Source organism: uncultured Aquimarina sp., assembly GCF_947492405.1.
Taxonomy (GTDB): domain Bacteria; phylum Bacteroidota; class Bacteroidia; order Flavobacteriales; family Flavobacteriaceae; genus Aquimarina.
Genome location: NZ_CANLMP010000008.1, coordinates 288,358 through 336,718, shown reverse-complemented (window position 1 = coordinate 336,718; position 48,361 = coordinate 288,358). Strand labels below are relative to the sequence as shown.

General features: G+C 33.4%; 51 protein-coding genes and 1 riboswitch (1 of these 52 cut by a window edge). Of the genes, 22 read left to right on the top strand and 29 right to left on the bottom strand.

Annotation, left to right across the window (positions count from 1 at the left end):
* The first annotated feature begins 122 nt into the window (after positions 1 to 122).
* Positions 123 to 677: an adenylosuccinate lyase gene (locus Q0829_RS24710; protein ID WP_298548037.1), complete on the top strand. Its 555-nt coding sequence runs from the start codon at positions 123 to 125 to the stop codon at positions 675 to 677.
* A gap of 243 nt (positions 678 to 920) precedes the next feature.
* Positions 921 to 2,264 (top strand): adenylosuccinate lyase, encoded by a 1,344-nt coding sequence (gene purB / locus Q0829_RS24705; RefSeq protein WP_298548035.1) that lies wholly within the window; start codon positions 921 to 923, stop codon positions 2,262 to 2,264.
* A 113-nt stretch (positions 2,265 to 2,377) separates the two neighbouring features.
* Here the strand turns inward: purB and Q0829_RS24700 are convergent, their stop codons facing one another.
* The 4 genes from Q0829_RS24700 to Q0829_RS24685 form a co-directional block, all read right to left on the bottom strand.
* On the bottom strand, positions 2,378 to 2,920 hold the full coding sequence (locus Q0829_RS24700; RefSeq protein ID WP_298548033.1) for a DUF4252 domain-containing protein: 543 nt from the start codon (positions 2,918 to 2,920) through the stop codon (positions 2,378 to 2,380).
* A 121-nt stretch (positions 2,921 to 3,041) separates the two neighbouring features.
* Positions 3,042 to 3,575 (bottom strand): DUF4252 domain-containing protein, encoded by a 534-nt coding sequence (locus Q0829_RS24695; protein ID WP_298548032.1) that lies wholly within the window; start codon positions 3,573 to 3,575, stop codon positions 3,042 to 3,044.
* Positions 3,576 to 3,625: 50 nt separating this feature from the next.
* Positions 3,626 to 4,108, bottom strand: coding sequence for a hypothetical protein (locus Q0829_RS24690; protein ID WP_298548030.1), 483 nt, complete (start codon positions 4,106 to 4,108; stop codon positions 3,626 to 3,628).
* On the bottom strand, positions 4,095 to 4,604 hold the full coding sequence (locus Q0829_RS24685) for an RNA polymerase sigma factor (protein WP_298548028.1): 510 nt from the start codon (positions 4,602 to 4,604) through the stop codon (positions 4,095 to 4,097). Before Q0829_RS24685 ends, Q0829_RS24690 begins: the two co-directional genes overlap by 14 nt.
* Before the next feature lie 228 nt (positions 4,605 to 4,832).
* On the opposite strand from Q0829_RS24685, the gene Q0829_RS24680 reads away from it, so the two are divergent.
* The 3 genes from Q0829_RS24680 (at position 4,833) to Q0829_RS24670 (ending at position 7,069) form a co-directional block, all read left to right on the top strand.
* Positions 4,833 to 6,275 (top strand): S41 family peptidase, encoded by a 1,443-nt coding sequence (locus Q0829_RS24680; protein WP_298548026.1) that lies wholly within the window; start codon positions 4,833 to 4,835, stop codon positions 6,273 to 6,275.
* Between the two features lie 300 nt (positions 6,276 to 6,575).
* Entirely contained in the window at positions 6,576 to 6,806 is a 231-nt protein-coding gene (locus Q0829_RS24675; protein WP_298548022.1) for a hypothetical protein, read from the top strand.
* 23 nt (positions 6,807 to 6,829) lie between these two features.
* Positions 6,830 to 7,069, top strand: coding sequence for a hypothetical protein (locus Q0829_RS24670; RefSeq protein WP_298548019.1), 240 nt, complete (start codon positions 6,830 to 6,832; stop codon positions 7,067 to 7,069).
* 125 nt (positions 7,070 to 7,194) lie between these two features.
* On the opposite strand, the gene Q0829_RS24665 is transcribed toward Q0829_RS24670, so the two are convergent.
* Positions 7,195 to 9,126 (bottom strand): TonB-dependent receptor, encoded by a 1,932-nt coding sequence (locus Q0829_RS24665; RefSeq protein ID WP_298548017.1) that lies wholly within the window; start codon positions 9,124 to 9,126, stop codon positions 7,195 to 7,197.
* Between the two features lie 76 nt (positions 9,127 to 9,202).
* A riboswitch (cobalamin riboswitch) is annotated at positions 9,203 to 9,473 on the bottom strand.
* Positions 9,474 to 9,556: 83 nt separating this feature from the next.
* On the opposite strand from Q0829_RS24665, the gene Q0829_RS24660 reads away from it, so the two are divergent.
* Genes Q0829_RS24660 through cobC form a run of 5 tightly spaced genes read left to right on the top strand, consistent with a single transcriptional unit; the run spans position 9,557 to position 12,734 of the window.
* Complete coding sequence (locus Q0829_RS24660; protein ID WP_298548014.1) at positions 9,557 to 10,060, top strand: bifunctional adenosylcobinamide kinase/adenosylcobinamide-phosphate guanylyltransferase; 504 nt, start codon at positions 9,557 to 9,559, stop codon at positions 10,058 to 10,060.
* Complete coding sequence (cobT, locus tag Q0829_RS24655) at positions 10,061 to 11,095, top strand: nicotinate-nucleotide--dimethylbenzimidazole phosphoribosyltransferase (RefSeq protein ID WP_298548010.1); 1,035 nt, start codon at positions 10,061 to 10,063, stop codon at positions 11,093 to 11,095. It abuts the gene before it with no gap.
* Between the two features lie 14 nt (positions 11,096 to 11,109).
* Positions 11,110 to 11,448 (top strand): hypothetical protein, encoded by a 339-nt coding sequence (locus Q0829_RS24650; RefSeq protein WP_298548008.1) that lies wholly within the window; start codon positions 11,110 to 11,112, stop codon positions 11,446 to 11,448.
* Between the two features lie 21 nt (positions 11,449 to 11,469).
* Complete coding sequence (locus Q0829_RS24645) at positions 11,470 to 12,234, top strand: adenosylcobinamide-GDP ribazoletransferase (protein ID WP_298548006.1); 765 nt, start codon at positions 11,470 to 11,472, stop codon at positions 12,232 to 12,234.
* Entirely contained in the window at positions 12,216 to 12,734 is a 519-nt protein-coding gene (gene cobC / locus Q0829_RS24640) for an alpha-ribazole phosphatase (RefSeq protein WP_298548004.1), read from the top strand. The genes Q0829_RS24645 and cobC overlap by 19 nt, the downstream gene beginning before the upstream one ends.
* Here cobC and Q0829_RS24635 read toward each other — a convergent pair.
* Complete coding sequence (locus Q0829_RS24635; RefSeq protein ID WP_298548002.1) at positions 12,731 to 13,378, bottom strand: diphthine--ammonia ligase; 648 nt, start codon at positions 13,376 to 13,378, stop codon at positions 12,731 to 12,733. The genes cobC and Q0829_RS24635 overlap by 4 nt on opposite strands.
* A gap of 86 nt (positions 13,379 to 13,464) precedes the next feature.
* On the opposite strand from Q0829_RS24635, the gene Q0829_RS24630 reads away from it, so the two are divergent.
* The 5 genes from Q0829_RS24630 (at position 13,465) to Q0829_RS24610 (ending at position 18,731) form a co-directional block, all read left to right on the top strand.
* Complete coding sequence (locus Q0829_RS24630; protein ID WP_298548000.1) at positions 13,465 to 14,613, top strand: ABC transporter substrate-binding protein; 1,149 nt, start codon at positions 13,465 to 13,467, stop codon at positions 14,611 to 14,613.
* A complete protein-coding gene (locus Q0829_RS24625) occupies positions 14,614 to 15,645 on the top strand; it encodes an iron ABC transporter permease (RefSeq protein WP_298547998.1) in 1,032 nt (343 codons plus the stop codon).
* 28 nt (positions 15,646 to 15,673) lie between these two features.
* Positions 15,674 to 16,483, top strand: a complete 810-nt coding sequence (locus Q0829_RS24620) for an ABC transporter ATP-binding protein (RefSeq protein WP_298312623.1) — start codon at positions 15,674 to 15,676, stop codon at positions 16,481 to 16,483.
* A 279-nt stretch (positions 16,484 to 16,762) separates the two neighbouring features.
* On the top strand, positions 16,763 to 18,214 hold the full coding sequence (locus Q0829_RS24615) for a hypothetical protein (RefSeq protein WP_298547997.1): 1,452 nt from the start codon (positions 16,763 to 16,765) through the stop codon (positions 18,212 to 18,214).
* Positions 18,215 to 18,266: 52 nt separating this feature from the next.
* The gene (locus Q0829_RS24610) at positions 18,267 to 18,731 is read left to right on the top strand and encodes a DUF5063 domain-containing protein (protein WP_298547995.1); all 465 of its coding nucleotides are present in this window, start codon (positions 18,267 to 18,269) and stop codon (positions 18,729 to 18,731) included.
* Between the two features lie 439 nt (positions 18,732 to 19,170).
* Here the strand turns inward: Q0829_RS24610 and Q0829_RS24605 are convergent, their stop codons facing one another.
* From Q0829_RS24605 to tssD, 3 genes are all read right to left on the bottom strand, one after another.
* The gene (locus Q0829_RS24605) at positions 19,171 to 19,590 is read right to left on the bottom strand and encodes a hypothetical protein (RefSeq protein WP_298547993.1); all 420 of its coding nucleotides are present in this window, start codon (positions 19,588 to 19,590) and stop codon (positions 19,171 to 19,173) included.
* A 657-nt stretch (positions 19,591 to 20,247) separates the two neighbouring features.
* Entirely contained in the window at positions 20,248 to 21,516 is a 1,269-nt protein-coding gene (locus Q0829_RS24600; RefSeq protein ID WP_298547990.1) for a hypothetical protein, read from the bottom strand.
* Positions 21,517 to 21,519: 3 nt separating this feature from the next.
* Entirely contained in the window at positions 21,520 to 21,915 is a 396-nt protein-coding gene (gene tssD, locus Q0829_RS24595) for a type VI secretion system tube protein TssD (RefSeq protein ID WP_298547988.1), read from the bottom strand.
* A gap of 580 nt (positions 21,916 to 22,495) precedes the next feature.
* On the opposite strand from tssD, the gene rmuC reads away from it, so the two are divergent.
* The 7 genes from rmuC (at position 22,496) to Q0829_RS24560 (ending at position 27,398) form a co-directional block, all read left to right on the top strand.
* Positions 22,496 to 23,899, top strand: coding sequence for a DNA recombination protein RmuC (gene rmuC, locus Q0829_RS24590; RefSeq protein WP_298547985.1), 1,404 nt, complete (start codon positions 22,496 to 22,498; stop codon positions 23,897 to 23,899).
* 10 nt (positions 23,900 to 23,909) lie between these two features.
* On the top strand, positions 23,910 to 24,290 hold the full coding sequence (locus Q0829_RS24585; protein WP_298547983.1) for a hypothetical protein: 381 nt from the start codon (positions 23,910 to 23,912) through the stop codon (positions 24,288 to 24,290).
* An 18-nt stretch (positions 24,291 to 24,308) separates the two neighbouring features.
* On the top strand, positions 24,309 to 24,656 hold the full coding sequence (locus Q0829_RS24580; protein WP_298547980.1) for a hypothetical protein: 348 nt from the start codon (positions 24,309 to 24,311) through the stop codon (positions 24,654 to 24,656).
* A gap of 4 nt (positions 24,657 to 24,660) precedes the next feature.
* Complete coding sequence (locus Q0829_RS24575) at positions 24,661 to 25,821, top strand: serine hydrolase (protein WP_298547977.1); 1,161 nt, start codon at positions 24,661 to 24,663, stop codon at positions 25,819 to 25,821.
* An 18-nt stretch (positions 25,822 to 25,839) separates the two neighbouring features.
* A complete protein-coding gene (locus tag Q0829_RS24570) occupies positions 25,840 to 26,205 on the top strand; it encodes a 6-phosphogluconate dehydrogenase (RefSeq protein ID WP_298547974.1) in 366 nt (121 codons plus the stop codon).
* A gap of 163 nt (positions 26,206 to 26,368) precedes the next feature.
* Entirely contained in the window at positions 26,369 to 26,911 is a 543-nt protein-coding gene (locus Q0829_RS24565) for an acyl-CoA thioesterase (protein WP_298547971.1), read from the top strand.
* A gap of 97 nt (positions 26,912 to 27,008) precedes the next feature.
* On the top strand, positions 27,009 to 27,398 hold the full coding sequence (locus tag Q0829_RS24560) for a hypothetical protein (protein ID WP_298547968.1): 390 nt from the start codon (positions 27,009 to 27,011) through the stop codon (positions 27,396 to 27,398).
* 6 nt (positions 27,399 to 27,404) lie between these two features.
* Here Q0829_RS24560 and ilvA read toward each other — a convergent pair whose 3' ends face one another.
* The 20 genes from ilvA to Q0829_RS24460 all read right to left on the bottom strand — a co-directional run.
* Positions 27,405 to 28,670, bottom strand: coding sequence for a threonine ammonia-lyase (gene ilvA / locus Q0829_RS24555; RefSeq protein ID WP_298547966.1), 1,266 nt, complete (start codon positions 28,668 to 28,670; stop codon positions 27,405 to 27,407).
* Between the two features lie 8 nt (positions 28,671 to 28,678).
* Positions 28,679 to 29,257 (bottom strand): methyltransferase domain-containing protein, encoded by a 579-nt coding sequence (locus Q0829_RS24550; RefSeq protein ID WP_298547963.1) that lies wholly within the window; start codon positions 29,255 to 29,257, stop codon positions 28,679 to 28,681.
* Between the two features lie 272 nt (positions 29,258 to 29,529).
* Positions 29,530 to 31,005 (bottom strand): ketol-acid reductoisomerase, encoded by a 1,476-nt coding sequence (gene ilvC / locus Q0829_RS24545; RefSeq protein WP_298547960.1) that lies wholly within the window; start codon positions 31,003 to 31,005, stop codon positions 29,530 to 29,532.
* A gap of 195 nt (positions 31,006 to 31,200) precedes the next feature.
* The gene (gene ilvN / locus Q0829_RS24540) at positions 31,201 to 31,734 is read right to left on the bottom strand and encodes an acetolactate synthase small subunit (RefSeq protein WP_118462427.1); all 534 of its coding nucleotides are present in this window, start codon (positions 31,732 to 31,734) and stop codon (positions 31,201 to 31,203) included.
* Between the two features lie 2 nt (positions 31,735 to 31,736).
* Entirely contained in the window at positions 31,737 to 33,470 is a 1,734-nt protein-coding gene (gene ilvB / locus Q0829_RS24535) for a biosynthetic-type acetolactate synthase large subunit (RefSeq protein WP_298547957.1), read from the bottom strand.
* A gap of 109 nt (positions 33,471 to 33,579) precedes the next feature.
* Positions 33,580 to 35,256: a dihydroxy-acid dehydratase gene (gene ilvD / locus Q0829_RS24530; protein WP_298547954.1), complete on the bottom strand. Its 1,677-nt coding sequence runs from the start codon at positions 35,254 to 35,256 to the stop codon at positions 33,580 to 33,582.
* Positions 35,257 to 35,926: 670 nt separating this feature from the next.
* Positions 35,927 to 36,583: a response regulator transcription factor gene (locus Q0829_RS24525; protein WP_298547952.1), complete on the bottom strand. Its 657-nt coding sequence runs from the start codon at positions 36,581 to 36,583 to the stop codon at positions 35,927 to 35,929.
* Between the two features lie 16 nt (positions 36,584 to 36,599).
* Positions 36,600 to 37,388, bottom strand: a complete 789-nt coding sequence (locus tag Q0829_RS24520) for a histidine kinase (RefSeq protein WP_298547949.1) — start codon at positions 37,386 to 37,388, stop codon at positions 36,600 to 36,602.
* 671 nt (positions 37,389 to 38,059) lie between these two features.
* Positions 38,060 to 38,461: a hypothetical protein gene (locus tag Q0829_RS24515; protein WP_298547946.1), complete on the bottom strand. Its 402-nt coding sequence runs from the start codon at positions 38,459 to 38,461 to the stop codon at positions 38,060 to 38,062.
* Positions 38,462 to 39,020: 559 nt separating this feature from the next.
* A complete protein-coding gene (locus Q0829_RS24510) occupies positions 39,021 to 39,194 on the bottom strand; it encodes a hypothetical protein (RefSeq protein ID WP_298547944.1) in 174 nt (57 codons plus the stop codon).
* Between the two features lie 77 nt (positions 39,195 to 39,271).
* The gene (gene gwsS, locus Q0829_RS24505; protein ID WP_298547941.1) at positions 39,272 to 40,285 is read right to left on the bottom strand and encodes a grasp-with-spasm system SPASM domain peptide maturase; all 1,014 of its coding nucleotides are present in this window, start codon (positions 40,283 to 40,285) and stop codon (positions 39,272 to 39,274) included.
* Positions 40,275 to 40,472 (bottom strand): hypothetical protein, encoded by a 198-nt coding sequence (locus Q0829_RS24500; protein WP_298547939.1) that lies wholly within the window; start codon positions 40,470 to 40,472, stop codon positions 40,275 to 40,277. The genes gwsS and Q0829_RS24500 overlap by 11 nt, the downstream gene beginning before the upstream one ends.
* Entirely contained in the window at positions 40,462 to 41,478 is a 1,017-nt protein-coding gene (gwsG, locus tag Q0829_RS24495) for a grasp-with-spasm system ATP-grasp peptide maturase (protein ID WP_298547937.1), read from the bottom strand. Before gwsG ends, Q0829_RS24500 begins: the two co-directional genes overlap by 11 nt.
* A 211-nt stretch (positions 41,479 to 41,689) precedes the next feature.
* Positions 41,690 to 42,559 (bottom strand): biotin-dependent carboxyltransferase family protein, encoded by an 870-nt coding sequence (locus tag Q0829_RS24490; RefSeq protein WP_298547933.1) that lies wholly within the window; start codon positions 42,557 to 42,559, stop codon positions 41,690 to 41,692.
* Complete coding sequence (pxpB, locus tag Q0829_RS24485; protein ID WP_298547930.1) at positions 42,556 to 43,290, bottom strand: 5-oxoprolinase subunit PxpB; 735 nt, start codon at positions 43,288 to 43,290, stop codon at positions 42,556 to 42,558. Before pxpB ends, Q0829_RS24490 begins: the two co-directional genes overlap by 4 nt.
* The gene (gene pxpA, locus Q0829_RS24480; RefSeq protein ID WP_298547928.1) at positions 43,287 to 44,018 is read right to left on the bottom strand and encodes a 5-oxoprolinase subunit PxpA; all 732 of its coding nucleotides are present in this window, start codon (positions 44,016 to 44,018) and stop codon (positions 43,287 to 43,289) included. Before pxpA ends, pxpB begins: the two co-directional genes overlap by 4 nt.
* Before the next feature lie 27 nt (positions 44,019 to 44,045).
* Positions 44,046 to 45,266 (bottom strand): Nramp family divalent metal transporter, encoded by a 1,221-nt coding sequence (locus Q0829_RS24475; protein WP_298547925.1) that lies wholly within the window; start codon positions 45,264 to 45,266, stop codon positions 44,046 to 44,048.
* 65 nt (positions 45,267 to 45,331) lie between these two features.
* Positions 45,332 to 46,456 carry a DUF2891 domain-containing protein gene (locus tag Q0829_RS24470; protein WP_298547923.1) on the bottom strand — a complete coding sequence of 375 codons (1,125 nt, stop codon included), beginning with the start codon at positions 46,454 to 46,456 and terminating at the stop codon, positions 45,332 to 45,334.
* A 126-nt stretch (positions 46,457 to 46,582) separates the two neighbouring features.
* Positions 46,583 to 47,926 carry an ATP-binding protein gene (locus Q0829_RS24465; protein ID WP_298547920.1) on the bottom strand — a complete coding sequence of 448 codons (1,344 nt, stop codon included), beginning with the start codon at positions 47,924 to 47,926 and terminating at the stop codon, positions 46,583 to 46,585.
* Between the two features lie 5 nt (positions 47,927 to 47,931).
* A protein-coding gene (locus Q0829_RS24460; protein WP_298547917.1) for a peptidoglycan-binding domain-containing protein crosses the window boundary here: on the bottom strand, positions 47,932 to 48,361 show its 3' portion. Its footprint extends 389 nt past the window's final position; 430 of the gene's 819 nt are visible here — the last part of the coding sequence; the start codon falls outside the window, past its right edge; its stop codon occupies positions 47,932 to 47,934.

The following is a 48,361-nucleotide window of genomic DNA, read 5'->3' as shown; positions in this document are numbered from 1 at the left end:
AAAACTCAAAAACTCAAAAACTCAAAAACTCAAAAACTCAAAAACTCAAAAACTCAAAAACTCAAAAACTCAAAAACTCAAAAACACACTCCAAGTGACTAAATAAAAAATATAGAAAACTCATGATCAACCTAGAAGAGGAAATTAGAAATACTAATCATTCTAGAGAAAAACGGAATCATTTTGCTAATCTGATTTTGCAAAATCCAGCGTTGCTGCCTCAACTGCTAAACATCTGTCATCAAGTAGATGACGAAATATCCTGTAAAGCTTCCTGGGGATTAGAATTTTTATGTAAAAACAATCTAGAAACCATCCTGCCTTATTTAGACTCATATATAAAGATACTTCCTAAAGTACACCAAGATCCTGCTGTACGTCCTATTGCTAAAATATGTGAATATCTAATTCTAGCATATTATAAAGAGAAAAACATTGAAGTCCGTAAATATCTCACACCTTCACATAGAGAAAAAATAACAGAAGCTTGTTTTGATTGGTTAATCTCTGATCAAAAAGTAGCTCCAAAAGCTTATTCTATGACAAGTTTGTATCTACTGGGTACAGAATTCGATTGGGTACATCCAGAACTTAAAATTACCTTGGAGAACAACTATCACGATAGTAGTGCTGCCTATAAAGCAAGATCCAGAATGATTCTGAAGAAGATTAAGTAGTTGATGGTTGATGGTTGATGGTTGATGGTTGATGGTTGATGGTTGATGGTTGATGGTTGATGGTTGATGGTTGATAGGAAATTACAAAATCCGACAGACTCAACGTTTCCTGGTTTAAAGAATCTAACAATCTGGTAATCCAAAGATCTGACAATCCAAATTATTTCATCAAAAAATCACTCTTTGTACTTCGCAATTCGTGATTAAATAAATTATCTTTGCACCTTTCAAAAAAACAACACTATGTCATTATCTCCTTTGCAAGCTATTTCACCTATTGATGGTCGCTATGCTTCTAAAACACAATCCTTAAGTGCTTATTTTAGTGAAGAAGCTTTAATAAAGTATCGTGTATTGGTAGAAATAGAATATTTTATCGCTTTATGCGAAATACCACTACCGCAATTAAAGAGTATTGACACTTCTGTATTTGGAAAATTAAGAGAAATCTATACTCAGTTTTCTACTGAGGATGCACAGGCAATAAAAGATATCGAAAAAGTAACCAATCATGATGTAAAAGCTGTTGAATATTTTATTAAAGAGAAGTTTGACATCCTTGGTTTACAAGAGTATAAAGAGTTTATTCATTTTGGACTAACCTCTCAGGATATAAACAACACAGCTATCCCTTTAAGCATTAAAGAAGCCGTTGGTGATGTGTATATACCTAACTATTTAGAATTAAAGGAGAAATTAAAATCTTTAGTAGAAGAATGGTCTGAAATCTCTATGCTAGCACGTACACATGGGCAACCTGCCTCTCCTACTCGATTAGGAAAAGAGTTTCAGGTATATGTGACGCGATTAGAAGCACAATTTGATTTACTAAATGATATTCCAAGTGCTGCAAAATTTGGTGGAGCTACAGGAAATTACAATGCACATAAAGTCGCTTACCCTGCTATTGATTGGAAAGCGTTTGGAACTCGTTTTGTACAAGAAAAATTAGGCTTACATCATTCTTTTCCTACAACTCAAATAGAGCATTATGACCATATGGCGGCTTTATTCGATGGATTAAAGCGTATAAATACTATTATCCTAGATTTGGATCGCGATGTATGGACATATGTTTCTATGGATTACTTTAAACAAAAAATCAAAAAAGGTGAAGTTGGATCTTCTGCAATGCCGCATAAGGTAAACCCTATTGATTTTGAAAATAGTGAAGGAAATATAGGTATTGCTAATGCTTTATTCGAACACTTAGCTGCAAAACTACCTGTAAGTAGATTACAACGTGACCTTACGGATAGTACAGTACTTAGAAATGTAGGAGTTCCTTTTGGACATACTTTAATTGCATTTCAGGCGACACTAAAAGGATTGAATAAATTATTATTAAATGAAGAGAAGTTCGCCCAGGATCTCGAAAACAATTGGGCTGTAGTAGCAGAAGCTATTCAGACGATTCTAAGAAGAGAAGGATATCCTAATCCTTATGAAGCACTAAAAGGATTAACTAGAACGAACGCTACTATAAACCAAAATTCTATTGCTGAGTTTATAGAAACACTAGAAGTCTCTGATACTATTAAATCAGAACTAAAAGTAATTACACCTTCTAATTATACTGGTATTTAGTTGATGGTTGATGGTTGATGGTTGATGGTTGATGGAATGTACTTATAAAAACTAAACAAAAAAGCTTCGACACTAATAGTCGAAGCTTTTTCTATATAATATATACATTAATCTTAATTGATATTCACCTCTCCTATAATATTCTTAAAAGCATCCAGATCAACATCTCCCTTATCAATAGCATTCATTAATTTGGCAACATTTTGCGGTTTCATATCATCTCCTAAAACTCTTACCAATGCCAATCCTCTTTCTTTATTAGAAGCAAACACGATCATCTCATCAATATTATCTTCATCTCCCTGAAATTTTAGTACCGCTTTGGTTCCATTAGAACCAAACCGCATTAAGGTTTCGTACTTATCAGAATTAAGTATGGTATTGATAGTCGTTTTTTCTTCTTCATATCTGGCTTTGGTTTTATCTTTAAGCGGCAATGCCAAAAAATTGACTTTCTTGATACTCTCTAATGCTTCTTTTTCTTCTTTAGAAAGCTCTACTCTATCGGTATCCAATAAACTTGTAGCAATATCTACTGCCACAAAATCCGCATCTCCTTGATGATCTACAAAGTATCTTTGTAATGAAGCTCCATTACTACAGCTCATTAGTAACGTTACACACGCTACTGTCATTAATTTTATTATATTTTTCATTTTAATTGGTTTTGATCCGCATAAAGCGAACAAGGTTGATTGATTGATGTATAGTATGATAAGCTTCTCCAGGTGTAATACCTGAAGAAGCTTGGGTGTAACTTAAACTAAATATAAAAGCTTAATTTTTCTTTTTCACCTTCTTAAGTTCCTGTCCTCCTGGAACATTAAGGTGATCAGCAATTTTAGATACTTGTCTTAAATCAATATCTCCGGTTATTGTTAGTACTACGGTATTAGGTCCTCCATCATTTTCCATTCCTTCCATAAACATAAACAGTTCTGTTACGAAATTGTCATTTTTACCTGGCTTAGAATAAAACTTTACATTTTTACCATCACTCTTCACTCTCATCAGCTCATCTAATGAAGTACTACTTAGGTACTTTTTCACATCAGCTTTCATTTTCTGACCAATTTCATTGTTCTCTGTAGCAAAAACTTTAATATTCTTAATATTCTCTACTAGGTTAATATACTCCTTAACCTCAGGATCATTACTTTCTAGATCCATTTTACTCAATAGCTTAAACATTTTACTGGTTACCACAACAGACGACACATCACTCATGTCTTCATATTTATCGAAATTACTCTGAGCAACAGATAGATATGGTACTAATGCTACTAATATTACGATTGCAAACTTTTTCATAATTAAATCATTTTTAAAGGTTCCCATATTTGGGAAAATAGTATTCGTTTTTATTTTATCAATTTATTTTTAGCGTTTTCGAACTCATTTAAATACACTAATTCTTTTTTGGCAGTATCAAACTCGTTCAGGTACACTAGGTCCTTTTTACCCTCGTTCATTAATTTAGCAACCAAATCAAGGGCTTCTTTGGTTTTTTGTAATGCTATTTCAGGATCATCATAGGTACCATAAACTCCTTCAGGATCAACTCCTGGTGGAACATCTTTTATAAACAGCCCCACAATTAAAGCTATTGATGCCGCTACACCGATCCAGGTGTACCAAGGCACTCGATTGGTACTTAATGCAACCTCTGAAGTGGTGGTTACTTGACTTTCATTAGAAAAAAACTGAAATAAATCTTTGTATTTCTCTAGGTGTGCAGGCACGCTTTCTCCGGTAAAATAAACCTTTAATTCTTTTTCTTCAGAAAGGGTCGTTTCTCCTTCAAAATACTTTTCTAGTAATTTTTCTATGTTAGACAACTCCATAATTGTGTTTTTTTAATAATTCTTGTCGTATTGTTTTTCTTCCTCTTGATAATGCTACTCGTACTGCTGTTTCATTCATTTCTAACATTTCTGCTATTTCTGCATTATTATATTGTTCTATATCTCTAAGCTGGACAATCATTCGCTGTTGTTCTGGCAATCCATCCATGATCTTACCTACCCAATCCAGACTATCTCTTGCTTCTACTTCTCGCTGCAATGAAGGTCGCTCATCTTTATAATTGCTATGAACAATTTTTAAATTTCCAGCTTCTTTAGCTTTTAATTTATCATAACAATAGTTTTTGGTCATTGTCATTGCAAATGCTTCCACATTTTTATACTCCGCAATTTTGGTTTTATTCCTCCATAGCTTTAGTAATACTTCTTGCGTAGCATCCTCTGCTTCTTCATTACTTACCAACAATCTTTTAGCCAACCTATATAGCTTGTCTTTAAAACCATTAGTAAGCGTTATAAATACTCTTTCTTTCATCTGTTCATTCTATTTTTTCCCAATTGACAGATGGAATTCGCTAACAACACTTTATAATTAATATTCAATTCTTCGTTATAGCTCATTTCATATTTGTTGGTTGGTTGTTACAAAACTAACTTGTTAGCTTTATATAAGGGAGACGACTACATCTGTAATTTGTTACATCATTTTTTTAAAATTATAATAAAGTCCCTATTTTTAGGGTTATATAAATAAAAAAAATCTATGAAATTCCTGAAGTATTTTGCCTTAATCCTTTTCTCTGTAAGTATGTTCACAAGTTGTTTTGAGGACAATGACGATGTAATTAGAATATCAGGAGTGCAGGAGGTTAATGATTTTATCTGGAAAGGCATGAATGCTTTTTATGTATATAAATCGGATGTAGAAGATTTAGCAAACGATCGTTTTTCTTCTAATCAAGAATATGGTAATTTTCTTAATGGTTTCTCTTCTCCCGAAGCTATTTTCGAAGGTATGAGAACTCAGGAAACAGTAACTGTGGGTTCTGAGCAGATAAAAGTTGACGAATTCAGCTTTTTAGTAGATGATTATATTGCTTTGGAACAAGCCTTTGACGGAATCACCAGAAATAATGGTATGGAGTTTGGCTTAGTTAGATACCCTAATAATGCATCTAATGTATTTGGATATGTACGATACGTGCTTCCTGGAACAGATGCAGAAACAAAAGGAATCGAAAGAGGTATTATTTTTAACACAATAGACGGAACTCAGATTACCGATCAGAATTTCAGTGAACTATTAGCTCCAGATTCTTATACAATTGGTCTCGCTACTTTTGATGGAAATGATATAACTCCAACAAGCACTTCGATTTCTCTTACGAAAGTACAGTATACAGAAAATCCTGTTTTTCTGGCAAAAACCTTAAATGTTAGTGGCAACCCAGTTGGTTATTTGATGTATAATGGATTTACGGCAGATTTCGACACTCAATTAAACACCGCTTTTGGGCAGTTTGCTTCTGATAATGTTACAGATCTAATATTAGATTTACGATATAACGGTGGTGGTTCTGTTACTTCGGCAATTGACTTATCGAGTATGATTACAGGACAGTTTAACGGACAAGTATTTACTACAGAAGAATGGAATACAGATCGACAAGAACAATTTGGTGATACTAATCTTTTTGATAATCAGATCAGAACTGGTGCTGGTATTAATAGCCTAAACCTTACTAGAGTTTACGTATTAACAACGAGAAGCTCTGCATCCGCCAGCGAACTAGTTATCAATGGGCTAGATCCCTATATTAATGTAATTCAGGTTGGCTCTACAAGTAGAGGGAAATTTCAAGCTTCCATAACGTTATATGACTCTGATAATTTTGGACGAAACGGAGCCAATACAGGACACACGTACGCGATGCAACCTTTAGTTCTTAGATCTATAAACTCTGCAGGGTTTACAGATTATTTTGGTGGTTTTGTTCCTGAAATCGAAGTTGCTGAAGATTATTCAAACCTAGGAACATTAGGTGATCCTAATGAACCCTTATTAAAAGCAGCTATTGATGATATTTTGGGAAATAGATCTCAATCAAAATATTACACTATCCAATTAGAGGCTATAGGTGAAAGTAAGATGAATAAACCTGATTACCTAAGAATGTATAAAGACACTGAATTTTCTAAATTATAGAATGGACTTTTAGTAAGAGTAAAATTAACTCTCCTAAATAAAAGAGTCATACCTGAATTCTGTTAGCTTTATGTTAATCTTAAAATCAAATCAAAAATCGAAATTTTATATTCTCATATACTCTAATTTCCCACTTCGAAAAACAGAGAAAAAACTCTGATGTAAAACCACGAAAAATATTCTAGAATAAATATCTTTTTTAAAAAAACAGGGGTTTTCACCCCTATTCTATCTTAATATCGTTATTTAATTTTATATCTAATATTCAGTTTTTTAACTATTTACGTAAATTTTAATGATATGGGGCTATTTGATCAAGTTGGTAGTGAGGGATATGAAGATGATCTAATCTATCACGAAGAACAAAAACAAAAAGAAAAAGAAAGAAGAGCTAACACAAAGTCTAACTATACGAGTAATCGTAGAACCAGAACCAACAAAAAAAGTAGCTCTTTTGGGTTGGGTAAAATAGTATCGGTTTTTGGATGGGTAATTTTATTTGCTATCATCCTTAGAACATGTAATTCATAATAAACTAATCTTTATACGAAATTATGAGACTACTTGCAGGAGTATACGATTTTCAATTCATTAAATCTCAAAATGGAACCGATTACTATACTTTATATGCTCCAACTGGGGTTTATAATATACAGCACTATTCTAATTCTTCTTTCGATATTCAACCTTCTATTCCTGATGGGGATTTTAGACATGAAATCGCTTATAAATTAGCAGGTGTTAGAGCTAAAATTCTTAATCGCAATGATTTAAGTTTTGTAGTAAATCATTAACAAATAAGTTTTAAAAAAATTACCTAAAGACGGAATACTTTTATTTGCAGTAAATCGAATAGGTTTTTATTAGTCCTAAATAATCTATCTAGATAGATTATTTAGGACTAATCTACGATACAATTCTAGAACTTCAAATTAAAACCTACTCTCGCATTTCTACCTCTGGTACTAAATCCAAATATTTCTTGATACTCTTCATTAGTAATATTATTCATAGCAGCAAACACTGTCATATTACTCAAAAGTTGATGACTAATATAAAAATCCAATATACCATAACTATCTAAAGGAACAGGCGTTGGCGCAAATGTAACAGGATCAAAATTAGTATCTGTACGTTCACCATTATATTGATAACTTAAAGATGTAAACGTTTTAGAACTTAACTGATACCCAATAGTAGCTTGTAAACTGTTCTCTGGAATTCTAATATTATTTTCGAGTTTATCAATGTTTGTATAGGTAAAGTTTGCATTAATCGATAACTTATCATCTATAAACTTACCATTTGCTTCTAACTCAACTCCATTAACTTCGATATCTTCTGAAGAGTTAAAATTCATAAAAGTATTAGGATCAAAAGTGATAAAGTTCTCTGATTTCCTATCAAAATACACTGCACTAATCGTTGCTTTTTTACTAAGAGAATATTCTATTCCAACTTCTATTGTTCTACTTTCTTCTGGTTCTAAATCAGGATTTCCACTAAAAAAAGCAGTGTCATATAATTGAAATAATGATGGTGTAATGTAGGCCGTACTATACGACGCTAATCCTTTAATATATTTATCTCCAAACGTATATGTAAACGACGGATTAATATTATACACTAAATGATTACCATATGCACTATGAATATTTAATCTTCCTCCTGCATTAACATTTAAACCAAATTTAGATACATATACCAGATTTACATAAGGATCAATGATATCAAAATCCGCTTCATTATCATTAATTGTTTGTACTAAATCATCACTTCCAAAAGGAATGCTAAAAAGATTAAAGTCGCTGTAAGAACCATTTGCACCAACTACCGTATATAATGTATTATTAAAGTTATATTTATTATAAGTATCAAAAGTATAAATCTTACTTTCATACCTGGAAGGAAAACCAGACATAAATTCTCTTTCTAACAATGCATAACTATCTACAAAGGTAAAGCTTCCATTAGGGTATTTTGCTTCCCAAAATGTTCCTCCTCTTAGTTGACGGCTTTCAAACTGGTTATCTGCATCAAATCCTGCACCACCATCAAAATCTGTCTTATATTGATCTAAGTTTCCAAAAAAGTGAAACTTAAAATTCTTACTCCACTGATATCCTACTTTTGCAGAAACATTGAACTTATTATAAGCATCACTTTCTGCTCCTTCAGCTTCTGCTGCGGATAAACCATCTGTTGATTGATGAGCTAGACTTCCTAAATAACTTACTTTTCCTATAGTTCCATTAATAGATGCTGAGTTTACGAATTCATTTATATCATAATCCTGATCATCCTGTGATTGGTTGGTACCAATACTAGAAGAAAATTGAGCTGATATTACATCTTTACTTTCAGATTTTGTGGTAATATTAATAACCGCAGCGGCTGCTCCAGAACCATATAATGTACTAGAAGCTCCTTTTAGAATTTCTATAGACTCAATTTGGCTAGTAGATAATAATCGAAGATCATAATCTCCTGCCGATGAAGAGGGGTCGCTTACCGTAACTCCATCAATTCTAATAACCACCTGGCGATTACGACCACCACGAACAGATACTCCCAATGGTTCTCCGGCAGCATTATTACTACCATTAATATAAACTCCAGCAACTCTGCTTAATACCGTGGCAACAGATTGTCCCTGACTTCGTTCTAGTTCTTCAGAGGTAATTTTGGTAATTACTTTACCACTTTGCTCTCTTTTTAGTTTAAATTTAGAATCAGAAAGTACTACCTCTTCTAATTCGGTTACTTTTTCTTCTTTTATTGAATCTTGCGCTGAAATAACCTGAGCTCCTAATATCAATAGTGTAGCCCCAAAAAACACCTTTTTGTTCATTTCCTAAATGACTTAATTTTACAATTACCGGAAAAAAGTATGCAGTTTACCCATACCTAAACTTCTATCCCGAAAGTTTAACATAATGAATTTAGGCAGGTCTCCTGGCTTGCGTCTTGTTATTTACCTTCCCATCCGACTACGGCAGACAGTGGTTATAAAGAATTAATAACAAGCGGCGTCATAGACGAACACAGCTTACAGTTGCGGGAACAGCTCAGGAATATTGATTGCGATATTTAGGTATTAGAAATCGTAACCCTAAAATCGTACTTCATTTCACCTGATTCCCTTTTAATCCTCAACTCTATGAATAGAATATTAGAACCAAAATTCTGCGCGAATGTATTATATTTCTTCGAAAATGCATTCGCTTTACTGAATAAATTAGTTTAACTAGTATCTTTGCGATCTTTAAAACCTATTACAAATGTTGTATTACATTACTGGTGGAGAGCGTTCAGGCAAAAGCAGCTATGCTCAGAATCTCGCATTAGAACTTTCAGACAACCCAGCATATATAGCTACATCAAGAGTTTGGGATGGTGATCATCGAAAACGTATTGATAGACATATTGCGGATCGAGATAGTCGGTGGATCTCTATTGAAGAAGAGAAAGAACTATCTAAAGTTATTAAAAAAGATTCGGTTGTTGTTATCGACTGTGTTACATTGTGGCTCACTAATTTTTTTGTGGATACCAAAAATGATATTGAGCTTTCTTTATCTCAAGCTAAACAAGAATTTAATCAGCTTCTAAAAATTAACGCAACCATCATTATTATCTCTAACGAAATCGGAATGGGAGTTCATGCCACCACGGAAATAGGTAGAAAATTTACTGAATTGCAGGGTTGGATGAATCAACATATTGCAAAGCAAGCAGATCAGGCAATACTAATGGTATCTGGAATACCGGTAAAAATAAAATAAATGAGTTTCGATATTACTCCATTAGACAAATCACTAGAAAATAATATTCAGCATAAAATTAATCTTAAAACAAAACCTGTTTCATCTTTAGGAAGATTAGAATCAATAGCATTACAAATAGGATTAATCCAAAATACGACACATCCTATATTAAAAGAACCAACCATACTAGTTTTTGCCGGTGATCACGGTATTGCCGAAAAAGGGGAAGTAAATCCATATCCACAGATCGTAACCCAACAAATGGTATATAATTTTCTTAACGGAGGTGCTGCTATTAATTCATTATGTACTCAGAATAATATTAATTTAAGTATCATAGACGCCGGTGTTAATCATGATTTTGAGAATGTAAAAGAGCTTATTAATGCTAAAGTAGCATATGGCACTAAAAATTATCAGACCGAACCGGCAATGTCTATTGACCAATGTAATATAGCTATTGATAAAGGAGCCATTATTGTTTCTGAAAAAATTCAAAATGGATGTAATGTAATAGGATTTGGTGAAATGGGAATTGGAAATTCATCTGCCGCGGCATTATTAATGGCACATTTTACCCAAATACCGATTACAGCATGTGTAGGTGCTGGAACCGGAGTTCAAGGTGAAGCTATGAAATTAAAACAAACTATTCTAGAAACCGTTTTCAAGAAACATTCTCCAAATAATCCTATAGAAGCTCTAGCTACTTTTGGTGGTTTTGAGATTGTTATGATTACTGGAGCAATCTTAAAAGCTGCAGAACTCAAAATGACTATCCTAATTGATGGTTTTATAGTTACAGCTGCATTATTAGCTGCAAATGCTATCAATGAAAATGTCCTGGACTATTGTATTTTTGCGCATACATCCGAAGAGCAAGGTCATCAAAAAATGCTAAACTTTCTCGGAAAGAAACCTCTATTATCTCTTGGAATGCGATTAGGCGAAGGTACCGGAGCAGCAGTTGCGTATCCGATTTTAGAATCTGCGATTGCCTTTCTAAACAATATGGCAAGTTTCGAAGAAGCAGAAGTTACCACAAAAGAATAACATACTAATTAGTAATGAAAAAAGGAATGTTGTCAATACTCGTTGCTATATCTGGATTCTTTTTAGTATTTAAATACAATGCGTTGATGCATGAAATATATTATAGTCTAATTACCGGTAAACAAATTCGTTTTGTATTTATTGACGATTTGGTTTCTTTTAAACGACTATTTACTATTGTAACTATATCCTTTTCATTACTCAGTATATATCTGGGCACTATTTCCTTTTTAAAGAAACATAAAATAGGACTAACAGGAATAATCCTTGCAATTATTTTAGCTATTTCGATTTTTATCCCTTTTTGGAAATATATTGTTGAAGATTCCGGTTTAGACATAATGATTAATTAAACTTTTAAAGAGCTTGTATTCATGAAAAAAGAGGTTCATATATTTTTTACTGCTCTTATGTTTTTTACTAGAATTCCCTGTCCGAAATGGGTAAATCACGATCCACAATATTTACGCAAGAGTTCAAAATATTTCCCATTAGTAGGCATCATTGTGGGAAGCATTGGTGCTAGTGTTTTTTATGGATGTTCTTACATTTTTTCTATAGAAATTGCTTTACTACTTTCTATGTTCGCTACAATTTACACAACAGGAGCTTTTCACGAAGATGGGTTTGCCGATGTGTGCGATGGTTTTGGTGGTGGATGGACTAAAGAAAAGATTCTTTTGATCATGAAAGATTCTCGATTAGGAACCTATGGGACTGTTGGAATCCTATTAATACTTGCGATCAAATTTTTGGCATTACGAGAAGTAGAGGTCTTTTACATCCCATTGGTGATAATTGCTGGACACAGTCTTAGTCGATTTATAGCAACCACGCTTATATTTACGCATCCATATGTACGGGATACAGAAGATAGTAAAGCCAAACCTGCTGCAAAAAGCATGAGTATCTCTATGCTTTTGATTAGTGGTTTCTTTGGAGTTGTTCCTTTAACTTTATTCTTAAACCCTCTACTATTTTTGACACTGATTCCTATGTATCTATCTAAAATGTTTTTAGCTGCAAAATTTAAAAAATGGATAGGTGGCCAAACAGGAGATTGCGCCGGAGCCGTGCAACAACTTAGTGAAGTAGTATTTTATCTTAGCATCATCGCTTTATGGAAATATATCTGGTAAGACATACCACACCGAATATCGAAAAAGGAATTTGCTATGGGCAAAGTGATCTGGGTATAACGGATACTTTTGAATCTGAAGTCATAAAAATACATAACCAAATTCCGGTAAAAGAAATTTCAAAAATATACTGCAGTCCTCTACAACGTTGCAAAATATTAGCAGAGACGTTTAACATCCCAACTACTTTTGATAACCGACTTAAAGAACTTAATTTTGGCGACTGGGAACTAAAAGCATGGAATGATATTTCTCCATTAACACTGAATCCCTGGATGGAAGATTTTGTAAATGTACAGGTTCCCAATGGTGAGTCTTATGTGATGCTTCAGGAAAGAATGCTGGAGTTTTATAATTCTTTAGAACATTCTGATAAGGAAAGTATCGTTATCGTCACTCATGCAGGACCAATGAGAGCCTTACTATCAGATATCAGACAAATAGAACTTAAAGATTCTTTTAGTATCAAGATAAATTACGGAGATGTTATTAAAATCTAAACGATCTTTAATGATGCAAAATTATAATTAGAGGATATCTCCTTATCAATTACCTGAACATTCAATCGTTGCGAGAAAAGAGGCGCGTTTGTTACTAATGTATGATACTCTCCATTTTCCCCACAAGCGTCTACATCTAAAGCTTCTAAATCTTTAATAAGCTCCTGATCAATCATTCTTCCTAAGAAATCTGGTCCTAACACTGTATTACAAGATACAATGATAGCTTCAATTCCATAAGCTATCATATCTAGCACTAATTGCTTTCTGGGTTGTTGCCAGATAGGTAAGATTGCTTCTAGACCAGCTGCCACTGATACTTTTTCTTCCCAATCTCTATGTGTCTGAATATCGATATCTCCAAATACAGCAGATTTCAAAGTATATGTATTGGTTAATGACTTTAAATTCTTAACATATAATTGCTCATAATTATTCCAGGTGCTTTCAAAAAAATGAATCGGTAATCCAAGAGCATTTGCCTGAGCTTTTAATATAGTTTTCGGAATTCCGTGAGAACGAGATCGATCTCCGTATTCGTTTAACACATTTAATAAAACAGATGGTACATATCCTTTTTCTACAGCCATATGCATGGCATAACAACTATCTTTCCCTCCACTCCAAGAACATAAAAATGACATATAGTTATATTTAAAAACACAAATTAACGGTAAATCATAGTAGGTTTTCAAAAAAATATCGAAGTTTGACAAATATTCAAAATCATATGAAGAATTATCTAATTCTATTACTCCTAATTGCTTCTTTTCTATCGTGTAAACAAGAGAAGAAAACAGTTACTCCCATAGTTGCAGAAAAACTTGAAGATCAAAAAATAAATTATGCTATTGGTTTTACTATTAAAAATCATGAAACGTATAAAGAAATTAGCATTACTTCGCCTTGGCCGGATGCTAAAAACACCTTCACTTATATTTTATATCCAAAAGGATCAGAGCAACCAAGGATGCATGTAAATAATAATACAACAAGTTTTATAGAAGTTCCTGTAGATAAAACAGTAGTTACTTCTACTACAGACATCCCAATGTTAGAGTATTTAGGATTAGAAAACAAGCTAATAGGTTTTCCTCATTGTGATTATATTTCTTCAGAAAAAACACGTGCTTTAATTGATAACGGAGCTATTGCAGAATTAGGGAACAATGGTCATTTAAATACAGAACTTACTTTAGAATTAGCTCCTGAACTTATCATTGGATACTCTGCGACTGGAGATATAAAAACATATGATCTTCTGGAAAAAACAGGAATTCCAGTAGTTATGAATGGATCTTGGATGGAACAGCACCCTTTAGGGCGTGCAGAGTGGATAAAATTTGTTGCCGCTTTTTATAATAAAGAACAAGAAGCAGATGATATATTCAAAAAAATTGAGAAAGATTATAATGATGCTGCAACCTTAGCGAACAATGCTACAACAACTCCTACGGTTTTATCGGGTAATATGTTTAAAGATGTTTGGTATATACCCGGAGGAGATAGTTACGTGGCTAAATTTTTAAAAGATGCTAACACCAACTATTTATGGGCCGAAACCAAAAAAACCGGGAGTATCGCATTAAACTTTGAAAGTGTATTAGAAAAAGCTCAAAATGCAGAGTTTTGGATTGGTTCAGGACCTTCTAAGTCTCTGGAGGAACTAAAAGAAAAGAACAATCGATATACCTTTTTTGAAGCATTTAAAAATAAAACCGTATATTCTTCAACATTAAAAACTGGTGCAAAAGGTGGATTAGTATACTATGAATTAGGTCCTATGCGTCCGGATTTGATTCTTAAAGATATCATCCAAATAGCACACCCCGAATTATTAACCGATTACGAACCTTATTTTTTCGAAAAACTGAACTAGTTGACCCCAAACAAATCATATAAAAGTGTTTTTATCGTCATTATCATAGTACTTGTACTATGTTTTATTACGAATATTAGTTTAGGTTCTGTACTAATCCCGTGGTTTCACACCATAAAAAGTTTAGTTGGAGCCGCTGTCGAAAAAGAATCATGGAGGCATATTATTATTGATTATCGATTACCTAAAGCGATCACAGCCATCATCGTAGGAAGCGGTTTAGGCGTATCAGGGTTATTAATGCAAACATTATTCAGAAACCCACTCGCTGGACCTTTTGTTTTAGGAATTAGCTCTGGAGCAAGTCTTGGTGTTGCTTTACTAATTCTGGGAAGCGCTTTAATCGGTGGTTCTACAGCATTGTTTTTAGTATCCAATTGGGGTCTAGTTATTGCCGCCAGTATGGGCAGTGTGTTAGTCCTTTTTATGGTAATGTTGGTTTCTTCTCGAGTACGAGACACTATGGCAATCCTAATTATTGGTTTAATGTTCGGTAGTATCACTGCCGCTATAGTAAGTGTACTCTCCTACTTTGCTCCTGCAGAACAATTACAACGTTATGTTTTTTGGGGATTTGGAAGTTTAGGAAATTTATCCTGGATCGATTTATTGATATTTTCTGTGATCGCAATAATCGGAATGATACTAGCGATATTTGCTATAAAACCTTTAAATACATTATTGTTAGGAGAAAATTATGCGCGTAGCTTAGGGTTGAATATCAAAAAAAGTCGTTTCCTGATTATACTTGCTACCGGTTTGTTAGCAGGAAGCATTACTGCTTTTGCGGGTCCAATTGCTTTTATAGGATTAGCTGTACCTCATTTAACAAGGCAATTATTTCACACATCGGATCATAAAACATTAATTCCGGCAGTTATATTATTCGGAAGTATTATCATGTTAGTTTGTGATACCATTTCCCAATTACCTGGCACAGAATATACCTTACCTATTAATGCTATTACTTCATTGATTGGTGCTCCAGTAGTGATTTGGTTGTTAGTAAGAAAGCGAAAAATGTTGTTTTAGAAAATAGTACTAAGTACTAAACAGAATTATGGAAATAGAGCCATTAGATACTGAAAATCAAAATATCGTTCTTAGAACTGAAGATCTCTCGATCGGTTATCGCCATAAAAACAATTTAGAAGTTGTTGCGGCGGATATCAATCTGAAATTGTATGAAGGAGAACTGGTAGGATTAGTCGGTGCTAATGGAATTGGAAAATCTACCTTGCTCCGCACGTTATCCAAAGTACAACCAGCACTTCGTGGAGATATATTTTTATCTGATAAAGAAATCAAAACTTATAAAACTTCTGAATTAGCTTCTCAGCTAAGTATTGTTCTTACGGAACAAATTGCTTCAAAAAATCTAACGGTACAAGAACTAGTTGCTTTAGGAAGACAACCTTATACGAATTGGGTTGGAAAATTGCTAGAAGAGGACATAGAAAAAGTCCGTAAAGCTATAGAAGTTACACATATCACTGAATTAGTAGACAGACGATGTTTTGAGTTAAGTGATGGACAGTTACAAAAAGTACTCATCGCTCGTGCGATTGCTCAGGATACACCTTTTATTATGCTAGATGAGCCAACCACACATCTAGATGTCTATCATAAGGCATACATTCTAAAACTCTTAAAACGTTTAGCTTTCGAAACACAAAAAACCATTTTATTCTCTACACACGAAATTGACTTTGCGATACAGTTATGTGATAAAATGATTGTGATGAATACCGAAGGTTTTGAGTTTGGTCGCCCTAAAGAATTGATACAATGTCGAGCTTTTTCTTCTTTGTTCCCAGAAGACCTGATTTTGTTCGATCCAGAAACCGGAAGTTATAAAGTGAGGCATTAATCTTTTTAAGACATCTTAACCCTACTTAAAATCCGAAACATAGAACATTCATCCTGAACCTAATAAATTAAACGGTTAAACCGTAAAACATTCAATGTTTATCTATTGCGTTGATATAAAACTTCTAATTACATTTACATTAGCTTTTTTTAACATAAAAATCTATAATATTAATATTCCTACCTACCCCACTAAATTAATTATATTTTTTTTTAAGAACTGTTTAAGGAATTTTCAACAGTTAGTTGTTATAGTATTAACGACCTGTAACCATTGTATATGCTAAGATTTTTACTTTGCTTTATCTTTATCTTGTTTTTCTCAAAATTATCTGCCCAATCAGTTAATGATTACAGAACCAATGGCAGTGATGGTAACTGGACAACCGTATCTATCTGGGAAGTATTTAATGGGACTGCTTGGGTAGCAGCTACTAATTATCCCGGTCAAGTTGCTGGTACGAATGACGTATCAATAGAAGGGAATTCCGAGGTAACTATAAACTCTACCATTCCTAATAGTTTAAATTCACTTACTATTGGCCCCGGCACTCTATTCGTAAGTGCAGATTCTTCTTTAGATACCCAATTGATTACATTGACAACAGGAGGTGAAGCAGAGTGGACGAGCAATAATACCGATTTATCACTTCCTGCAAACGCTACTATTATCACTGATGGTGGTAATTTAGTAGAAGATAGGCCGTGTAACGCTACCAAAACAATTACTATTGGTGGTACAGTATACGCTTCTTGCAATGGCGGTGGTGGTGGTGTGGATTATGATTTTGATGATATTAATACAGGTGGAGGAACCCTTAGTGTTGCTCCGACATCTAACGGTCCTATCTGTGTTGGGCAAACCCTAAACCTTGTTGCTAACCCGGGTGGATCTGGTAGTACTGGTGGAACATTCAGCTGGTCCGCTACTGGGCCTGGTGGCTACTCTTTTAGTTCTACAGCACAAAACCCTACAGAAAGTAGTATTACAACTGCAGGAACCTATACATACACGGTAACTATTACTGATGGTGATGGTAATGGCACTACCAATACTAACTCTGTTGATGTAGTAGTTAATAGCGGACCTAATCCACCGGTTAGCAACGGCAACCAGATTATTTGCAGTGGATTATCAGGTACTCTAACTACTACAGTAAGTGCTGGAGAAACGGTAGACTGGTATGATGCTGCTACTGGAGGAACGCTGCTATTGGCTGGTAATACTAGTTATACAACCACAGTTGCCGGTAGTTATTATGCAGAAGCAAGAAATACCACAACAGGTTGTGTTAGTACGAGTAGAATTGGTGTGATCTTATCTAATAAATCCTGTAACGTTATTACTAATAGAAGAATTACCTACAGAGTAAATTCTGGAGTCATTGGTCCATCCGGTACATTGACAACAGATATGATTGTTAACTTTTTTGATGACGGACAATTCGGATCAGGTAATTCATATCAACTTCAGGTGCAAAATAATACAGCGGTTGGATTTAATTATCAAATATGGGTACAAAATGTTCCTTATGCATCAATTCCTGGTTTAAGCTTAGTAAATCATACATTGAACACTATAAACAATGGTAATGGTACCTATAGCTATTTATTTACTAGTACTTCTCCTCTAGGTGCCTTTCAGAACAGATCCATCACCGGTTCAGGAGGTGCTCCTACTCCTTTGGGAATAGGAATTGCCTGTGGATGTGTAAGTTTTTACAAACTATAGCTTTCATATCCCTAATAATTCAATATTTTAGATGCATCTAAAAAAACAATCATTGAACCACCTGCTCAGCATCATAGAACCTATTATCCAATGGGGAATCACTCCAAAACTCCCTATTAAAAACAAAGAACTTGTTTTAAAAAAATCATTGATATCATTATATCAAGAATACCTTGCTTTAGAAGGAGATGTTGGGGAAGATGAAAAAGAATACCCAGAACCACCTGATTTCAATTTCGAAAAAATCTCGAACACCTTACGTTCTAATTTTCCCGAATTAGGATTTTATCAAATGATCTTAGATCCTTTTGAGATGACAAAACCGGATAATGGGCTAGGCGATGCCAATGATGATTTGTCTGATATTATTAAAGATCTGATGGAAGTACAGTGGCGATTTCAAAACACTAGTGAGATCGATGCTATTTGGTATTTTGAGTTTATCATGCGTAACCACTCTGAAAGACACGTAGTAAATCTTCTGAAGACTTTAAAGGATTTAGAAGAGCAATCATAATTTGATTATTTAGTTCTAATTTTTGCCTTATTATCAATCATAATAAACTCAACAAGAACCTGGTAAAAAATTAAAAATTGATGCTAAAAATATGCTAACCTATAATTGATGACGCAAATCAATACCAAATAGCATATCCAATAGAACGGGAAACAAGTTAAAACTATACAGGTAAACAAATAAATAGATAAATAAGGTCTAGACGTTTTTGCATTTTATTAACGTGTTCAAATTCCTTTATATAAGACTCCCATTTTCTTTGGTATATAAAAAAATAATATTGAATTATACCCGCTAATAACGCAAACAACAAAATTTCAATTTTAGAAAAAACAATCAGATCTTTTGATCCGAACAAGAATTGAATACTATTTATTATGAATGGTAATAAAAACAAATGCAGTGATAGTAATATTACAATAGTCATGTGAGCTTCATTTTATCGATCCCGCAAATCTATACCAAAAAACATATCTAATAAAATTGGATAAAAACCAATAACAAAACACATAAATAAATAAATAAGACCTATACGTTGTTCTCTTCTCTTAATATGCTCAAACTCTTTTACAATATGAGTCCATTTACTTCTATATAAAAACAAATAATAAAAAGAAACTCCCGTTAGAAAACAAATAGGCAGAACTGTTTTAAATTTCCCAAGTGAATTAGCAATTTCAGACATGAAATTCATAAAAAGTCCTAAAAGCAATAACATATGAAACATACTTAAAAACAAAATAGCGGTTCTATGTGCATCATCTTGCTCACTTTTAAAAGATCGATACCAACTGTATGCTATAAAGAAAAGATATCGTAAGAACTTGGGCGGGCGTATATTATTTAACCATTCTTTCATACTTTAAAATCTTTTGGTACTCTAGATCGCTCTTGGTATAACATATGTCTTGTCTCTGACAAACTCCCTACTTTCTCTCATCATTTCCATACGCACTTGTTCTATAGGTTTTACATAATCGATTTCAAAATCCATTTTGCACAACTCTTCTTGTGCAGCAGAACGATCTCGCTCGATCCAACTATCTACCTTTTCTCTACTAAACCCGTTGGCTTGTCACCAAGAGCTGAAAGAGCCACTTGAGTCCAGCAATACTTAATAAATAAATAAGTCATAAAAACCAACAAACAAACAAGTAAATAAATAAATAAATAAATAGATACTACCTAATAAACGATCTTTCTTTTTTAAATGACTAAATTCTTTAATATAGAGTTTCCACTTATTATCGTACCAAAAAAGTAAATAAAATACATAACCAAAGAATATAGCAAATGGTAGAACCACTAAATATTTTGAATGTACTATAACACTTTCATACAATAACAAAAAAATAGTGAAAAATAGAGAAGTATGAGCAAACCAAAATAATAGAATAATAGTAAAATGAGCGTCATCACGTTCACTTTTAAAACCTCTATACCAACTGTATCCGATATAAAAAAAGTATCTTAAAAACTTTGGTGGTCTTACGTTAGTCAAAAATTCTTTCATCCTTTAAAATCTTTTGGTACTATAAATAGCTCTGGACGTTACATAGGTTTTATCTCTGATAAACTCCCTGCTTTCTTGTAACATTTCCATACGTACTTGTTCTATAGGTTCTACATAATCGATTTCAAAATCCATTTTGCACACCTCTTCTTGCGCAGCAGAACGATCTCGCTCAATCCAACTATCCACGGTTTCTCTACTGAATCCACTGGCTTGTCCCCAATTCCCAAAAGCACCACCTGCATCCAGTAAAAAATAAGTCCCCGATATTGCCCAGCCTATCCCAGGTATAAAACCAGTTAATCCAAAAACTAAATCCCATTTTGCTTTTTGCCTCATTTCGGAGAGATTAGAATCGTTGTAAGATTTTGCTTGTTTTATACTATACTCTGACATTAATACTGATATTACAAAACAAGCACGCCCTCCTCTTTTCCACCATTTAGATACATTCGTTCCTTTAGATTTTGCAGTAACCTCTCCAATGTCTTTACTCCACTGACCAAAACTTCTATGGGCATCCTTCCCTGGTACGTTTCGTATGGGCGACCAACTACCACCTCCATCTACTCTAAAATGATTTACAAAATTACCTGCAAACAAATTATTACTAGCTCTATAATGATTTGCCATCATAAAAGCACTGGTAGCACCGGATACTTTGCCTGCTCCAGAAATACTGGTTTTCATCATCCCATACAGCTCATCCTGATAATGCATTTCTCTCCATTCTTGGGGTGCGCCGCTCCACTCGTTTAAATAACTACTACGGATATCCTGTTGTGTAATTTCCCAATCTTCATATTCTAAACTGGTACCATTCTCGGGATCATAAGCTCGTATACGCGCAATGGGCGTACCGCCCAGATCAGGGCTGATCATTAATTCTATACCAATATCGCTGGCAGTAGAAAAATCGATCCACATCTGATATCGACTATCATATACCTTATACCCATCTGCAGTTTGTTGTACAAACCTCTCTGTAAGTTCGGCATCCGTCATTACTCTAGGATTGGTTTCTCCCATAAGATCATACATCTCATAGGCAGCACGCATAGCGTCATCATCATGCCCTTGCATCGCCAGATCTACTTTATAGAGTGCTTCACTAAGTCCCTGACGCCTGGCATCGATCGCTGTCCGGAAATGAAAGGCTACTTGTTGCGCCTGTGCGCTAGGACTAAAACCACTACTCTTTCTACCAGCTTCTTCTAGTGCTTCTTTGATCTGTTCGTGCACTTCTTTTAAACTTTCTGGATTGGTATACATCACCTATGTTTTAGAAGGCCAATTATTGATATGCTCTACATCGCCTATCGTAAGTTTCTCTGCACTAATCTTTAATTTTAATTTAAATGGATCATTGCTTATTGCATTATAATATCCACTAAGTCGTGCACAATAAGCATTGCTGAATTTTAGAGTCATTAACGATGCCATTGCATCCCTTTTCATAAACGTAATCTGGCCATTTTTAGTCTCTGTAGGGCTTATAGCCCAATGGATAAGATCTGTTTTTTTCTCAAATTCTATAGTAAGTACAATAATACCTCCTCTAGGCGCAGCAGCAGGTCTGCCATTATGATCTAATGGTTGATCAAAATCAAAAGAGCAATCTAATAAATTATGGATAGCATCATCAATCTCTAGTTTCGCTTGAAAAGACATAGTTTTGGATTAAAAGTTATTAAATATTGTTTTCTATTAGAATTGCCGCATAAACGTTTAGATTACAAACTTATTAGAATTAAAAATCTAAAATAGTAATTAATCTTTGGTTTTATAAGACTTGAATGAACAGTATAAGAAAATTATTTTTTAATAATTATTTTCTATACATAAGTGTCATAAAGTGAGGAAATGTTACCTCAATTTTTTTACTTTTTTGTAAACAGGTACTAAATTTTCTTTTATATAGAAGTAAAAAAGTACTCTCAATATACATTAAGCATTTCTATAAACCTCCTTACCGAAAGAATGAGCCTTTCCTGCTCAATCTCCTAAACGAAAGTATTAACGATGGATACTTTATTAATGTTGACAGAAAATATTGTAAAAAGAATGATGTTTCTATTCAAAATTAAATTTTATTTCAGCATACTTCTCTTCCACTAATACTGAGTAAATTTTTATCTTTGAAGCAATAACCCTTGAGATGGGTTCCTTAGTAGTCAATGGAAGCCTATTTTTGATCTCCAGGTAAACCTCTAAAATTAAAATCTCGATTATCGAGTAAACAAAAAATTACATGTCAGAATACATATTGCTTCTTGTGGCGGTAGCTGCAATCATCGTCGGTTTTTTTATTGGCAAATACGTGGCTTCACTGAAAAACAAAAGTGATCAGAGTGCATTAAACGAAAGAGCTAATCAACTACAATTACAGTTTGATGAAGCTAAAAAAGCAGCAGATCAGCAATTGGAATTTACCAAACAACAGCAAGAAACCTATAAACAGTCTTTAGAAAAACAGCTTTCTGATATTTCCACAGAACGAGAAGAAATACGTCGAGAAAAAGACTTCCTTAACACAGAATTGACCCGAAGAAATGCGGAGTTTGAAAACTTACAGCTCAAAAACCAGGAACAAAAGGACGAAGTAGAAAAACTACAGGAAAAATTCACCAAAGAATTCGAAAATCTGGCAAATAAAATTCTGGATGAAAAGTCTAATAAGTTTACAGAACAGAACAAAGAGAACATAAAAAACATTCTAAATCCATTACAAGAAAAAATCAACACCTTCGAGAAAAAGGTAGAGCAAACACATAAAGAAAGTATCGATTATCACGCAGCTTTACGTCAGCAAATTTTAGGACTTAAAGACCTTAATGAACAGATGAGCAAAGAAGCTACTAACCTAACCAAAGCCCTAAAAGGTGATAGTAAAATGCAAGGAAACTGGGGTGAATTGGTACTGGAACGCGTATTAGAAAAATCAGGACTGGAGAAAGACCGAGAATATTTTGTACAACAAAGTTTCACTACCGCTGATGGTCAACGTGTATTACCGGATGTTGTGATCCACCTGCCGGATAGTAAAAAAATGATCATTGATTCTAAGGTAACACTAACGGCATATGAACGCTATGTGAACGAAGATGATGAACATCTAAGAACTACTTACTTAAAAGAACACATTACGTCTTTAAAACGTCATATAGATCAACTTTCTGAGAAAAACTACCAAGATCTATATGATATAGAATCTCCAGATTTTGTACTACTTTTTGTCCCAATAGAACCCGCATTTGCTATTGCTATTAATGAAGATAGTAAATTGTACAATCAAGCTTTTGAGAAAAATATAGTAATTGTAACACCTGCCACATTACTAGCGACCTTACGCACCATTGATACAATGTGGAATAACGAAAAGCAACAGCGCAATGCTATCGAAATTGCCAGACAAGCAGGAGCGTTATATGATAAGTTCGAAGGATTGGTGAAAGATCTTACCGGAGTTGGTAAAAAGATCGATGATGCTAAAAAGGATTATTCTTCTGCTATGAATAAGTTAGTAGAAGGACGAGGGAATCTAATTACCAGCGTAGAAAAGCTTAAAAAGATGGGTGCAAAAGCTAAAAAATCCCTTCCAGAAGCAATTATAAAACGTGCTTCAGAAGATAATGATAATACTAGTAATATGTAATTTAATACCTATGGAAACAGATATTTCACAAGTTCTAATTCAATCCTTAACAGGGTTATTTTATGTATTACCGACAATAGTATTTATTATTATCAGCGGCTATTATTTGATGAAAATGGGTTCCAAAACAGACGGGATTTTGATACTGATCGGAAACATTATTATTTTTCTCTCCACCGTTGTTGGCCAGATATTATTTATTCAACTTTCTTTCGGCCAAACTTGGGATGTTGATGCGTATTCTTATATATCAACTGCTCTTGGTATCCTATCATTTATCGGTTCTATATTATTTGTGGTAGGAATATTCCTTTTAATGAAAAGAGTCATAAAAACAAAATCACTGGCAGGAACAATGATCATCAATAGTACAGAGGATACCAAATCATAAACCAGTAACAACAGATCAATGGAACAAGGATATCCTGACTTTTTAGAAATTATAAAATATCTCGTCATAGGAGTTTTTAGTTCAATTACTCAAATTTTTATTTTTGTTGTTTGCATCTATTTCTATCGAAAAATGGGCTCTAGCGTAGAAAGAATTTTATTACTTATCGGTAGTTCATTAATGACATTATTCACTCTCTTATCAGGTGCTTCTGTAGGTTTTTATATGTTTTTAGGAGCTGAACAATATGCAACTATATTATATATATTTCGGATAGGCTCATTTTTAGGCGCTCTATTATTTGCAATAGGTTTTCTGATTACCATAAGAAAAATAGTTAAAAATAAAGCGATAACTCAAAACTGATACAATGAAAAAACAATTTCTAAAGATTTACGTATTCACATTCCTTTCTGGAGTTGCTTTTCATTATGCAAATGCACAACAAACCTATTACCCAGAACGTGGAAACTGGGAAGAAAAAAGTCCTTCAGAATTTAAGATTAATACGGCAAAACTAAACGAGGCAATCCAATATGCTAAAGACAATGAATATTCTGGATCTAAAGATTTACGTCAAGCAATACTAAAAGGTTTTGAAAGAGAGCCTTATCATAAAATTTTAGGGCCAACAAAAAAAAGAGGCACTCCTGCCGGTTTGATTCTAAAAGACGGATATATCATTGCCAAATGGGGTGATACAGATCGAGTGGATATGACATTTAGTGTTACTAAAAGCTATTTATCGACGGTTGCCGGCTTAGCGATTGATGAAAAATTAATCAATTCTGTAGACGATTTTACGTATAATTATGTCTGGGATCACACCTATGATGGTGCTCATAATAAAAAAATAAACTGGAGGCACTTGCTAACACAATCGTCGGATTGGTCAGGACAATTATGGGGAGGATATGATTGGGCAGATCGCCCACCGAGAGAAGGAGGCATCGATGATTGGAAATTCAGAAAATTAAACGAACCCGGAAATGTTTTTGAGTATAATGATGTCAGGGTAAACGTACTAGCATATTCTCTATTGAATGTGTGGAGAAAACCTTTACCACAAGTACTTAAAGAAAAAATTATGGATCCCATCGGCACGTCGACAACCTGGCGATGGTTTGGATATGATAATTCTTGGGTCAATATTGATGGTATCAAGATGCAATCAGTAAGTGGTGGAGGGCATTCTGGTGGAGGGTTATTTATTAATACCAAGGATCACGCTCGTTTTGGATTACTATTTATGAATAATGGAATATGGAAAAACCAACAATTGATTTCTAAAAACTGGATAAAAGAAGCTATCAAACCCTCTAAAGCTAACACCAACTATGGATTTATGTGGTGGTTAAATCAAAAAGGAACTCGCCATTGGGAAGGTTTACCGGAACATCTATTCTATGCTGCAGGTTTTGGTGGTAATTTTATTGTAATTGATCAAAAACAAAATCTGGTTATTGTAACTAGATGGTTAGAACCCAGCCAGATTGACGAATTTGTAACCAAAGTATATGAAGCTTTCTAAAACATCAACTAAGTACATATGAAAAAAATATTAGCGCTGATAATTTTAACCATTACTATTCTTTTTGGTATTTGGTATGCCACCGTATACTTTGCTACCTATAGTGAAGGAGTACGAAGTGGAGAACTCATTAAATTTAGCAATAAAGGGGTGATGTTTAAAACCTGGGAAGGTGAAATCAGTCAAGGGATTTCTGGGGCTCAGATATTTAGCTTTTCAGTAGAAGGTAAAAACGAAGAAATCATCAAAAAGCTAGAAGAATTCCAAGGGAGATATGTGAAACTAAAATACAAAGAACGTTTTGCGACGATTTCCTGGTTAGGAGATTCTAAATATTTTGTCATTGATGTAGAAGAAGAAGAATCACCTCATTTTAGAAAGTAAAATTATAACTAGAATTCGATTAAATACTCAGCTATACTAGGTATAACATATTCACTTCTGTCAGGTCGAGCGGAGTCGAGACCTAATTGGTATGATCAAGAAAAGCCTCTCGACTCCGCTCGAGGTAACAGATGATAACAATAATGATTAAAAAAATGAATTCATGAAAAAACATAAAACAGCAAGAGAATCGCGAGTAGTAATTTCAGAATTAATGCTTCCCTCTCATTCTAATTTTAGTGGAAAGATCCATGGAGGATATATTTTATCACTTATGGATCAGATTGCATTTGCCTGTGCATCTAAACATTCTGAAGCTTATTGCGTTACAGCTAGTGTAGATAAGGTAGATTTTCTAAAACCTATAGAAGTCGGTGAACTCGTAACTATGAAAGCATCTGTAAATAACGTTGGCCGTACTTCTATGGTAGTTGGAGTTCGGGTAGAATCAGAAAATATAATGACAGGTAAAGTGAAACATTGCAATTCGAGTTATTTTACGATGGTTGCCAAAAATGATGAAGGAAAAAGCGTAACAGTTCCTGGTTTAGTTCTAGAAAATGAAACAGCGGTACGACGTTTTGTAAGAAGTGTCATTCGAAAAGAAGATGTTAAGGCCAGAAGAGATCGTTTTAAAGCTTCAGAATTTAAACTCGAAGATCACCTGGAGCTATTAAAAGAATACAATGTTAAGGTAGTATTATAATTTATCAAAAATCTTTGCGTTATAGTTGTGAAATAGGCATCTTACTTGTTTCATTATAATGAATATTTCCTATATTATAAAAAAAATCAAAAGAACTATGAAATCCCCAATATCCCCAATATTACCTTTATTATTCTTATTCGTAATTACCTTATTTAGTTGCAGTAGCAGTGATGACAGCACTACAGAACCTGAAGTAATTGTAGATCCAGATCCTATTCCAGGGCAAACCTCTACCTATACCGCTCACGTCAAAACGATAATAGATATTAATTGTATCGAATGTCACGGAGATCCTCTAGATCAAGGTGCCATTATGATGTTATTAACATATGATCAGGTCGTGGATGCAGTAAATAATCGAGGTTTATTTAATAGAATTGCTACTACGAACGCTTTTAATGTAATGCCTGAATCAGGAAGACTACCACAAGCGACTATAGATATTGTAGAAGATTGGATTGCTGATGGACTTCTGGAACAATAATACTCATCAAACCAAAAACTGAAAAAGATCTGGTTTATCATTAAGATAATCTCCAAAGAAATTATGTTTCTTCATTCTAGAAATAAGCGGCTGGAGATCATTTTTATCTTTTAGTTCTATTCCAACAACTGCGGGGCCATTTTCTCTACTTGATTTTTTAGAATATTCAAAATGTGTAATATCGTCATTTGGACCTAAAATTTCTCCAACAAACTGTTTCAAAGCTCCTGCTCTCTGCGGAAAGCGAACAATGAAATAATGTTTCAGATCTGCAAATAGTAATGCGCGCTCTTTAATTTCGGCAGTACGGGTGATATCATTATTACTTCCACTAACGATACATACTACATTTTTCCCTTTTATTTTATCTTTATAAAACTCTAATGCAGCCAATGTCAACGCCCCTGCAGGTTCTACCACAATAGCATCTCGATTATATAAATCTAAGATAGTCTGACACACCAATCCTTCTGGAACTGTGATCATATCGGACAAGTGAGATCTACAAATATCAAAATTTAAATCTCCTACTTTTTGCACTGCTGCTCCATCAATAAACTTATCGATATCAAAAATCTCTGTATTTTTATTTCGTTGAATTGAGGTCAGCATAGAAGGTGCTCCTTTCGGCTCTACACCAATAATTTTAGTTTTAGGAGATAGTGCTTTCATAGCTCCACATAATCCCGAAGCGAGTCCTCCTCCTCCAATTGCTACAAAAATGTAATCAATCGGGTCATCAGTTTGCTTAAAAATCTCTAATCCTATTGTTCCTTGCCCTTCGATAGTTTTAGGATCATCAAACGGATGAACAAAGGTTTTTTCTTCTTTATTACATAATTCTTTTGCTGCTTTGGACGCATCATCAAAGGTGTCTCCTTCCAGTACGATTTTCACATAATCTCCTCCAAACATTTGGGTCTGTTCTACCTTCTGTTTTGGTGTTACAGATGGCATATAAATAGTACCTTGTATTTCTAAATGATGACAAGCAAAAGCGACACCTTGGGCATGGTTTCCTGCACTAGCACATACTACTCCTTTAGCCAATTGCTCTTTAGTTAGAGAACTAATCTTATTAAAAGCCCCTCTTATTTTATAAGACCTAACTCGTTGTAGATCTTCTCTTTTCAATAGTACATTAGCATCGTACATTCTGGAATAACGAATACTATTCATTAAAGGAGTAACCATAGACACCTCTTTTATCGTAGAGGCTGCCTTTTGTATATCTTCTAATTCGGGAAAATATGTAGTTACTTCTGTATTCATTTTTCTTATTACTTTTTTACTGCTATAACTAATCCAGTAGACCAATTCATTTTAGTCAAAAAAATATCTTCTCTTCCTTCTAAATATCCTATTAATTGATCTACATTTTTCTGGTGTTCATCTGGCCAATTTTCCTGAGCACTCATATCGTCAACCACATAAAAACCACCAATTTTGATCAATTCCAACACTTTATCTATCTCGCTATATTTGCCTGGCCAAGCATCGGCAAAAACCAAATCAAATTTGTTTCCTTTGTATGTTCGTAACCATTTTGTTCCATCTTCACAAACAATGGATACTCTATGATCGTTACCAAAAAAATCCTGAGCAATACTTATTAAAGTCGGATCATTATCTATTGTTATCAGTTTTGATTCTGAGTCCATTCCATCAATCATCCAGGACAATAACAAACCAATTCCGGTTCCTAATTCTAATATATTAGATTTAGGTTTTGAAGATATTAATGTTTTTAACAAAGATCCAACATAAAGATCGGACGGCATGGTAAAACCGATCTCTCGAGACTTTTCTTCTATTAAATTATAAATAGCGGGCTTATAAGCCACAACAAGATCATTCATTTCATATGACTTTTAAAAACAATCACCACAAATAGTATATAAAAAAGTGATCAACAATTTCTCTAGTCTGAGTCCATCAAAGATTACACAATACACATCTCAAAAAAACTTCGACAGACCCAGCTAGACAAATAAATTATTTGAAGCGTCATTTCGAGTGATTTTTCGTAATAAAATGAAGAAAAATTGTATCGAGAAAAGCTTCAATTATTCAAAATCTCATTCTCGATACACTTCTCCTCAGGTCGAAGTACTCGAATCGACGAATATTTTTATACTATTGGCTTCATAGCCGTCATAGAGGCTCTCAACCTTGCTCCTACAGTTTCTATAGGATGATTTCTTAAAGCAGCGTTTACTTCGATTAACTTTGCATTATCAACTCCGTTACTTTTACCGGCATCATATGCTTTACCAATTACATCCGTATCGATCTTTTTCATAAAATCTCCTAATAAAGGTTTACACGCATGATCAAACAAATAACATCCATACTCTGCAGTATCCGAAATTACTCTGTTCATTTCGAATAACTTTTTACGCGCTATCGTATTGGCAATAAGTGGAGTCTCATGTAAAGATTCATAATATGCTGATTCTTCTATAATACCAGACGATGTCATTGCTTCAAAAGCTAGTTCCACTCCTGCTCTTACCATAGCAACCATTAATACTCCATGATCATAAAATTCTTGTTCAGAAATCTCTACATTACCAGCTGGTGTTTTTTCAAATGCCGTTTCACCAGTTGCAGCTCTCCATGACAACAAATTTTTATCATCATTTGCCCAATCTTCCATCATCGTTTTAGAAAAATGACCACCGATAATATCATCCATATGCTTTTGGAATAACGGACGCATAATATCCTTTAACTCTTCAGAAAGTTCGAATGCTTTTATTTTTGAAGGATTCGATAATCTATCCATCATATTTGTAATACCTCCATATTTCAATCCTTCTGTAATGGTTTCCCATCCATACTGAATTAATTTAGAAGCATATCCTGCATCGATTCCTTTTTCTACCATTTTGTCAAAACAAAGAATTGAACCTGTTTGCAAAAGTCCACATAGGATTGTTTGCTCTCCCATAAGATCCGATTTCACTTCTGCAACAAAGGAAGATTCTAAAACACCTGCTCTATCACCTCCAGTTCCTACTGCATATGCTTTTGCCTGAGCCAATCCGTGACCTTGAGGATCATTCTCTGGATGCACAGCAATAAGTGTTGGTACTCCAAATCCTCTTTTATATTCTTCTCTCACCTCGGAACCTGGGCATTTTGGTGCTACCATAATAACCGTAAGATCTTCTCTTACCTGCATTCCTTCTTCTACAATATTAAATCCATGGGAATACGATAATGTTGCTCCATTCTTCATTAATGGCATCACGGTATTCACCACCTGTGTATGTTGCTTATCTGGTGTAAGGTTAATCACTACATCTGCATTAGGAACTAATTCTTCATACGTTCCTACTGCAAACCCATTCTCGGTAGCGTTTTTATATGATTGTCTTTTCTCTTTAATAGCAGCTTCACGAAGTGTATATGAAATATCCAAGCCTGAATCCCTCATATTTAATCCTTGGTTCAGTCCTTGTGCTCCGCAACCTACGATGACTATTTTTTTTCCTTTAAGTACTTCAACTCCATCTGTAAACTCAGAAGAGTCCATAAATCTACATTTCCCTAATTGTGTTAATTGATCTCTTAATGATAGCGTATTAAAATAATTTGCCATTTCCTTCTTAATTTGTGGTTACTTCCGTTTACACGGAAATCTATTTAATTTTGATTTTTAGTTGTTTGTTTTTCTTTTGGTGTATTCCGCCTGAGGCAGATCGGGCTATTCACTATATCTTTTTTACTGGTTCTCGATACATCCACTTAGGTCGGATACTCGAACTTACGTAAAAAAGGATGTCGTTGCTATCCCTTACACCGTCTCTACTCCAAAACTTTCTATTATTTTTGATATATGCATTTTTTCTTTTGTAACAGCGATTCTACCAGAACGTACAAATTGCATTAAACCATACGGCTCTAATTTATCATATAACTCTTCTACCTCTTTACGCCTTCCTGTTTTTTCCAAAACAAAAAACTCTGGTGTTACCGTGACGATGTTTGAATTACTTTCCTTAATAACATTCTGGATTTGTCTTTCTTCGAACAGAAGTTTTGATGCTACTTTAAACAAAGCAGTTTCCTGATAAATCGTTTCATCATCTTTATGATAAAAAGCCTTAATAACCTCTATTTGCTTTTCGATCTGACCTACTAATTTCTTAACCTGTTCTTCGGTTATTTTTACCACAATGGTAAATCGAAAAACATCTTTAATTTCCGAAACCGATGCCGTCATACTATCTAAATTGATATGACGCTTCAGAAAGATTGCCGATATTCTGTTCAGCAATCCTATGTTGTTCTCAGTATATACTGATATGGTATAACATTCTCTCTCCATAACTAACTCAATCTTATATCCGAAACCGATGCTCCTGTTGGTATCATCGGAAATACATTATTTTCTTTTTCTACACATACTTCTAAAAAGTAAGGTTCTTTTGAAGCTATCATTTCCTGAATTGCCGATTGCAATTCTTCTCTTTTCGTTACTCTTTTGGCTGCTATATGATATCCTTTTGCAATCGTTACAAAATCAGGATTTACCATTTCTGTTGACGCATATCTTTTATCAAAAAACAATTGTTGCCACTGACGCACCATACCTAAAAAATCATTATTAAGAACCACTATCTTCACAGGTACTCGAGTCTGAAAAATAGTTCCCAATTCTTGTATAGTCATTTGATATCCACCATCTCCAATAATAGCTACAACTTCACGTTCAGGAGCTCCCATTTTTGCTCCAATAGCAGCAGGTAATGCAAACCCCATGGTTCCTAGACCTCCAGAAGTTACATTACTTTTAGATTTTACAAACTCTGCATATCTACAAGCAATCATTTGGTGCTGTCCTACATCAGAAACAATAACAGCATCTCCTTTTGTTTCCTCATTAATACCTCTTAGAACTTCTCCCATAGAAAGCCCTTCTTTAGAAGGGTATAGTTCTTCTTTGATCACCTTATCATATTCTATAGTATCAAAATCTTTAAATTCCTGCAACCAAGCTTCGTGATTATTAGACGTTACCATAGGAAGTATTTCTGCTAGCGTACTTTTCACATCGCCCATAACTGCTACATCAGCCTTTACATTTTTATTTACTTCTGCAGGGTCAATTTCAAAATGAATTACTTTAGCTTGTTTTGCATACGTTTCTAAATTACCGGTAACACGATCATCAAAACGCATTCCTATTGCCAAAAGAAGATCGCATTCATTCGTAAGTTTATTAGGTCCGTAATTACCATGCATTCCTACCATACCTACATTAAGTGGATGAGCAGTCGGCAATGCTGACAATCCTAAAATGGTCCAGGCTGATGGAATATTAGTTTTTTCAATAAAGTTCTTTAATTCCTCTTCTGCTTCACCGAGAATAACACCTTGACCGAAAACAATCATTGGTTTTTTTGCACTGTTAATCAAACTAGCAGCTTGTTCCAATGTTTCAGGATCTGTTTCAGGTACCGGTTTATAGCTTCTTACTCCTTTACATTTTTCATATTTAAAGTCAAGCTCACCAAACTGAGCATCTTTTGTTATATCGATTAAAACTGGACCAGGACGACCGGAACGTGCAATATAAAATGCCTTGGCTAACACAGAAGGGATATCTTCAGCTTTGGTTACTTGATGATTCCATTTAGTGATTGGTGTAGAAATTCCTATAATATCCGTTTCCTGAAAAGCATCAGAACCTAATAAATGAGAACCAACTTGCCCTGTAATACATACCATAGGTGTAGAATCAATTTGAGCATCAGCAATTCCTGTTACAAAATTAGTAGCTCCTGGGCCAGATGTTGCAATTGCAACACCGACTTTACCACTCGTTCTGGCATATCCTTGTGCCGCATGTGTTGCTCCCTGTTCATGTCTAGTAAGTATATGTTGTAATCTGTCCTGAAATTTATACAATTCATCATAGACTGGCATAATTGCTCCACCAGGGTAGCCATAAATTAGATCCACGCCTTCTGATAATAAGCAATGTATTACAGCTTCTGCTCCTGTCATATGACCAGTCGTCTCTTTAGTTTCCTTTTCTATTGTTTGCGTTTGTGTTTCCATTACGCTATATATTTTTATGTTCCAGTAATACTGAAATGTTTTTTAGATTCCCATTTTCATCGGAATAACAAACTATCGACTTCAAATACTTTACATATTGAAGTTTTCATTAAAATTCATCTGTTACACATCCTTGAGATGCCGACGAAACTGTATTTGCATATTTATATAAAACTCCTTTACTGAATTTCAATGGTGGTTGAACCCAAGAAGCTTTTCTTCTTTCAATTTCTTCTTCCTCTATCGCAACTGTAATGGAATTTGTTTCGGCATCAATAGTGATGATATCTCCATCTTTTACTAATGCTATCAAGCCTCCTTCTTGTGCTTCTGGAGTGATATGTCCTACCACAAACCCATGAGTTCCTCCAGAGAATCTACCGTCAGTAATTAGTGCTACTTCTTTACCAAGGCCCGCTCCCATAATTGCCGCTGTTGGTTTTAACATTTCTGGCATTCCGGGACCTCCTTTTGGACCTTCGTACCTAATGACGACTACATTTCCTTTTGCTACTTTACCATCTCTTATTCCATCATTAGCATCATATTCGCTATCAAACACTATCGCTTTTCCTTGAAAACGAAGTCCTTCTTTACCTGTAATTTTTGCTACACAACCATCTTGTGCCAGATTACCAAACATGATCCTTAAATGTCCTGTAGGCTTGATCGGATTCTCTAAAGGTTTTATCACATCTTGCCCTTCAGAAAGGTCCGGAACATCCAATAAATTTTCCGCCAACGTTTTTCCGGTAACGGTCAAACAATCTCCATGCAATAATCCTTTCTTTAATAAATATTTTAGCACAGCAGGAATTCCACCTACTTCGTGTACATCTTCCATCAAATATTTACCACTTGGTTTAAGATCCGCTAAAAATGGGGTCTCATCACTTATTCGCTGAAAATCTGCTAAAGTGAATTCTACATCCGCAGCTCTGGCAATTGCTAAAAAGTGTAATACCGCATTGGTAGAGCCTCCTAATACCGTAACCAATCGTATCGCATTTTCTAAAGATTTTTTGGTAACAATATCTAATGGCTTAATATCTTTTTCTAAAAGTGTTCGCATCGCACGACCTGCTGCAATACTCTCTTCTTCTTTATGATTACTAATCGCGGGATTTGATGAGTTATAAGGTAAAGACATTCCTAAAGCTTCAATTGCAGAAGCCATTGTATTCGCTGTGTACATACCACCACAAGCTCCTGCTCCAGGGCATGCTTTTTCGATTACATTTTTATATTCGTTCTGTGTAATTGTTCCTGCTACTTTTTCTCCCCAAGCTTCAAAAGCCGAAACTACATCTAATTTCTTTCCAGCGTGTAATCCAGAAGCAATAGTTCCTCCATACACCAAAATAGATGGACGGTTTAATCGTATCATTGCCATTAATGCTCCGGGCATATTTTTATCACATCCTACTACTGTTACCATCCCATCATAAGACATAGCTTGTACAACGGTCTCCATCGAATCTGCAATTACATCTCTGGATGGTAATGAGAAACGCATTCCTGGTGTTCCCATAGAAATACCATCGCTAACACCAATCGTATTAAATATCAATCCTACTACACCCTCTTCTTTCGTTCCCTGTTTTACAAGCTTTGCTAAATCATTAAGATGCATGTTACACGGATTTCCTTCATAACCTGTACTTGCAATACCTACTAGAGGCTTTTTAAAGTCTTCATCGGTTAAACCAATTGCATGTAGCATCGCTTGTGCAGCCGGTTGTGTATCGTCTTGTGTAACCTGTTTACTATATTTATTAATGCTCATTCCTTTTGAATGTGAATTTTTTAATAATTATTTAAAATTTTAACCGTTTTTTTGACAAATTCATAACTAATCAAATAAACCACAGTATAAAACTATTTCGTAATGACTAAACTGTTGATTTTTATTCAATAGGCTTACAACATCCAACCATCACTAAACACATATTAAATACTGATTTACAGATACTTATGCTCATTTTATTTACAATCACTATTTGTTAATTTTTGTTACACTTTATTTTTTGACATAAAAAAACTCCCTTCAGATTTCGAAGGGAGTTTAGTATATAAGTTATATCAATATCCCATCATCGTAGTGAAATAATCACGACGATACTAATGACATTGATACTAATATTCTTTATTGCTTTCATTACCATCTTTTAAATATGGGTTAAAAAAAATCCCTTTACTGACGTAAAGGGATTTTAATATATTTTATATTATAAATATCCCTTTCATCGCGGTGAAATAATCACGACGTTACTAATGACATTAATAATATTGATGTTGCTTGTTTTCATTTATGTGGTAAATATAGTAAATAATATTTCTTAAAAACAAATTCTATATTTAAAGGTAGGTCAATCTCATTTAAACGCTCTGTTCTTTTTGAGTTTATAACCTAGTCTGGAATCTATTTTAGACATAATTTCTTATTAAGTTGTTTTTTAATCCAGCTTGAATAAGTTATTTTTCATGCAATATATCACCAATCCAACTCGGGTTTTTACTTGTAATTTTTTAAAAACAGATTCGCGATAGTTCTCGATAGTCTTAGGGCTTAAATTCATTTCACCAGCAATACTTTTATACGTAAGCTCAGAACACGCATATTTTAGAAATGTCCATTCTCTATCTGTTAACTTATCCGCAAGATTCTGAATCACATCCTCATCTGGCTTTTCAGTATACTTAAGGGCGGTTTCTATTTTGCTGGAATAATAAAACCCTTGCTCTATAACCATTTTCATAGCAAACTCAAAATTCTCAGGATGAATATCCTTTAACAAATACCCCCTGGCCCCAGCTCTAAGCATTTTTATAATGGTTTCCTCATCATCTTCCATAGTCAACGCCAAGACCTTCTGTTCTGGTTGATTTTCTTTAAGCCACTGCATGGTTTGGATACCATCCATCACCGGCATCTTTACATCTAGTAAAACTAACTCAGGTTTTTTTCTTTTATGCAGATAGTATTGTGTAAGCTCTTTCCCGTTCTTAAGGATTGCCAACACTTCATAACCTTCTAGATTCGTGATAAGACTTTCTAAGGATTGCGCAAATAGAAGATGATCATCTACAATAACAACAGTTTTTTTCTTCATTTTGATTTAAATTTCATTATATCTTATCCTCATATTTAAATGGATATCGCAAGGTAAGCAATACTCCTTTACCCAGTTCTGATACACAATCTAAATTTGCGTTAATCAAAGCTGCTCTACTTTTCATATTTAACAAACCAGAATTAGCCTGTACAGACTTCATATCATACCCTACTCCATCATCTTGCACGATAATTGTGAGATCGTCTTCTGTATACTTTAATTTTACTAAAAGATGTGATGCTTCTGCGTGTTTTATCGTATTGGAAAAAAACTCCTGAATAATACGGTATATAATAATTTCGTCTTTAGGATTGATCACTAATTCTTCTCCGGTTACTATAAATTCGGGGGTAAGAAAATTGAGTTTTTTAAAACGATCTAACTCTACTTGTATCGACTTCTCTAACCCTATATTCTGGATTACCTCATGATTGAGGGTTTTAGATAAGTTTCTTATTTCTTGAAGACTATCTCCTACCAGACCTCTTATATCTTGTACAGATTCTTTGATTGTTGGCTCCAGATTGGTGCTTAAAATATTGATCTGCATGACTGCTGTAGATAACAATTGACCGATATTATCGTGCAATTCCCAACTTACATTCTTAAGAGTTTGTTCTTGGATTTCTAGTTTGGAGTTTTGTAGTTCTTCATCAAAACGTTGTTGAGCTTTGAATCGCTCCAGTAGCAATTTGTTTTTTCGTCGCTGGAAAGCAACAAAGAACATGATACCGAATATCGCAAAAAACAAAATGATAACGGTGAAATAAATAATTAGTAAGATTTGTTCTTCCTCAAGCATACCAGAAATCCAATAATATAACAAGTATACATAAAAATATTGGCGAAAGTCAATATTGACCTATAGATTTTATGATAGTTCGGACTTTCCTCACTATAATACTCACCATAAATAAATATCGGATTCACTAATATATGATACACCAATGTGCCTACAGAAATATAAAATACTAGAATTTTATAAAAATCCAAAATTTTGTCACTTTGTAATACCTGAAAATAAAAGTAAACAATAAAAATCAACAACAATAATGTTCCTATTATTAAACTATATAGTGCAGGAGATTTAAAGAAAACACCTGAAAAAGCCAAATTTAATAGAGAAGTTATTATGAAAATTAAAATAACATAGAATCCTATTTTTTTCACTTTTAATGATTCAATATAATTTAAAAACAAAAACAAGTAAAAAGAAAAACTTATAATATCATAAGAATTATAAGCCCAATGGTTTTCATATAAAAAAGTATTCTTTAAAAAGTGTAATGATTCGTGATTAAAAATTAAAAATGGGAACCAACTAAAGAAAGTATCAAATAAAACTGTAACCCATAGAAAATAAACAAAGTATCGAGAAATTTTATCAACTCGATACTTTGTAATGTAAACTGTTCCGACTACTGCCGCTAAAAGTTCAAAGAAATTTATTAATATTAAATACAACATTTCTGATTAATAGTCATTCGGAGGGAAGCCTGTTCCACCCCTATTAAAAGCGTCTATATTATAATTATTTTCAGGATCACCAGGACCTTTACCAGAAGCTCCAGGACGTGAGCCTGTCGGTGCTAAAAACAGCGTAGACATTCCTTTACCCATTTTACATTTTGATTTAGGATATGCTCCCATATATATTCTTATACCCGGATCCTTAATTCCTTGTTCTTCTGACTCCTGTTTTACATAAGCTAAATACTCTTCTAGCTCTGCAACAGACCAATGAAACTCACGCGCATCTTCGAATCCAAGTTTCTTTTGAAGACGTTTTCCTCTTTTTGCACACCACTTATCATGCAATTCTCTTGCTTCATTTTCCGTAATACACTTTTCCGGTCTTTGTATTTTTTTTGCCATAACATTAAATATTTTTGGGTTAATAGTTGCTAATATATCCAAAAAACAATGTTTTACACAAATACACCACCCCTTTTCCTTAATCTGATTACGGTAAAACCTCAAGTTTAAAAATCTTAAAATCAAGCACTTAAATGTATTTTATAAATTTACAAAAAAACACACTTAGGGGGTTTTCCCCCTGGTAAAAAAGGGTGGATATACCCCTGTTGTTATACAATTAAATAAATATTATTTTAGAAACTTGATTAGTAAACACAATTTCTATTAAAAAATGAAAAACTGTTTTTATTCTTACATCTTACAAAAGTTAAATCTCGTATATAAAAAAAATTCTTCCAAGAGAGAAGAATTTTTTTTTAAAACATATAATTTTCTTATTAATAAAAAATAAGAATTTTCAAAATTGGATTATCAATGAATAATTTACCAAACAAAGCTTTCTATATATTCTATAGAAGAAGATTTATTTTTTAGTCAAATAAAATCTGAGTTTTTAGAGCTTTTTCTTAACTTTCAAGGAGAGTTTTGAAAATTAGTTAGATTAAAATTACATCTATCATTCAGTACAATTTGTAAACCATGAACAGCCATTGGATGCTCCTCCTCGATCTCCACCAATAACACCATGTGCGCAAGCATAATCTATTGACTTACCTTTTATATTTGTTAATTTGCTAATTTGTTGCTTCTCAAACTTTAGCGACAAAGAATCTAATTTCCTTTTTTTCATAATATTAATTTTAGGTTCTCACTAAAATAAAGAACAACTATTTGTTAAGTCTTAATTTTAAGTTAAATATCAACGAATTACTCCCAAGCATTTTTATACGGATTGTAGTTACACGTGTCTAATTTATGATAATTTTCACCTTTTTTCTCAATTTCAGAATTACTTAAACACATATATCGAAATTGACAATCTTTACATTTTTCGATTAGATCGTTTTTCAAATAATACTTCTCCTTAAATTCTTCTTTTTGAATAATTTCAGCAATCAAATCACCTTCTATATTTCCATAAACAGTTTCATGGGACAGATAGTTTTTTATATTCCCCTTATAGTCTATACACACTTTTCTATATAATCCAGAGTTATAATTTACAGCTTCTAAAAACATTTCGTGTGACACTATAAAGAGATCCGTAGAATATACCTCTTTTGAATTATTCAAAAGTTTTTGATCCGTATATCTAATTATCCGAGATGAGCCTTCTACTAAATTATCTTTCTTACTTTCTTGTGCTCCATAAACAGTTATTGAAACCCTAGAAAAGTCAACTATTATATTTTTTAAAACTTCGTCACTTAAATTTAAAAAGGCTGGCACGTATAATTCAATAATTCTAATTGAACTTTTCTTTAATACTTTTAGTGCATTTATGATTCGAGACATCTCTATATTATCATAAATACGAATTTGCAATAACTGACAGTCCAATTTATCTAATTGTTGAAAAACTTTTCTCACATCATATTTTGACTCTTTATTTATAGCCACAACGGAAGATATTATCTTATGTGGAGAATCAAAATGCATGGGTAATTTTTGAAAAGGCGATGGATTTGATGTATAAAAACCATAATGATTATCAACTAAAAACTGAAAATATTGATCAATTCCTCTATCAAATTCATTATTAAACAAACCCTTTATTCCCCCTATGTCATAGGTAAAATGATCTGCAACCAAAATATCATATAATTCGTTTGGAATTTCTAAATACTCACCTTTATCTAAATCCATTATCAAACTACTTTCATGCCCCTTTACGGGGACACAAGTAGTAAATAAAAGAAAATGATCTTTATTATTTATCATGGAATATATTCGAATTATTTTTGTAAAAATCTCCGATCATACCTTTACCGTAATACCTATCCATTTCTACTTTAAGCTCTTCTCTGGGTATTTCTTTCTTTTTAACACTTGTTATATAGTATAAGTCAAAAGAAATTATTTCACTTTCAGAAATATTTACCTTATGGGTATTATTTTTAGTCTTCATTTTTAATTAAAAATTCTGCGATTTTCTTATGTAATCCATAGTTACAATATAATGACACATCGCCATATTGTCCTACAGGGTTAATTTCTAAGAAATAATATTTATTATTTATTGATTTTATAAAATCAATAACTCCAAAATTTAATTCTAAATGATTCATTAGTTTTAAAACACCAACTTCAATCTCAGAATCTAGTTTATAAGGCATATACCTTGTAAAATGATTTGCCTTTCTATTTCTCATATCAACTTTAGTATCTTCGTTAATTTGAGTAAATATGCATGCAGAGTAGCATTTTCCATCAACAAAAACAGTTCTAATTTCGTATTTCTTGTCTATATATTCTTGAAATAGAGAAGGTGCAAATTTACTTGGAGTATTATCCAAACTCTCGAGTAAATTAGTGATTTGATAGAAATAAAAATATTCTTCATTGTTAATATAATGCTTATAATCTGGAATAATTTCTTCAATAGATTTGGTTATAATTCTTTTATTATTGGTTTCAAAAAAAAGCGTTAAATCATCTTTGGAATTCGTTATTAAAGTACTAGGAATTGTAAGTCCAAATTTCTGGGCCAACTCAAGGACAATAGGTTTATTTAGAGAAATAGTTTTAAAAGAGCCCAAATGATTATCTGACTCCAATTTATATCCTAAGTAATTCCAAAAGACTGTGTTTCTTTGTTTCAATGCATAATTGAAAAGATTTTCCGGATAAGTGTTTTCATATTCAAAATCAGCAATAAAAGGATTTGATACTATATTTGGTCTCCGAAACCAGACAGGAAAGGGGTTGACATTATCAAGATTCTTATCTTTTATCTTTATGGAATTTTCATTATTTATTCCTCCTAGAGATATCGTGATTTTTTTATCACTAAATGAGAAATCATCCTTTAAATTTAATCCTGTATATTTTCGATAATCTGCATTATAAAAAGATAACCAGTCAAGTACTCTATTAGTAGGAAAATCTAATTCTTGAGAAAATATTAGAGGCATATTTACTTATTTATATTATCATAGTAATCACAAAGATTAAATAGTACGAGAATATTGTATATTTTCCTTAGTTTTAATAGACTTTAGGGAAAACACTAAGAGCTCTCCTATTGGTATCCTTGAATCTTTTTTTTACATTCAACAGTAAATGAATTATAGATCCGAAATTTACAATATTAAAACTGCCATATCAAATTGGTAACTATGAATTTTATATAATGTCCCGATAAGATTGAAGTTTAAAACTTATCCTTTCACCCATTCTTTTTTGAGCTATTCTATTAATAGCATCATTAGCTAATTGCAATACTCGTAGGTATCCTCCAGTAGTTTGACAATCTCTCATCAAAACTATCAATTTACCAGATGGAGTCAATTGAACTGTACCCGGTAACACTGGAGAAGTTAACATGGAATCCAAGTCATTTTCTAACAATTCATATAAAGGAATAGCCATGCGATTTCTATCTTTAGAAATTGTAAAATCCATGTGTAATAAATCAACTTTTTGTGATGATGACAAGAGATCAAAATCTGGTCCTTTGAAAACAGGGATCAAGTTAGATTCACACCAAAAAACAGGTATATGAATAGATGAATTAGATGCCGAAAAATCGACAAACTTTTTATAAGAAACAACATCACTTTTTTGAAGTATTGATGAAGTAGTAATCATTTTGTATTGAGATCTACTATTAAAAACTTCTTCCGATTGAAATCCGAATTTAATTCCTACAAAACCATACACCCCTTTTGTAACATTTTTAAGCCTTAAAATATCTCCTTCATGAACTTGTAACTGACAGTTCATTTTTTGTTTCATATCATTTAAATATGGCATACAAACAGCGCCTGTAATTGTAACAACTGTACTCTTATGAAATTTTAAAACCGGAGGTATGATAGTCCATTCTATAACCGCACAATTTTTATCATTATTCAAAATTGCATTCGCTAAAAAAAAAGACTGTAAATCCATAGCACCACTTTTAGGAACTCCGAATTTAGAAAAACCAAAACGACCATTATCTTGAATAGTAGTATACAAACCAGAAGAAATTATTTCTAAGCCATCAATCATAAAACATCACTTTCTAGCATAAAACATCCTCTTTTTACTAATTCACTTATATCGTTATATTTATACTCTTCTATCGACATAAATTGAATTTTATCTCCAGGAGAAGCGAAGCAAGGTTTTTCTAAATTTATATCAAAAAAATCAATAGGTGTTTTTCCTATTACATGCCAACCTCCAGGACTATCACTTGGATAAACCCCTGTTTGACTTCCACCGATAGCAACTGATCCTTTTTCTAGTTTTAAACTTGGAGTAGATTTCCTGGGAGTAACCAACTTATTATCTAACCCACCTAAATACAAAAAACCGGGAAGAAACCCAATAAAATAAACAGTATACAAGGGAGTAGTATGTAAAGAGACTATCTCATCAATATCCATAGATTTATTAATCGCAAAAGAAGAGAGCTCTGGAGCAAGTGATTCTGAATAACAAACTGGGATTTTCCACAGACGCCTTTTTAATGTCTGACGATCAAAATCATCAAAAAACAATGATTTAAGTGTTAAAATTTCGTCATAGATATCCTCTATAGTAGATGTATAGTAAATTAATAACGAGTTATATGATAAGATTACCTCAACAATTAGTTTATCATAAAATTTTTCAATTGATTTTTTATAAAAAAGTAATGATTCTAATAAAATTTCGTCAATTATAGGCGGTCCTTGAATCAAAATTGCATCCTCACCAAAGTGTTTGTATTGAAATTTAGTTTCTAAATCTTTCATTTGATCACATAATTTCGTTTCAAAAACTCCTTATATATATGTTCTAAAATTTGAACCGATTTTGGATTATCGCCGTGCACACAAATCGTATCAAAAAAAACCGGCAACTCCTCTCCTTTTATTGTTTTTACTTTTCCATCAGAAATCATTCTAAACACATGATCAAAAACTTTTTTCGGCTCTGTTAATAATGCATCATCTTCTGTACGCGAAACCAATGTCAAATCATTATTATAATTCCGATCAGCAAAAACTTCATATCTAACCTCAATATCTTCCTTACAAATATAAGAAATCAAAGAATCTTTAGATGTTATAATAATCAAACTTCTATCGATATTTTTAACAGAATTAATAATTGCACTCGCAACCTCGTTACTTTTCATAGCTTGGTTATATAATGCGCCATGAGGTTTTACATGATGTAACTGCCCTCCATTTTTTTCTGTAAAGTATTTTACTTTTTGAATTTGCTCTGTTAATGTTTCAACAAGATCTTGATATGAAATATCCATCACTACTCTTCCGAAATTTTCATGATCTGGGTATGAAGGATGCGCTCCAATTTTCACTTGGTATCGTAATGCAAGATCAATTGTTTTTTGAATCACTTGGTCATTACCTGCATGTGCTCCACACGCAATATTACACCAGGATATATATGGCATGATTTGCTCATCAAAACCAGCCTCTTCCCCAACATCAGAATTCAATATTACTCTTTTCAAAATTCCTACTTTTAATAAAGATTTTTCTTACAAATTTTCAATTACTTTCCATATACCTCTAAATCCTAAAAAACAAGTAATAAACACAATCATAAAACCAAGTAAATTTTGTTTCAAAGAATTAGTAAAATTCCCCAAAATATTTTTCTGATTCATTACCCATAAAAGGAAGATTGCTATGATAGGCAAAAGAAGCCCATTTGCTACTTGAGCAAACCGGATAATTACAATCGATTTTATTCCTAAAGAAGAAAACAAAACACCCAAAAAAAGTATAAACATCCATACGAACCTGAATGATTTATTTTTCAATCCATCTTGCCATCCCATACATCCTTTTACCACGTAAGCTGCAGCCAAAGGTGCGGTGATTGCAGAAGTAATTCCGGCTGCAAATAATCCCAATGACAATACATATTTTGCCATGGATCCAAAAACTGGTTCTAACCCTTTTGCCAAATCGGCTGCATTATTCACTTCTGTTTGCTGGATAGCTGCTCCGGCTATTATAATTGCCATGGAGACCAATCCTCCTAATACTATTGCTACAATAGTGTCTTTTCTGGCAGCAGGGAGGTCTTCCTTAGTTTTCCATTTTTCACTGACTATGGATGCATGAAGAAACAAATTATAAGGAACAACAGTCGTACCTATCAACCCTACAATTGTGAGTATTTTATCCGCTGATAGATCAGGTACAAAACCTTTGAATAACAGAGAGAGATCCGGTTTTGTAACAATTGCGGTTATAATAAATGCGATACTCATAAATAATACGAGTACTACTAAACTGCGTTCTAACACTTTATAATTACCTATATACAATAGTATAAAGGCTATTACCCCAATAGTGATACTCATATAATTAATAGAGATAGCACCTATCTTCATCATGGGTGATCCTAAAATAGTAGACAACCCTAATACACCTCCACTAATATTACCTGCTTCGTATGCAGCATTCCCTATAAAAATAGCTGAAAGAATAACTGCAATTAGTATCCATCTTATTATTTTGTTATTGAATTGTGATTTTACTACTTCACTCAAACCTTTTTGAGTAATAATTCCTAAACGCGCTGACATCTCCTGCAAAACGATACACGCAATTATGGATAACACTAACGCCCACAATAAAGAATATCCAAATTGAACTCCCGCCAATGTACATACTGTAACGGTTCCAGGGCCTATAAAAGCTGCTGTTACTAATGTTCCCGGACCGATGTTAGAAAACCACTTTTTCACATGTTTACTTTTTGATTATTATGTATGCAAAACCTTTTAAAGTCTGATTGATCAATCTAATGAGATCAATCATCAAGCGCATAAATAGCAAATGACCCCAGCCAATGACCTCCCTCATAACTGTCCCCTACCAGATTAGGTAATGAATATTTTACGTGTTGATTTGCTACAGTGATGAGATGTTCATATTCTGGATATTGACTTGCTAATCCATACAACACCCATGCTCTGCTAAAATTAAGACCGTCCAGATGCACCAACTTTCCATCACTACGATCAGAAACTTCTCCTAGCTCAATCTTAAAATTATGATTCTTAAGTTGTGGCATAAAATCACTAATCCAGGTATCAAAAGAAGCTTTATCTAATACTTTACGCATTAAATCTACTTCTTCAAAACAAGGTGATAAGAAATCATATCCACTAGGTTCCCAACCTATTGGGCAATCCGAATCTTTACTATAAAAATCTTTTGCTCTAGAGTCAATGATATTTTTAAGTTTTTCATCTTTCAGAGTGTTTGCATAATCCAATGCAAAAGACAACCCGAATGCTGTATTGGTATGCTCACCTACTCGAATCGGATATTTCAGTTTTGGTAAAAAATCTATATATCGCTGCACTATCAAATCAGTCAATGGCTGTAAGTTTTGCTCCAGATCTATTGCTATTGGATCTTTCCAAGTATGGATTTCTTCTGCTAGTTTTAATAACCACGCCCAACCATAGGTTCGTTCATATGATGTACTGTGTTTTGCATTAAAATATGCTATTTCTGCTTCTATGTTTTCTTTGGAGATACTTTGGGTAAGCTTTGTTTTTATCTCAGTGGCTTTTTCCAGTTCTGGAAAAGACTTTAGTAGTTTCACCAATGACCAATGACCGTGAACCGCCGAGTGCCAATCAAAACATCCATAAAACGCAGGATGTAAGATTTTAGGTTCTCCCAAATCTTCTTTTCCTCCTATGGTTTGTCCCAATTTATTTGGATACTCTGTATGGATGCAAGCTAAAGGTAATTCTGCCAAGGTATTGGCTTGGTTTTTTGTTAATTTTAGGGGTTTTTCTACAATAACTTTAGAACTATCCTTTTTGATTAAAGATGGTTCTGCTGACTTACTAGCATTCTTTTCTGAAGTATTACAAGCTGCAATAATCATCAAAAAAAACAAAATAGTTAATCGATTCATGTGTCAATATTTTTAAACTTTATAAATCCAGAAAGGTGATTCGTTTTAAAAATATTGATTTCCTAGTGTTAATCTATATGATTGTTAATAACACAGGTAAATAGTTTATAACATCTTAAATTCGGTTTATATCGTTACCATTTTACCTTCTTTTAGATATTCTTTTTTAATGCCTTCTAAAAGGGTTTCGAGAAGAATTGATTCATGTTTAGAAGCAATCGTTTTAAGACAAATATATTGTACTACATTAATAATATTTGCTCCTGTTAAGACATACTTTTTTGATACTTCTTCTAAAGAGACGCTTCTGTCTAATGATATTTTATCGGGTAAGTTTTTCTTCCAAAGAGATAACCTTTCTTTATAGGATGGATTTTCGAATTCTATAATCGACTGAAATCTTCGAGTGAATGCAGTATCTATATTATTTTTAAAATTAGAAGCTAAAATCACCAGTCCAGGATGTGCTTCAATACGCTGTAATAAGTAGGACACTTCTTGATTGGCATACTTATCGTGAGCATCTCTTACATTGGTACGTTTTCCAAAAATAGCATCGGCTTCATCAAAAAATAGAATCCAGGATTTATTTTTTGCTTTATCGAATAGTTTAGAAAGATTTTTTTCGGTTTCTCCGATATATTTAGATACAATCATAGATAAATCAATGCGATACACATCTTTTCCTGTAAATTTTCCTAACAAAGTAGCAGTAAGTGTTTTTCCGGTTCCCGGAGGGCCTGAAAAGAGAATACGGTATCCTGGTTTGATTCTGGATTTCATATTCCAATCGTTTAAAACGATATCATTATAATTCAACCAAGTTTCAATCTCTTTTATCTGCTGTAAGGTTTTACTCTGAAGTACCAGATCATCCCAGTCTAATTCTGTTTCTATTCGCTCTGCGGGGAAATCCTTACTCATAGTAGGTTTTAGCATTTTACCGGTAGTAAATAACTCTATATACTCTTCATCTATCGCTAAACGCCCACTCATTCTAGGTTCTCCTGCCGGTACCATATCTAAATACAATACTCCTTCTTTCCTAAAAAGATGATCTTCATAGAACATTTCTGTCAATTCAATTCTTTTCTGAATATCGTTTCCTCCAATAATGAATTGTACAGTTTCTCCTGTTGGTATGATTCCACGATGGTTTTTACCTTTGATTCCCCCAAATTCGGGTAATTCTCCTCCATTAGGCAAAAAATCAGATATAATAGTGGTAAAGAAATTAGGCGAAATATGAGGAACCATAGCCAATAACAGCGTAATCACTTCTTCTAAGGATAATTCTTTTTTTCTAACAAATACTGAAAACAAAGAATCGTCTGATACAATATCATCAAACTTAGGAAAAACTGGTATTTCACTGGTATAATTATCTTTTAAACGATATTCTATCACCTCTCTTAAGAATGACAATTTACTATCGAAATGAATTGTATTCTGAGCTACTATATTTTTCATCTTTTTTATACTAAAGGTTCAATAGAAAATACATCTATTTTAGATCGTCTAAAGCTTCTGGTTCTTTTCATAACCGCGACTCCATTTCTAGAGCCTTGGTGATTGGTATTTCCTTCTATAGTTTCGATAACATCGCCTTCTATTGCCGTTATCACGCCTGTATGTGTCCAATCTAAACGTGATTTTTGAATTAAAAATATATCACCTTGTTTTATGATAGATGGATCTCTTCTTATTTTACTAAACCTGGATAATAATCCTTTTTCTAACCCTGTATTACCTACTGTATCACAACTATAGGTAAGTGGCATTAATGTTTTGAAATTTTTACCTAATGCGCTTGTAGCTTGATCAAGTATTGCTTGTGCAAATCCCATACACCAAAACCATGGAGCCCCATCATTACCGTCCATATAACTTCGTACCCAAGGTCCG

Coding starts and splice junctions, on each gene's coding strand:
- Q0829_RS24710 (WP_298548037.1), top strand. CDS start 123: ATGATCAACCTAGAAGAGGAAATTAGAAATACTAATCATTCTAGAGAA.
- purB (WP_298548035.1), top strand. CDS start 921: ATGTCATTATCTCCTTTGCAAGCTATTTCACCTATTGATGGTCGCTAT.
- Q0829_RS24700 (WP_298548033.1), bottom strand. CDS start 2,920: ATGAAAAATATAATAAAATTAATGACAGTAGCGTGTGTAACGTTACTA.
- Q0829_RS24695 (WP_298548032.1), bottom strand. CDS start 3,575: ATGAAAAAGTTTGCAATCGTAATATTAGTAGCATTAGTACCATATCTA.
- Q0829_RS24690 (WP_298548030.1), bottom strand. CDS start 4,108: ATGGAGTTGTCTAACATAGAAAAATTACTAGAAAAGTATTTTGAAGGA.
- Q0829_RS24685 (WP_298548028.1), bottom strand. CDS start 4,604: ATGAAAGAAAGAGTATTTATAACGCTTACTAATGGTTTTAAAGACAAG.
- Q0829_RS24680 (WP_298548026.1), top strand. CDS start 4,833: ATGAAATTCCTGAAGTATTTTGCCTTAATCCTTTTCTCTGTAAGTATG.
- Q0829_RS24675 (WP_298548022.1), top strand. CDS start 6,576: ATGGGGCTATTTGATCAAGTTGGTAGTGAGGGATATGAAGATGATCTA.
- Q0829_RS24670 (WP_298548019.1), top strand. CDS start 6,830: ATGAGACTACTTGCAGGAGTATACGATTTTCAATTCATTAAATCTCAA.
- Q0829_RS24665 (WP_298548017.1), bottom strand. CDS start 9,126: ATGAACAAAAAGGTGTTTTTTGGGGCTACACTATTGATATTAGGAGCT.
- Q0829_RS24660 (WP_298548014.1), top strand. CDS start 9,557: ATGTTGTATTACATTACTGGTGGAGAGCGTTCAGGCAAAAGCAGCTAT.
- cobT (WP_298548010.1), top strand. CDS start 10,061: ATGAGTTTCGATATTACTCCATTAGACAAATCACTAGAAAATAATATT.
- Q0829_RS24650 (WP_298548008.1), top strand. CDS start 11,110: ATGAAAAAAGGAATGTTGTCAATACTCGTTGCTATATCTGGATTCTTT.
- Q0829_RS24645 (WP_298548006.1), top strand. CDS start 11,470: ATGAAAAAAGAGGTTCATATATTTTTTACTGCTCTTATGTTTTTTACT.
- cobC (WP_298548004.1), top strand. CDS start 12,216: ATGGAAATATATCTGGTAAGACATACCACACCGAATATCGAAAAAGGA.
- Q0829_RS24635 (WP_298548002.1), bottom strand. CDS start 13,378: ATGTCATTTTTATGTTCTTGGAGTGGAGGGAAAGATAGTTGTTATGCC.
- Q0829_RS24630 (WP_298548000.1), top strand. CDS start 13,465: ATGAAGAATTATCTAATTCTATTACTCCTAATTGCTTCTTTTCTATCG.
- Q0829_RS24620 (WP_298312623.1), top strand. CDS start 15,674: ATGGAAATAGAGCCATTAGATACTGAAAATCAAAATATCGTTCTTAGA.
- Q0829_RS24615 (WP_298547997.1), top strand. CDS start 16,763: ATGCTAAGATTTTTACTTTGCTTTATCTTTATCTTGTTTTTCTCAAAA.
- Q0829_RS24605 (WP_298547993.1), bottom strand. CDS start 19,590: ATGAAAGAATGGTTAAATAATATACGCCCGCCCAAGTTCTTACGATAT.
- Q0829_RS24600 (WP_298547990.1), bottom strand. CDS start 21,516: ATGTATACCAATCCAGAAAGTTTAAAAGAAGTGCACGAACAGATCAAA.
- tssD (WP_298547988.1), bottom strand. CDS start 21,915: ATGTCTTTTCAAGCGAAACTAGAGATTGATGATGCTATCCATAATTTA.
- rmuC (WP_298547985.1), top strand. CDS start 22,496: ATGTCAGAATACATATTGCTTCTTGTGGCGGTAGCTGCAATCATCGTC.
- Q0829_RS24585 (WP_298547983.1), top strand. CDS start 23,910: ATGGAAACAGATATTTCACAAGTTCTAATTCAATCCTTAACAGGGTTA.
- Q0829_RS24580 (WP_298547980.1), top strand. CDS start 24,309: ATGGAACAAGGATATCCTGACTTTTTAGAAATTATAAAATATCTCGTC.
- Q0829_RS24575 (WP_298547977.1), top strand. CDS start 24,661: ATGAAAAAACAATTTCTAAAGATTTACGTATTCACATTCCTTTCTGGA.
- Q0829_RS24570 (WP_298547974.1), top strand. CDS start 25,840: ATGAAAAAAATATTAGCGCTGATAATTTTAACCATTACTATTCTTTTT.
- Q0829_RS24565 (WP_298547971.1), top strand. CDS start 26,369: ATGAAAAAACATAAAACAGCAAGAGAATCGCGAGTAGTAATTTCAGAA.
- Q0829_RS24560 (WP_298547968.1), top strand. CDS start 27,009: ATGAAATCCCCAATATCCCCAATATTACCTTTATTATTCTTATTCGTA.
- ilvA (WP_298547966.1), bottom strand. CDS start 28,670: ATGAATACAGAAGTAACTACATATTTTCCCGAATTAGAAGATATACAA.
- Q0829_RS24550 (WP_298547963.1), bottom strand. CDS start 29,257: ATGAATGATCTTGTTGTGGCTTATAAGCCCGCTATTTATAATTTAATA.
- ilvC (WP_298547960.1), bottom strand. CDS start 31,005: ATGGCAAATTATTTTAATACGCTATCATTAAGAGATCAATTAACACAA.
- ilvN (WP_118462427.1), bottom strand. CDS start 31,734: ATGGAGAGAGAATGTTATACCATATCAGTATATACTGAGAACAACATA.
- ilvB (WP_298547957.1), bottom strand. CDS start 33,470: ATGGAAACACAAACGCAAACAATAGAAAAGGAAACTAAAGAGACGACT.
- ilvD (WP_298547954.1), bottom strand. CDS start 35,256: ATGAGCATTAATAAATATAGTAAACAGGTTACACAAGACGATACACAA.
- Q0829_RS24525 (WP_298547952.1), bottom strand. CDS start 36,583: ATGAAGAAAAAAACTGTTGTTATTGTAGATGATCATCTTCTATTTGCG.
- Q0829_RS24520 (WP_298547949.1), bottom strand. CDS start 37,388: ATGCTTGAGGAAGAACAAATCTTACTAATTATTTATTTCACCGTTATC.
- Q0829_RS24515 (WP_298547946.1), bottom strand. CDS start 38,461: ATGGCAAAAAAAATACAAAGACCGGAAAAGTGTATTACGGAAAATGAA.
- Q0829_RS24510 (WP_298547944.1), bottom strand. CDS start 39,194: ATGAAAAAAAGGAAATTAGATTCTTTGTCGCTAAAGTTTGAGAAGCAA.
- gwsS (WP_298547941.1), bottom strand. CDS start 40,285: ATGATAAATAATAAAGATCATTTTCTTTTATTTACTACTTGTGTCCCC.
- Q0829_RS24500 (WP_298547939.1), bottom strand. CDS start 40,472: ATGAAGACTAAAAATAATACCCATAAGGTAAATATTTCTGAAAGTGAA.
- gwsG (WP_298547937.1), bottom strand. CDS start 41,478: ATGCCTCTAATATTTTCTCAAGAATTAGATTTTCCTACTAATAGAGTA.
- Q0829_RS24490 (WP_298547933.1), bottom strand. CDS start 42,559: ATGATTGATGGCTTAGAAATAATTTCTTCTGGTTTGTATACTACTATT.
- pxpB (WP_298547930.1), bottom strand. CDS start 43,290: ATGAAAGATTTAGAAACTAAATTTCAATACAAACACTTTGGTGAGGAT.
- Q0829_RS24470 (WP_298547923.1), bottom strand. CDS start 46,456: ATGAATCGATTAACTATTTTGTTTTTTTTGATGATTATTGCAGCTTGT.
- Q0829_RS24465 (WP_298547920.1), bottom strand. CDS start 47,926: ATGAAAAATATAGTAGCTCAGAATACAATTCATTTCGATAGTAAATTG.